At 71.0% G+C, this 57,671-nt stretch carries 50 protein-coding genes and 1 tRNA gene (1 of these 51 running past the window's edge); 32 read left to right on the top strand and 19 right to left on the bottom strand.

The window, feature by feature from the left end:
* A protein-coding gene (hflX, locus tag TOK_RS24545) for a GTPase HflX (protein WP_098960815.1) crosses the window boundary here: on the top strand, positions 1–330 show its 3' end. 1,041 nt of this gene lie to the left of the window's left edge; the window shows 330 of its 1,371 coding nt (coding positions 1,042–1,371); the start codon falls outside the window, past its left edge; the stop codon is at positions 328–330.
* A gap of 10 nt (positions 331–340) precedes the next feature.
* Positions 341–2,470, top strand: coding sequence for a hypothetical protein (locus TOK_RS32895; RefSeq protein WP_098960347.1), 2,130 nt, complete (start codon positions 341–343; stop codon positions 2,468–2,470).
* Positions 2,471–2,752: 282 nt separating this feature from the next.
* Here TOK_RS32895 and lexA read toward each other — a convergent pair whose 3' ends face one another.
* Positions 2,753–3,487: a transcriptional repressor LexA gene (lexA, locus tag TOK_RS24535; RefSeq protein WP_098960814.1), complete on the bottom strand. Its 735-nt coding sequence runs from the start codon at positions 3,485–3,487 to the stop codon at positions 2,753–2,755.
* Positions 3,488–3,982: 495 nt separating this feature from the next.
* Here lexA and TOK_RS32005 point away from each other — a divergent pair, with 495 nt between their 5' ends.
* The 5 genes from TOK_RS32005 (at position 3,983) to TOK_RS24510 (ending at position 10,548) form a co-directional block, all read left to right on the top strand.
* Entirely contained in the window at positions 3,983–4,528 is a 546-nt protein-coding gene (locus tag TOK_RS32005; protein WP_172457763.1) for a LysM peptidoglycan-binding domain-containing protein, read from the top strand.
* Positions 4,529–5,030: 502 nt separating this feature from the next.
* Positions 5,031–5,543 (top strand): transcriptional regulator NrdR, encoded by a 513-nt coding sequence (gene nrdR / locus TOK_RS24525; protein ID WP_098960345.1) that lies wholly within the window; start codon positions 5,031–5,033, stop codon positions 5,541–5,543.
* Between the two features lie 169 nt (positions 5,544–5,712).
* Entirely contained in the window at positions 5,713–8,559 is a 2,847-nt protein-coding gene (locus tag TOK_RS24520; RefSeq protein ID WP_098960344.1) for a vitamin B12-dependent ribonucleotide reductase, read from the top strand.
* A 494-nt stretch (positions 8,560–9,053) separates the two neighbouring features.
* Positions 9,054–9,557: an NUDIX domain-containing protein gene (locus tag TOK_RS24515; RefSeq protein WP_141566529.1), complete on the top strand. Its 504-nt coding sequence runs from the start codon at positions 9,054–9,056 to the stop codon at positions 9,555–9,557.
* A 16-nt stretch (positions 9,558–9,573) separates the two neighbouring features.
* The gene (locus TOK_RS24510; protein ID WP_098960343.1) at positions 9,574–10,548 is read left to right on the top strand and encodes a pirin family protein; all 975 of its coding nucleotides are present in this window, start codon (positions 9,574–9,576) and stop codon (positions 10,546–10,548) included.
* Between the two features lie 27 nt (positions 10,549–10,575).
* Here the strand turns inward: TOK_RS24510 and TOK_RS24505 are convergent, their stop codons facing one another.
* The gene (locus tag TOK_RS24505; protein ID WP_098960342.1) at positions 10,576–10,788 is read right to left on the bottom strand and encodes a helix-turn-helix domain-containing protein; all 213 of its coding nucleotides are present in this window, start codon (positions 10,786–10,788) and stop codon (positions 10,576–10,578) included.
* A gap of 212 nt (positions 10,789–11,000) precedes the next feature.
* Between TOK_RS24505 and TOK_RS24500 the strand changes: the two genes are divergently transcribed.
* From TOK_RS24500 to TOK_RS32890, 4 genes are all read left to right on the top strand, one after another.
* Positions 11,001–11,699 carry a transglutaminase family protein gene (locus tag TOK_RS24500; protein ID WP_253258616.1) on the top strand — a complete coding sequence of 233 codons (699 nt, stop codon included), beginning with the start codon at positions 11,001–11,003 and terminating at the stop codon, positions 11,697–11,699.
* A gap of 175 nt (positions 11,700–11,874) precedes the next feature.
* Positions 11,875–12,987: an MBL fold metallo-hydrolase gene (locus TOK_RS24495; RefSeq protein WP_098960341.1), complete on the top strand. Its 1,113-nt coding sequence runs from the start codon at positions 11,875–11,877 to the stop codon at positions 12,985–12,987.
* A gap of 225 nt (positions 12,988–13,212) precedes the next feature.
* The gene (locus tag TOK_RS24490) at positions 13,213–13,701 is read left to right on the top strand and encodes a DUF3145 domain-containing protein (protein ID WP_098960340.1); all 489 of its coding nucleotides are present in this window, start codon (positions 13,213–13,215) and stop codon (positions 13,699–13,701) included.
* A 188-nt stretch (positions 13,702–13,889) separates the two neighbouring features.
* On the top strand, positions 13,890–14,444 hold the full coding sequence (locus TOK_RS32890) for a hypothetical protein (protein WP_098960339.1): 555 nt from the start codon (positions 13,890–13,892) through the stop codon (positions 14,442–14,444).
* A 91-nt stretch (positions 14,445–14,535) separates the two neighbouring features.
* On the opposite strand, the gene TOK_RS24480 is transcribed toward TOK_RS32890, so the two are convergent.
* From TOK_RS24480 to TOK_RS24460, 5 genes are all read right to left on the bottom strand, one after another.
* A complete protein-coding gene (locus TOK_RS24480) occupies positions 14,536–15,780 on the bottom strand; it encodes a beta-ketoacyl synthase (RefSeq protein ID WP_098960338.1) in 1,245 nt (414 codons plus the stop codon).
* Positions 15,777–16,019, bottom strand: a complete 243-nt coding sequence (locus TOK_RS24475; protein WP_098960337.1) for an acyl carrier protein — start codon at positions 16,017–16,019, stop codon at positions 15,777–15,779. Before TOK_RS24475 ends, TOK_RS24480 begins: the two co-directional genes overlap by 4 nt.
* Before the next feature lie 65 nt (positions 16,020–16,084).
* Entirely contained in the window at positions 16,085–17,074 is a 990-nt protein-coding gene (locus TOK_RS24470; RefSeq protein WP_098960336.1) for a beta-ketoacyl-ACP synthase III, read from the bottom strand.
* Positions 17,071–18,003 carry an ACP S-malonyltransferase gene (locus TOK_RS24465; RefSeq protein ID WP_098960335.1) on the bottom strand — a complete coding sequence of 311 codons (933 nt, stop codon included), beginning with the start codon at positions 18,001–18,003 and terminating at the stop codon, positions 17,071–17,073. The genes TOK_RS24470 and TOK_RS24465 overlap by 4 nt, the downstream gene beginning before the upstream one ends.
* A gap of 184 nt (positions 18,004–18,187) precedes the next feature.
* Positions 18,188–19,555 carry a CdaR family transcriptional regulator gene (locus tag TOK_RS24460; RefSeq protein WP_305775568.1) on the bottom strand — a complete coding sequence of 456 codons (1,368 nt, stop codon included), beginning with the start codon at positions 19,553–19,555 and terminating at the stop codon, positions 18,188–18,190.
* A 210-nt stretch (positions 19,556–19,765) separates the two neighbouring features.
* On the opposite strand from TOK_RS24460, the gene TOK_RS24455 reads away from it, so the two are divergent.
* A complete protein-coding gene (locus TOK_RS24455) occupies positions 19,766–20,911 on the top strand; it encodes a HoxN/HupN/NixA family nickel/cobalt transporter (protein WP_172457761.1) in 1,146 nt (381 codons plus the stop codon).
* Positions 20,912–21,083: 172 nt separating this feature from the next.
* Positions 21,084–21,848 carry a pirin-like bicupin family protein gene (locus TOK_RS24450; RefSeq protein WP_098960334.1) on the top strand — a complete coding sequence of 255 codons (765 nt, stop codon included), beginning with the start codon at positions 21,084–21,086 and terminating at the stop codon, positions 21,846–21,848.
* 117 nt (positions 21,849–21,965) lie between these two features.
* Here TOK_RS24450 and TOK_RS24445 read toward each other — a convergent pair whose 3' ends face one another.
* Both TOK_RS24445 and aceE read right to left on the bottom strand, forming a co-directional pair.
* Positions 21,966–22,172: a cold-shock protein gene (locus TOK_RS24445; RefSeq protein WP_098960333.1), complete on the bottom strand. Its 207-nt coding sequence runs from the start codon at positions 22,170–22,172 to the stop codon at positions 21,966–21,968.
* 346 nt (positions 22,173–22,518) lie between these two features.
* A complete protein-coding gene (gene aceE / locus TOK_RS24440; protein WP_098960332.1) occupies positions 22,519–25,311 on the bottom strand; it encodes a pyruvate dehydrogenase (acetyl-transferring), homodimeric type in 2,793 nt (930 codons plus the stop codon).
* A 185-nt stretch (positions 25,312–25,496) separates the two neighbouring features.
* Between aceE and TOK_RS24435 the strand changes: the two genes are divergently transcribed.
* The 3 genes from TOK_RS24435 (at position 25,497) to TOK_RS24425 (ending at position 26,629) form a co-directional block, all read left to right on the top strand.
* On the top strand, positions 25,497–25,928 hold the full coding sequence (locus TOK_RS24435; protein WP_098960331.1) for a DUF3052 domain-containing protein: 432 nt from the start codon (positions 25,497–25,499) through the stop codon (positions 25,926–25,928).
* 132 nt (positions 25,929–26,060) lie between these two features.
* Complete coding sequence (locus TOK_RS24430) at positions 26,061–26,519, top strand: peroxiredoxin (RefSeq protein WP_098960330.1); 459 nt, start codon at positions 26,061–26,063, stop codon at positions 26,517–26,519.
* Positions 26,520–26,554: 35 nt separating this feature from the next.
* Positions 26,555–26,629, top strand: a tRNA-Val gene (locus TOK_RS24425).
* Positions 26,630–26,899: 270 nt separating this feature from the next.
* Here TOK_RS24425 and TOK_RS24420 read toward each other — a convergent pair.
* Positions 26,900–27,319, bottom strand: a complete 420-nt coding sequence (locus TOK_RS24420; RefSeq protein WP_216362094.1) for a MaoC/PaaZ C-terminal domain-containing protein — start codon at positions 27,317–27,319, stop codon at positions 26,900–26,902.
* A complete protein-coding gene (locus TOK_RS33560; protein WP_216362093.1) occupies positions 27,316–27,735 on the bottom strand; it encodes a MaoC family dehydratase N-terminal domain-containing protein in 420 nt (139 codons plus the stop codon). The genes TOK_RS24420 and TOK_RS33560 overlap by 4 nt, the downstream gene beginning before the upstream one ends.
* Before the next feature lie 1,422 nt (positions 27,736–29,157).
* Here TOK_RS33560 and TOK_RS24410 point away from each other — a divergent pair.
* Positions 29,158–30,042 (top strand): SDR family NAD(P)-dependent oxidoreductase, encoded by an 885-nt coding sequence (locus tag TOK_RS24410; protein WP_306305166.1) that lies wholly within the window; start codon positions 29,158–29,160, stop codon positions 30,040–30,042.
* A gap of 301 nt (positions 30,043–30,343) precedes the next feature.
* Here the strand turns inward: TOK_RS24410 and TOK_RS24400 are convergent, their stop codons facing one another.
* A complete protein-coding gene (locus TOK_RS24400; protein ID WP_216362092.1) occupies positions 30,344–31,813 on the bottom strand; it encodes a FadR/GntR family transcriptional regulator in 1,470 nt (489 codons plus the stop codon).
* Positions 31,814–32,280: 467 nt separating this feature from the next.
* Here TOK_RS24400 and TOK_RS24395 point away from each other — a divergent pair, with 467 nt between their 5' ends.
* The 5 genes from TOK_RS24395 to TOK_RS24375 all read left to right on the top strand — a co-directional run bounded on the left by TOK_RS24395 (position 32,281) and on the right by TOK_RS24375 (position 37,454).
* Complete coding sequence (locus TOK_RS24395; protein WP_098960326.1) at positions 32,281–32,673, top strand: Zn-ribbon domain-containing OB-fold protein; 393 nt, start codon at positions 32,281–32,283, stop codon at positions 32,671–32,673.
* A 10-nt stretch (positions 32,674–32,683) separates the two neighbouring features.
* On the top strand, positions 32,684–33,883 hold the full coding sequence (locus TOK_RS24390) for a thiolase family protein (protein ID WP_098960325.1): 1,200 nt from the start codon (positions 32,684–32,686) through the stop codon (positions 33,881–33,883).
* A gap of 457 nt (positions 33,884–34,340) precedes the next feature.
* Positions 34,341–35,156 carry an SDR family oxidoreductase gene (locus TOK_RS24385; RefSeq protein ID WP_098960324.1) on the top strand — a complete coding sequence of 272 codons (816 nt, stop codon included), beginning with the start codon at positions 34,341–34,343 and terminating at the stop codon, positions 35,154–35,156.
* Between the two features lie 589 nt (positions 35,157–35,745).
* On the top strand, positions 35,746–36,945 hold the full coding sequence (locus tag TOK_RS24380; RefSeq protein ID WP_098960323.1) for an acyl-CoA dehydrogenase family protein: 1,200 nt from the start codon (positions 35,746–35,748) through the stop codon (positions 36,943–36,945).
* Between the two features lie 59 nt (positions 36,946–37,004).
* Complete coding sequence (locus TOK_RS24375) at positions 37,005–37,454, top strand: AMP-binding protein (protein WP_172457760.1); 450 nt, start codon at positions 37,005–37,007, stop codon at positions 37,452–37,454.
* Between the two features lie 448 nt (positions 37,455–37,902).
* Here the strand turns inward: TOK_RS24375 and TOK_RS34440 are convergent, their stop codons facing one another.
* The 3 genes from TOK_RS34440 to TOK_RS24360 all read right to left on the bottom strand — a co-directional run bounded on the left by TOK_RS34440 (position 37,903) and on the right by TOK_RS24360 (position 40,615).
* Complete coding sequence (locus TOK_RS34440; protein ID WP_374754932.1) at positions 37,903–38,121, bottom strand: biotin carboxylase N-terminal domain-containing protein; 219 nt, start codon at positions 38,119–38,121, stop codon at positions 37,903–37,905.
* Between the two features lie 326 nt (positions 38,122–38,447).
* Positions 38,448–39,572 carry an amidohydrolase family protein gene (locus TOK_RS24365; protein WP_098960321.1) on the bottom strand — a complete coding sequence of 375 codons (1,125 nt, stop codon included), beginning with the start codon at positions 39,570–39,572 and terminating at the stop codon, positions 38,448–38,450.
* 293 nt (positions 39,573–39,865) lie between these two features.
* Entirely contained in the window at positions 39,866–40,615 is a 750-nt protein-coding gene (locus TOK_RS24360; protein WP_172457759.1) for an enoyl-CoA hydratase/isomerase family protein, read from the bottom strand.
* 1,023 nt (positions 40,616–41,638) lie between these two features.
* Between TOK_RS24360 and TOK_RS24355 the strand changes: the two genes are divergently transcribed.
* The 6 genes from TOK_RS24355 (at position 41,639) to TOK_RS24335 (ending at position 48,281) form a co-directional block, all read left to right on the top strand.
* Positions 41,639–42,439 (top strand): MBL fold metallo-hydrolase, encoded by an 801-nt coding sequence (locus TOK_RS24355; RefSeq protein ID WP_098960319.1) that lies wholly within the window; start codon positions 41,639–41,641, stop codon positions 42,437–42,439.
* Positions 42,432–42,575: a hypothetical protein gene (locus TOK_RS32885; protein ID WP_172457758.1), complete on the top strand. Its 144-nt coding sequence runs from the start codon at positions 42,432–42,434 to the stop codon at positions 42,573–42,575. The genes TOK_RS24355 and TOK_RS32885 overlap by 8 nt, the downstream gene beginning before the upstream one ends.
* 205 nt (positions 42,576–42,780) lie before the next feature.
* A complete protein-coding gene (locus TOK_RS24350; RefSeq protein ID WP_216362091.1) occupies positions 42,781–44,013 on the top strand; it encodes a CaiB/BaiF CoA-transferase family protein in 1,233 nt (410 codons plus the stop codon).
* A 316-nt stretch (positions 44,014–44,329) separates the two neighbouring features.
* A complete protein-coding gene (locus tag TOK_RS24345) occupies positions 44,330–45,454 on the top strand; it encodes a thiolase family protein (RefSeq protein WP_253258614.1) in 1,125 nt (374 codons plus the stop codon).
* Positions 45,451–45,846 (top strand): Zn-ribbon domain-containing OB-fold protein, encoded by a 396-nt coding sequence (locus TOK_RS24340; RefSeq protein WP_172457757.1) that lies wholly within the window; start codon positions 45,451–45,453, stop codon positions 45,844–45,846. Before TOK_RS24345 ends, TOK_RS24340 begins: the two co-directional genes overlap by 4 nt.
* Positions 45,843–48,281 (top strand): CoA transferase, encoded by a 2,439-nt coding sequence (locus TOK_RS24335; RefSeq protein WP_098960316.1) that lies wholly within the window; start codon positions 45,843–45,845, stop codon positions 48,279–48,281. Before TOK_RS24340 ends, TOK_RS24335 begins: the two co-directional genes overlap by 4 nt.
* A 173-nt stretch (positions 48,282–48,454) precedes the next feature.
* Here TOK_RS24335 and TOK_RS24330 read toward each other — a convergent pair whose 3' ends face one another.
* Positions 48,455–48,901 carry a nuclear transport factor 2 family protein gene (locus TOK_RS24330; RefSeq protein ID WP_172457756.1) on the bottom strand — a complete coding sequence of 149 codons (447 nt, stop codon included), beginning with the start codon at positions 48,899–48,901 and terminating at the stop codon, positions 48,455–48,457.
* Between the two features lie 76 nt (positions 48,902–48,977).
* Complete coding sequence (locus TOK_RS24325; RefSeq protein WP_098960314.1) at positions 48,978–49,907, bottom strand: alpha/beta hydrolase; 930 nt, start codon at positions 49,905–49,907, stop codon at positions 48,978–48,980.
* Between the two features lie 509 nt (positions 49,908–50,416).
* Between TOK_RS24325 and TOK_RS24320 the strand changes: the two genes are divergently transcribed.
* Positions 50,417–52,117, top strand: coding sequence for an NAD(P)/FAD-dependent oxidoreductase (locus tag TOK_RS24320; RefSeq protein WP_098960807.1), 1,701 nt, complete (start codon positions 50,417–50,419; stop codon positions 52,115–52,117).
* Positions 52,118–52,256: 139 nt separating this feature from the next.
* Positions 52,257–53,369 carry an alcohol dehydrogenase catalytic domain-containing protein gene (locus TOK_RS24315; protein ID WP_172457754.1) on the top strand — a complete coding sequence of 371 codons (1,113 nt, stop codon included), beginning with the start codon at positions 52,257–52,259 and terminating at the stop codon, positions 53,367–53,369.
* A gap of 383 nt (positions 53,370–53,752) precedes the next feature.
* Here the strand turns inward: TOK_RS24315 and TOK_RS24310 are convergent, their stop codons facing one another.
* A complete protein-coding gene (locus tag TOK_RS24310; RefSeq protein WP_098960312.1) occupies positions 53,753–53,947 on the bottom strand; it encodes a hypothetical protein in 195 nt (64 codons plus the stop codon).
* Between the two features lie 467 nt (positions 53,948–54,414).
* Between TOK_RS24310 and TOK_RS24305 the strand changes: the two genes are divergently transcribed.
* Together TOK_RS24305 and TOK_RS33555 are read left to right on the top strand one after the other, a co-directional pair.
* Complete coding sequence (locus TOK_RS24305) at positions 54,415–56,100, top strand: acyl-CoA carboxylase subunit beta (protein ID WP_216362090.1); 1,686 nt, start codon at positions 54,415–54,417, stop codon at positions 56,098–56,100.
* 91 nt (positions 56,101–56,191) lie between these two features.
* Positions 56,192–57,262: a MaoC family dehydratase N-terminal domain-containing protein gene (locus TOK_RS33555; protein ID WP_216362089.1), complete on the top strand. Its 1,071-nt coding sequence runs from the start codon at positions 56,192–56,194 to the stop codon at positions 57,260–57,262.
* A 159-nt stretch (positions 57,263–57,421) separates the two neighbouring features.
* Here TOK_RS33555 and TOK_RS32880 read toward each other — a convergent pair.
* Positions 57,422–57,671 (bottom strand): hypothetical protein (locus TOK_RS32880; protein ID WP_172457753.1); only part of this gene is annotated, 250 nt, incomplete at its 5' end.

The raw sequence follows: 57,671 nt of genomic DNA, 5'->3' as shown, positions 1-57,671 counted from the left end.
CCGGAGCTGCTCGTCGTCAACAAGGTCGATGCGGCGTCGGACCTGCAGCTGGCCCGGCTGCGCCACCTCCTGCCCGACGCGGTGTTCGTCTCCGCCCACCGAGGCGATGGGATCGACCTGCTCGCCCGGCGCATCGCCGAGCTGCTGCCCAACCCCGAGGTCGAGGTCGAGCTGCTCCTGCCCTACACACAGGGCTCGCTCGTCGCCCGCATCCACGAGGAGGGCGTCGTCATCGAGGAGGAACACGTGGCCGACGGCACCAGGCTGCGCGCGCGCGTCGGCCCGGAGCTCGCCACCGCCGTCGCGCCGTTCACGGTGGCTCCGCGATGAGCCTCCGACGGTGATCCGGCGCGCGGCCGCGGTCGTCCTGGTCCTGGGGGCCGCCCTCCTGGGCGGATCCGGGACGGCCCTCGCCGCCGATCCACCCCCGGGCGTGCGCACGCACTGCACCGTCGACGACCCACGGCTCGCGGAGCTGTCGGGACTCACCGTCGACGGCACCACCGTGTGGGCGATGGCCGACGGGGGCCGCCGCACCGCGGCCTACGCGATCGACCCGGCGACGTGCGCCGTCACCGACAGCCGCACCGCCGCCACCGACCCGCTCGACCCCGAGGACCTCGCCCGCGGCCCCGGCGGTGCGCTGTGGGTGGCTGACATCGGCGACAACACACGGACCCGCCAGACCGTCGCCGTCGTCACGCTGCCGGCGACCGGCGCGTCCAAGCTCTACCGGCTCACCTATCCCGACGGTCCGCACGACGCGGAGGCGCTGCTCGTCGGTACCGACGGCGTGCCCGTGATCGTCACGAAGGACGCCGTCGGCGCCGCGGGCGTCTACCGCACCCCCGGCCCCCTCACCGGGACGGGGCCGACCGCGATGCAGCGCGCGGGCGAGGTGTCGCTTCCCGCCTCCGACACCGCGGGCGGCCCGCTCGGTGGCATCGGATCACGCCTGGTCACCGGCGGGGCGGTGAGCCCCGACGGCCGCACCGTCGCCTTGCGCAGCTACACCGACGCCTGGCTCTACCCCGTCGCCGCGCCCGGCGACGCCGCCGCGATCGTGGAGGCTCTCGGGGGCGCCCCGACCCGCATCCCGCTGCCCGACGAGCCGCAGGGCGAAGCCGTCGCGATCGACGCCGCGGGCATCCTGTGGTCGGGCTCCGAGACCCGGGGCGGCACCCCCGGCGCGCTCCGCTCCGTCGACGGGGCCGTCGCCGCGATGGGAACCGGCGGCGCCCAGGCCCCGGCCGCCCCCGCGGAACCCGACAGCAAGGATGATGTCTCCTGGTCCTCGCCGGCGATGATCGGCGCCGTCGGCACCGCCGCGGTCCTGGTCGTCGGTGCCGTGCTGATGGCGCTGCGCTCGTTCTCGCGGTCGCGCCGTGAGCTGCGCAGACTGGAAGCCGAAGCGCCCGATCCCGACGACTCGCCGACCATCACCGCGGACGGCCCGCCGCGCCCCGACGACCGCACTGTCGTGGCCCGGACGGCTCCCGACCGGGCTGTGCCCGGTCCCGCTGTGCCCGGTCCCGCTGTGCCCGGTCCCGCTGTGCCCGGTTCGGGGATGCCTGTGGCCGGAGGAGCGCCTGTCGCCGGTGGCGTGCCCGGTGCGCGTGGCGTGCCCGGCCCGGGTGTCGGTCCTGCGCCGGGTGGGCCCAACGGTCCACGGCCGGGGCCGCCGCCCCGCGGCGCCGGACCCGGACGTCCGCAGTACGGCCCGCCGGGACCTCCGCGCATCGGTCCGCCGCGCCCGCCGGGTGGGCCGCTGCCGGCTGGACGGCCCGTCCCCACAGGTGCGCCGAACGGTGGTCCGGGGCCGGAGGGCGCCGGACCCGGACGGCGTGGTCCCGGTGGTCCTGCCGATCCTGGCGGGCCTGCCGGACCGGGTGGGTCTGGCGGCCCTGGCGGCCCTGGCGGCCCCGGTGGGCCTGTCGGCCCTGGTGGTCCCGTCCGTCCTGGTGGTCCCGTCCGTCCTGGTGGTCCTGGTCTGCGTCCCGGTCCGGGTCCTGATGGCCCGCACATGCCGGGGCGCCACGGTCCCCCTGCCGCCGGCCCGGCCTACTCGGTGGGACCCACCCGGTCGCTTCGGCCCGGAGGCCCCCCAGGCCCGGTCCCGCCGAACGGTCTCGCACCGGCTCCGGGGGCGCCCGGGAACGGCGCAGCACGTTCGTCCGACGCCACGGTCCGCACCCACGACGACTCGCACAACGGTGCGGACTCCGGCAGCGGCCCGGACTCGCCAGGCGCCCGCAAGGAGCCCGGGTCCCGCGCAGACGCGGACCCCGGGAACGGTTCCCGCACCCGTGGTGACACCGCGTCGCGCGACGACGCGGCCTTCCGCAGCGCCGCTGCGCCGCATACCGGTACGGCGTCCGACGCGCGGACCCGCGACGGGGCCGACCCGCAGACCAGCGATGCCACGGCGACCCGCGACGCCACGGACATCGGGGCGCGCCCGGGCCGCTGACCGGGCTCACCGCGCACCACAGGTCCGCCGGGATCGACGCCAGGATGCCGCCGACCGTGCCGGGGCGCCGTCCGGGCGTCAGGCTCGGCGATGCGGCTGCAGCAGGGGCGTCCCTGGTGCCGCTCCCGGCATCCGATGTCGACGTCGGGTGTGGACGCCGGGGAATGGCCGTCGTGAGTGGGCGCCGGGGACGGACCTCTCGGGACCGGCGGGCAGCGCGGTCCTCGCGAGTGGGCCCGCGGGGTCCGACAGCCGTGTGCGGGTATCCGGTTCAGAGCCGGTTCAGAGCCGACGCAGTACGGCGACGACCCGGCCGAGGATCGACGCGTCGTCGCCGGGAATCGGGTCGTAGGCCGGGTTGGCCGGCATCAGCCAGACGTGCCCGTCGCGACGGCGGAACGTCTTCACCGTGGCCTCGCCGTCGATCATCGCCGCGACGATCTCGCCCTGCTCCGCGACCGGCTGCTGGCGCACCACGACCCAGTCCCCGTCGGTGATCGCGGCCTCGACCATCGAGTCGCCGCGGACGTTGAGCAGGAACAACGTCCCCTCGCCGACGATCTCGCGCGGCAGCGGGAACACGCTCTCGACGGCTTGCTCGGCGAGGATCGGGCCACCGGCGGCGATGTTGCCGAGGAGCGGGACGTACGCCGGTGAGGGGCGTTCGTCGCGGACCGCGGACGGGTCGGTACGGGAGTCCGAGCTGTCATCGGGGACGTCCTCGGGGGAGCGTACGTCGACCGCACGGGTGCGGTTCGGGTCGCGCCGCAGGTAGCCCTTGCGTTCGAGGGTGCGCAGCTGATGGTGCACCGACGACGTCGACGTCAGGCCCACCGCGTCGCCGATCTCCCGCACGCTCGGCGGGTAGCCGAAGCGGTCGACCCAGTCCCGGATGACCTCCAGGACCTTGCTCTGCCGTGGCGTCAGTGCCACGCCGGCGCCCTCCGCGTCGGCCGGGTCCGGGAAGGACCGCACCTGCCCGGCCTCCCGGTCGGTACCGGTGTCGTCCCGTGCCATCTCGTCCGCCTCCTCGATCGGCGCGGCGGGACCATCCGTCCCCGCCGCCACCGAACCGTAGACCCGATCTTCGCCACCGCCAAACACATGTTCGAACGACACGCGGGCGCATCGCCGAGAATTGTCGGGGGCCGGTGGTAGACATTCGCACGGGCGTTCGATCGAACGTCCGTGCGAACGGAGCGTATCCGATCCGGTGCGGCGGGCCACCGCCGCCGGCGCGGCTGCACCCCGGATCACACGAGTCGCCGACCCAGCAGCCGGCGCCGACGGGAAGGAGATGCCATGTCTGTCAGCACGGCTCCCGGATGTGCGGGCGCGCGGGTGGAGGTCGGCCACGGGGTTCCCGAGGTGCGGCAGGACGCTGTGGGTGTCGGCGAGGTGGCCGGCCGTGGCGGTCGTGACGCGCGGTCCGACGGACCGTCCGGGCGCGGCCGGCGTCACGGCTCGGGCCCGCGGTCCGCTCGGCCGCGCAGAGCCCGCCGGGGTGGGGCGGTGCGCGAGCAGGCCGTGGCGCCGGCGGCGCGGCGTGCAGGCGGAGCGCCCGCGGTGTGTCCGCCCGGTGCCGCTCGCCCGACGCTGACCCTCGTCCGCGGCGGTCTGACGGCCGACCCCGTCGCGCCGGCGTGGCACGACCCCGAGTCTCCTTCTCCCGAGTGCCGGAGCGTCGTCCGCGGCCGGTGCGTCCCCGACCGACGGGTGCACCGGCCCGCGGCCCGCGTGCGGTCGGTCCGTCGCGCGCCGCTCGCGCTGCGCTACCGCGTGCGTCGTGCGGCTGCGCTGGTCGTGCTCGCCGTCGCCGCGGCAGGGGTCGTGGTCGGGCTGGGCTCGATGGCCGATGTCGCGCGTGACGCAGGGCCCGGCATCTCCGCTGCCACCGCGCAGGTCGTGGTCGGACAGGGAGACACGGTGTGGGACATCGCCCGCCGCACGGCCCCGGATGCCGACACTGCGGCCGCGGCCGCCCACATCGCCGAGCTGAACGGTCTCCGGTCCGCGGCCCTCCGCCCGGGCCAGGTGCTGACGGTGCCCGCGGCCTGACCGGCGGGGCCGGCTGCGCAGTGTGCGCCGCCGGGAGGGCCGAGCGGCCGGGCGCGCGCGGCGAGCTGGCCGGTCGTCACCGGGTGCAGCGAAGTCGCGTGCGGTACCCCATCGCGGGGCGTGTCCGGCCACGGGTGCAGTTTCCGAACCGTCGGACCGCGATGGCACTCTCGACTCCTGCGATCCGGTCTCGTCGAGGAATCGGACGGACCGGCTCCGTGGTACTGCCGCGGGGGTGGTCGACGGTCGCGCTCCGCGGTCGGGCCGTCAGGGTGGGTGCCCGTCGGGTGGTCCGGACGGGCCGCCGGCGGCGCTGCGTGTTCGGCACGCCGCTCTCCGCGACATCGGGTGGTGTCGGCGTCGGACAGGGACTCCCCAGATCGGGGGATCCTGCCCTTGACGGGCCTCCCCCTCGCGCCGACCACCACATCTTGTGGTTACATACGTGTTGTTCGGCCACAGGTTGGGTTTGCTGGTCGCTCTCGGAGAGAGGATCACTACCGTGCGCTGCCCCTTCTGCCGCCACTCGGACTGCCGCGTCATCGACTCCCGCGAGGTCGACGACGGTCAGGCCACGCGTCGGCGCCGCTCGTGCGCGTCGTGCGGACGGCGGTTCACGACGGTCGAGGAGCCGGTCCTCGCCGTGGTGAAGCGCAGCGGGGTGACCGAACCGTTCCTCCGCGACAAGGTCGTCAGTGGAGTACGACGCGCCTGCCAGGGGCGCCCTGTCGACGAGGATGCGCTGCAGCAGCTGGCGCACCGCGTCGAGGAGGCGGTCCGGGCGGGTGGGACGGCCGAGATTCCCAGCCACGAGGTGGGGCTGGCGATCCTCGGGCCGTTGCGGGAGCTCGACGAGGTGGCGTACCTGCGCTTCGCGAGCGTGTACCGGTCCTTCTCGTCGATCGACGATTTCGAGAAGGAGATCGCGGACCTGCGGAAGTCGGATGCCGGGGAAGCAGCCGACGACGTGGGACGCACCGCGGCGGGGGAGAGCCCGCCGCACGACGAGTCGTAGAAGGACGCGCCCTGCCTCGCGTATTGAGACAGGGCGTGTCGCCCGGCCGGCGCGCGACACCGGCCGGTCGACCCACCGGACGGTCCGCCGGGCGGCTCAACTGCCGACGCGGTCGTTGACATCGGTGCGGCACCACCGCACCACGGTTGCTCAGGGGAAGAGGACGAGGATGACGGAGACGGTCGGGGCAACGGCCTCAGGGGACGCTGCGGGGAACACGGCGCGCGGCGCGAAGGCCGGGAGCCGGGCCGGGCGGAAGCGGACGGCCGGGCTGACCGTCGAGCGGCTGTTCACCACCGCGGGTGTGCACCCGTACGACGAGGTGGAGTGGGAGCGCCGCGACGTCGTCATGACGAACTGGCGTGACGGCACCGTCAACTTCGAGCAGCGCGGCGTGGAGTTCCCGTCGACCTGGTCGCTGAACGCGACGAACATCGTCACCAGCAAGTACTTCCGTGGCGCGGTCGGCTCGCCGACGCGCGAGTCGAGCCTGCGTCAGCTGATCGACCGCGTCGTCGGCGTCTACCACCGGGCAGGTCTCGAGAACGGTTACTTCGCCACCGACGACGACGCCGAGGTCTTCGCCCACGAGCTCACCTGGATGCTGATGCACCAGGTGTTCAGCTTCAACTCGCCGGTGTGGTTCAACGTCGGCACGTCGTCGCCGCAGCAGGTCAGCGCGTGCTTCATCCTCGCGGTCGACGACACGATGGAGTCGATCCTGAACTGGTACCGCGAGGAGGGCCTGATCTTCAAGGGCGGCTCCGGCGCGGGGCTGAACCTCTCCCGCATCCGGTCGTCGAAGGAGCTCCTGTCCTCCGGCGGCACCGCCTCCGGGCCGGTCTCGTTCATGCGCGGCGCCGACGCGAGCGCGGGCACGATCAAGTCGGGCGGCGCGACGCGGCGGGCGGCGAAGATGGTCGTCCTCGACGTCGACCACCCCGACATCGAGGAGTTCGTCGAGACCAAGGCCAAGGAAGAGGCCAAGGTCCGCGTGCTGCGTGACGCCGGCTTCGACATGGACCTGGGCGGCGCCGACATCACCTCGGTGCAGTACCAGAACGCCAACAACTCGGTCCGCGTCACCGACGAGTTCATGCGTGCCGTCGAGGAGGGCACGAGCTTCGGCCTGCGCGCCCGGATGACCGGCGAGGTCATCGAGTCCGTCGACGCCCGCAAGCTGTTCCGCGGCATCTCGGAGGCTGCGTGGAACTGCGCGGACCCCGGCATCCAGTACGACGGCACGATCAACGACTGGCACACCTGCCCGGAGTCGGGCCGCATCTCGGCGTCGAACCCGTGCTCGGAGTACATGCACCTGGACAACTCCAGCTGCAACCTGGCGTCGCTGAACCTGCTCAAGTTCCTCGGCGAGGACGGCCTGTTCGACGCCGACCGCTTCCGCAAGGCCGTCGAGTTCGTCATCACGGCGATGGACATCTCCATCTGCTTCGCCGACTTCCCGACCGAGCCGATCGGTGACACGACGCGCAAGTTCCGCCAGCTGGGCATCGGCTACGCCAACCTCGGCGCGCTGCTGATGGCCACCGGCCACGCCTACGACTCCGAGGGCGGTCGCGCGCTCGCCGCCGCGATCACCTCGCTGATGACCGGCGCGGCCTACAAGCGCTCCGCGGAGCTGGCCGGTGTCGTCGGCACGTACGAGGGCTACGCCCGCAACGCGGAGGGCCACCAGCGGGTGATGCGCAAGCACGCCGCGGCCAACGACGACGTGCGGACCCTCGCCGCGAGCAGCCACGTCCACAAGCTGGCGACGATCACGTGGAAGGAGTGCCTGGCGGTCGGCGAGCGCAACGGCTGGCGCAACGCGCAGGCCTCCGTGCTGGCCCCCACGGGCACGATCGGCCTGATGATGGACTGCGACACGACCGGCATCGAGCCGGACCTGGCGCTGGTCAAGTTCAAGAAGCTCGTCGGTGGCGGCTCGATGCAGATCGTCAACCAGACGGTCCCGCGGGCGCTGACGAAGCTGGGCTACCAGGCCGAGCAGGCCGAGGCGATCGTCGAGTTCGTCGCCGAGCACGGCCACGTCATCGACGCGCCGGGCCTGCGCACCGAGCACTACGACGTCTTCGACTGCGCGATGGGTGAGCGGGTCATCCCCGCCATGGGCCACGTGCGGATGATGGCCGCCGTCCAGCCGTTCCTGTCCGGGGCCATCTCGAAGACGGTGAACATGCCGGAGGCGGCCACCGTCGAGGACGTCGAGAAGATCTACCTCGAGGGCTGGAAGCTCGGCCTGAAGGCGCTCGCGATCTACCGCGACAACTGCAAGGTCGGCCAGCCGCTGTCGGCGGGCAAGGAGGCCCGCAAGGACGTCGAGGCCGCGGTCGAGGCTCCGGTCGAGTACCGCCCGGTCCGGCGCCGGCTGCCCAAGAAGCGTCCGAGCGAGACGGTGTCGTTCACGGTCGCGGGTGCCGAGGGCTACCTGACGGCCGGCTCCTACCCCGACGACGGCCTCGGCGAGATCTTCGTCAAGCTCGGCAAGCAGGGCTCCACGCTGGCCGGCGTGATGGACGCGTTCTCCATGTCGATCTCGGTGGGCCTGCAGTACGGCATCCCGCTGGAGTTCTACGTCTCGAAGTTCTCCAACCTGCGCTTCGAGCCGGCCGGTATGACCGACGACCCGGACATCCGGATCGCGACGAGCGTGCTCGACTACCTGTTCCGCCGCCTCGCGCTCGACCACCTGAGCCTCGAGAAGCGCTCCGAGCTGGGCATCTTCTCGGCCGAGGAGCGGTCGGCGCAGGTCGCGAACAGCTACGGGACGCCCACGGTCGACGTCGACCTGGAGTCGTTGCGCAGCGGCGTGTCGGTCGACGAGCCGGCTCCGGCGGCGGCCCCGTCCTCGGTCGGGAGCTCGACGGAGCTGCTCGAGCTGCGGCTGGGCAAGGCGGCCGACGCGCCGCTGTGCCTGACCTGCGGCACGAAGATGCGCCCCGCCGGGTCGTGCTACCTCTGCGAGGGCTGCGGCTCGACCAGCGGCTGCAGCTGACAGGCCCGGTACTGCGAGGGGCCGGACCGCGATGCGGTCCGGCCCCTCGGCCGTTCCCGGAGTCGCTCCGGTCGCTGTGGGTCGCGCACGGTCGGAGCGCGCACAGCATCGGAGAGGGAGCAGTGACGTCCGGACAGGAGCTCGGGTCACTGTTGATGTCGAGGTCGTTGGGCGACGCGGAGCTGGTCGCGGCCTGCGAGGCGGCACCGGACCACCGGATCCTCCCGGACATGAGCGTCCTCAAGCTCGGCGGCCTCCGCGGTCGCCGGCCAGAACGCCACGACGCTGGGCCGTCTGATGGGCCGCCACGGTTCCGTCCGGCCGCGACCGACCCGGGGCGGTCCGACTCCCGCCGGGCGGGGAGGTCCGTGGGGTGGAGCGTGCGTCGGCGGACCTGCGCGACACCGTCCGCCGGGTCCCCACCCGGGCCGACGGTAGGCGCGGAGGGTGACGGTGGGTGTCGCCGGGGTTGCGGCGCATTAGGGTCGGTGATCGTGACCGATCGGTTCCGCGTCGTCCCCGCCGCTTACGTCCTGCTGCTGCGCGACGGCCCGCGCGGCACCGAGGTGCTGCTGCAGCTGCGCGCCGGGACCGGGTTCATGGACGGGTTCTGGGCGGCCGCGGCCGCGGGCCACGTGGAGGACGGTGAGTCGGTGCACCGGGCCGCGGTGCGGGAGGCGGCGGAGGAGCTGGGGGTGGTCGTCGACCCGGCCGACCTCGAGCCGTTGACGACGCTGCACCGCACCCGGGCGACCGGGCTGCCTGTCGACGAGCGGGTCGACTTCTTCTTCACCTGCCGGCGCTGGGGGGGAGAGCCGCGCGTCCAGGAGGACGACAGGTCGGCGGGGGTGGCCTGGTACCCGCTGACGGCGTTGCCCGACCCGGTCGTGCCGCACGAACACCGGGTCCTCACCTGGCTGGCCGGGGACGCACCGATCCCGGCGTTGGCGGCGTTCGGGTTCGACGCCGACGGGGCGCGTCCTACGCTGGACCGATGATCGGGGTGAGCGGCACGTGAGCGACACGTCGACGCGGCCGGCGGTGGAGGTCTGCGGGCCGGCACCCCGGGGCGAGCCGGTGCGCGAGCTGCTGCCGGCGAAGACGGTCGCGCTGGGCGGGTCGACGAAGGTCCGCCGGCTGCTGCCGGCGTTGGGCAGGCGCATGGTGGGCGCGTGGTGCTTCGTCGACCACTACGGCCCCGACGACGTCGCCGCGGCGCCCGGGATGCAGGTGCCGCCGCACCCGCACATCGGGCTGCAGACGGTCAGCTGGCTGCTCGAGGGCACGGTGCACCACCGCGACAGCCTCGGCAGCGACAAGCTGATCGGGCCGGGGGAGCTGGCCCTGATGACGGCGGGCCGCGGCATCGCGCATGCCGAGCAGTCGCCCGACCCGCACGCGCCGCTGCTGCACGGCGCTCAGCTGTGGGTCGCGCTGCCCGGCGACGCCCGCGCGACGGCGCCGCGGTTCGAGTTCCACGCCGGGCTCCCGACGGTCACCGATCGCGGTATGCGCGCCACGGTGCTGCTGGGGGAGTTCGCGCAGGCCGTCTCCCCGGGCCGGGTGCACAGCCCCCTGGTGGGGGTGGACGTCGAGCTGGCGGCGGGCGCGGACGTCGTGATCCCGCTGGAGCCCGACTTCGAGTACGCGGTGCTGACGGTGTCCGGGGAACCCGACGTCGACGGCGTCCTCGACCCGGGAACGCTGTGCTACCTGGGATGCTCGCGGTCGCAGCTGCGGCTGCGGGCGGCGTCGGCAAGCCGGCTCCTGCTGCTGGGCGGGGTGCCGTTCGGCGAGGAGATCGTGATGTGGTGGAACTTCGTCGGCCGCAGCGGTGACGAGGTGCGCGCGGCGCGGGCGCAGTGGCAGGCCGAGATCACCGGCACCGGCCCGGTCCGCTACGGCGAGGTCACCGGCTACAGCGGGGTGCCGCTCACGGCCCCGGCGATGCCGCCGGTGCCGCTGCGTCCGCGCGGCCGGACCCGCTGAGTGAACCGGCGCACGGCGCTGCGGACGTCAGCCCGCCTCGTAGCGGGCCGACTCGATGAGGTCGTCGACGGCGCCGCGCTGCACGCGGAACGAGCGTCCGAACCGGACGGCGGGGAGCTGCCCGCTGTGCACCAGCCGGTAGACCGTCATCTTCGAGACCCTCATCCGTTCGGCCACCTCGGCGACGGTGAGGAACGGCGCCTGCACCACCTCCGGGTGCTCCGGCTTGCCTGCCACCATCGACGGACCCCCGCTCCTTCCGCGCCGTCACGAGCCGTGCATGTCTGGTCGCGACGGTCACCTGACCGATTTGCTGCATGCGGACACTAATCGACGATGCGTCACCTCCGAGGTGGGAAACTCACCCCGACCGGGTGGTATGAGTGGGCAATGGACTGCGCGGTCCGGTGACGCCGTGCGACCCTGTCTCGACGGAGAGTGAGGAGCTGCACGTGGTGGACGCGGACCCGGCGACATCGACCTCGGACCGTCCGGAGGACCATCTGGCGGCGGGCGGGTTCGTCGACTCCGACGCCCCCGCGGTGCGGGAGTTCGCCGAGCGGGCCGTCGGCGGCGAGGACGACGCGGTGCGCCGGGCGGGCCTGCTGTTCGGCGCGGTGCGCGACCGCATCTGGTACGACCCCTTCCGGATCAGCACCGACCCGCACGACTACCGGGCGAGCTCCGTCGCGGTGGCGCCGCGCAACTGGTGCGTCCCCAAGGCGGTGCTGCTCACAGCATCGGCACGGGCCGTCGGAATCCCGGCCCGGCTGGGGTTCGCCGACGTCCGCAACCACCTCAACACCCCGCGGCTGCGGGCGCTGATGAACGGCCACGACGTGTTCGTGCACCACGGCTACAGCGAGCTGTACCTCGACGGCCGCTGGCTGAAGGCGTCGCCGGCGTTCAACGCCGAGCTGTGCGCCCGGTTCGGGGTCGAGCCGCTGGACTTCGACGGCCACGGGCACGCGCTCATGCACCAGTACACCGACGACGGCGCCCGCTACATGGAGTACGTCGTCGACCACGGCCCGTCCGACGACCTGCCGCTCGATGCGATCCTCACCCGGTTCCGGGCGGTCTACGGCGAGGCGCTGCTCGGTGGCGACCCGCACGCAGGCTCCGACGAGTTCTCGGCGCCCACCTCCTGAGGGGGCGCCTGACGGATCGCTCACCGGGGTCCCGGCGCCCGGACGCCTCCTGGCGGTGTTGTCGCCGGGCCCGGGCGCACCCGGTACGCGGACCCGGCTCCGCCCTGCCGCGAGTCACCCGGATCACCGAGCCCGTCGCCGCCGATCCGCCAGGCGCCCCCTTAGGGTGCGAGAGGTGAGCCCGACGATCCTCGACGACGAGCCCGACGGTGACTGGACCGCTCCCGGTACCTACCGCTGCGCGCCCGGCGTCTACCGCATCCCGCTGCCCCTGCCCAACGACGGGCTGCGCGCGGTCAACGTCTACGCGATCGAGGACGTGGGCGGCTGGACGCTCGTCGACTCGGGATGGGCGCTCACGGTCGCCGAGGAGCTCCTCGCCGAAAGCCTGTCGGCGCTGGGCACCGGGCTCGACGGCGTACGCCGCTTCCTGGTCACCCACTCCCACCGCGACCACTACACGATGGGCGTGGAGCTGCGGCGGCGCTTCGGGTCGCGGGTGCTGCTGGGGGCGGGGGAGAAGCCGGGTCTCGACGAGATCAACCGCCCCGACCGCGGGCAGGGCGGCTCGTCGCACATGGAGCGGCTGCGTCAGGCCGGCGCGGCCGACCTTGCCGACCTGATCATGGCGAACCCGCCGCCGCGGATGGACCTGACGATGTGGGAGCCCCCCGACGAGTGGCTCGAGGACGGCGCGGTGCTGACCGTCGGCCCCGAGGAGCACGACCCGGCAGGTTCCGGCCCGATCGGGCGCACCCTCACCGCGATCGCGACGCCGGGCCACACCCGGGGCCACCTCGTCTTCGCCGACTCCGACCACGACCTGATGTTCACCGGCGACCACGTGCTGCCGACGATCACGCCGTCGATCGGGTTCGAGCCGATCGCGCCGCCGAGCCCGCTGTCGGACTTCCTGACCTCGCTGCAGCTGCTGCGCGACCGGCCCGACGCCGCGATGCTGCCCGCCCACGGCAAGATCGGTCGCCGCGTCCACGAACGGGTCGACGAGCTGCTCGCCCATCACGCCCAGCGTCTCGACGACACCTTCGCGGGGCTCGTGGAGGGCCGCACGACCGCGAAGGAGGTCGCGTCGACGCTGGCGTGGACCCGCCGCGGCCGGACGCTGGCCGAGCTCGACCCGTTCAACCGGATGCTCGCGATCCTGGAGACGGCGGTGCACCTGGAGGTGCTCGTCGAGCGGGGCCTCGTGGCGTCGGACTCGGACCCCGCCCCCGCGGGCCCCGGGGACGACGGCAGCGTCGCGGTGGTCCATTACCGCGTCGCGTGACCGCACGGGCACAGCGACACGGGTGATCGACACGCCCGGCGCGCCGGGGATCCTTTGCCCCGGGCGGGCTGATCGGGCAGAGTGATCACCGACAGCCGACCACCGCCGGGTCCGCCCGGCCGAACCGGTCCACCAGGGCCAGATGCTTCACACGCGATCTGTACGCCGACGTGGTGCGCGAGGACGTAGGGGAAGACGATCCTCGTCGAACAGCGGAGGTCTGCAGTGAGCACACGCGGCGTGGTTTTCGTCCACTCGTCGCCGACTGCGGTCTGCCCGCATGTCGAGTGGGCGATGTCCGGGGTTCTGGGGAACAAGGTCTCTCTCCAGTGGACCCCACAGCCGGCTGCGCCCGGAACACTCCGGGCGGAGGTCACATGGTCCGGCGTCGCCGGCAACGGGGGAGCCCTCGCGGGCGCCCTGCGTGCCTGGCCGATGCTCCGGTTCGAGGTCACGGAGGAGCCCAGCCCGGGCGTCGACGGTGAGCGGTTCTGCTATGTCCCGGGTCTGGGGATGTGGCGCGGCCGCACCAGCGCCAACGGCGACATCGTCATCGGTGAGGATCAGCTGCGCGCCGTGATGGCGGGCGCGTCGGCGGGGAAGATCCATGCAGGCATCGACGGGCTGCTCGGGTCGGCCTGGGACGACGCCCTGGAGCCGTTCCGGCTGGCAGGCGACGGCGCCCCGGTCACCTGGCTGCACCAGGTCGGCTGAGCGCCGGCCGCGGGAGAGCTGGGCCGCCCCGAGCGGTGTCCCGGGTCACGAACGGCTGGACACCACGAACGGCTGGCACCACGAACGGGCACGGTGGACCGGCGACACGCCCGGCGCTGTCGTGATCGTGTCGGGGTTGTCGGGGAGACTGTCCCGGTGGGGGATGTACGACCGGTGAGGACAGCCGGGTGAGGTCGGGGACCCGCTACACCCCGGCGCTCGCGATCGCGCTGGTGGCGTTGCTCGTGGCGGCCGGCGTCTCGGCGTGGGTGCTGGGCGGGCGCATGTTCGAGGGCGTCGCGCCCTCGGGCGCGCCGGAGGAACCACCGATGTCCGGAGCCGGGTCGTCGGAGGTCGAGCTGTCCGCCGACGCCGAGGACCATCCGCTCGCCGGCGCGGTCCGCAGCCAGCTGCAGCGCTACTTCGACGCGATCAACTCCCGCGACCACGAGCTGTGGTCGGCGTCGGTCGTGCCGGAGCGGGTCGCCCAGCAGCCGCGCGAACAGTGGATCGCCTCGATCGACACGGCGGCCGACGGCACGATCCGGGTCGACCGTATCGACGACGTCGGCGGCGGCCGGGTGCTGGTCATGGTGCGGTTCGTGTCGACGCAGTCGTTGGACGACGCCCCGCCCGACCTGCGGGTGCCGAGGATCTGCTGGCGCGGGACGTTCCCGATGGTGGGCGACCCGCCCCGGCTGGAGACCGGCTCGGCAGGCAGCCTGCTGTCCGAACCCTGCTGACCCACGACGTCTGACCAGCGACGACCCGGGTCACGGAACCGACGACGGGCCCGGCACGCATCAACGCACCGGGCCCGTCGACGAACGAGGCTCACACCTTGGTGAAGACCACCGAGGCGTTGTGCCCGCCGAAGCCGAACGAGTTGTTCATCGCGGCGTCGATGTCCATCTTGCGCGGCTCGCCGCGGACGACGTCGAGCGTGACGCCCGGGTCGAGCTCCTCGAGGTTGAGCGTCGCCGGGACGATGCCCTCGCGGATCGACAGCATCGTCACGAGGCTCTCGACCGCACCGGCCGCACCGACGAGGTGTCCCAGCGCCGACTTCGGCGCCGTCAGCACCGGCTGGTCGCCGAGTGCCTTGCGCACGGCTGCCGCCTCACCGACGTCGCCCGCGACGGTGGAGGTCGCGTGGCAGTTGACGTGGGTGATGTCGGACGGCTCCAGGCCTGCCCGTTCGACGGCCTTGAGCATGGCCCGTGACTGTCCCGCTCCCGAGGGGTCGGGCCCGGTGATGTGGTACCCGTCGGAGGTCAGGCCGTAGCCGGAGAGCCGGCCGTGGATCGTCGCCCCCCGCGCCCTGGCGAAGTCGGCCCGCTCCAGGACCAGGATGCCGGCGCCCTCACCGAGGACGAACCCGTCACGCTGGGTGTCGAACGGTCGGGAGGCGCGCTCGGGGTCGTCGTTGCGCTGGCTGAGCGTGCGCGACTGGACGAACCCGGCGACGGTGATGCCGGTGATGCAGGCCTCCGCGCCGCCGGCGACCACCACGTCGGCGTCGCCGTCCTGCAGCAGCCGGTAGGCCCACGCCAGCGCCTCGGCGCCGGACGCGCACGCCGAGACCGGGGCGTGGGTGCCCGCGCGGGCACCCAGCTCCAGGCTCACGACGGCGGCGGGCCCGTTGGGCATCAGCATCGGCACGGTCAGCGGCGACACCTTGCGGACCCCGCCCGACACGAGCAGGTCGTGCTGGTCGAGCAGGGTCACCGCCCCGCCGATGCCGGTGCCGACGCAGACCGCGAGCCGCTCCGGCTCGACCTGCGGCTCGTCGCCGCCCAGACCTGCGTGTGCCCACGCCTCCCGGGCTGCGACGATCGCGACCTGCTCACAGCGGTCCATGCGCCGGGCCTGGACCCGGGCGATGACCTCGGTCGGCTCGACCGCCAGCTGCGCGGAGATCTTGACCGGCAGGTCGAACCGCTCGGTGAACGCGCCGGAGCTCAGCGCGACGCCGGACTTGCCGGCGAGCAGCGCCTCCCAGGTCGACGCAGCGTCCCCGCCCAGCGGGGTGGTCGCGCCGTACCCGGTGACGACGACCTCGACGGGGCTTCCCGTCACTGGTTCTTCGCGATGTAGTCCACCGCGTCGCCCACCGTCTTGAGCTCGGCGAGCTGCTCATCGGGAATCTTCACACCGAACTTGTCCTCGGCCTGGACGGCGATCTCGACCATCGACAGCGAGTCGATGTCGAGGTCGTCGACGAACGACTTCTCGGCCGCGACGTCACCGGCGTCGATACCGGCGACCTCCTCGACGATCTCGGCGAGGCCGGCGAGGATCTCGGCGTTGTCAGCCACTGGATGCTCCTTCTGGTGGGAAACCGTGGGGTTGTGGTGCGCGTGGTGGGGCTCGGAACGGAATCCTAGGGACAGACGACGACCTGTCCGGCATAGGACAGGCCCGCGCCGAACCCGACGAGCAGGGCGACGTCGCCGGAGCGGATGCGGCCCTCGGTGCGCATGTGGTCGAGCGCGAGGGGGATCGACGCCGACGACGTGTTGCCCGAGTGGATGATGTCGTCGGCGACCACCATGTCCTCACGGGCCCCCTTGGCCCGCAGCTTCTTGGCGAGCGCCTCGACGATCCGCAGGTTGGCCTGGTGCGGGACGAGGACATCGATGTCGGCCGGGGTGAGTCCGGCGAGCTCGATGGCGCGCAGGGCGACGGGAGCGATCTTCGTGGTCGCCCAGCGGAACACGGCCTGGCCCTCCTGGGCGAGGGCGTTGTTGTGCGGACGGACCTCGATCGCGTTGTGCATGTCGCCCGCCGAGCCCCAGGCGACGGGCCCGACGCCCACCGAGTCGGCATCGGGTGCCGCGCCCAGCACCGCCGCACCCGCGCCGTCAGCGAAGATGATGCAGGTCGAGCGGTCGTCCCAGTCGAGCCAGTCCGTGAGCTTCTCGGCCCCGATGACGAGCACGTTGCGGGCCGAGCCGGCGCGGATCAGGTCGGCGCCGGTGCCCATCGCGTAGCTGAAGCCGGCGCACGCGGCGTTGAGGTCGAACGCGCCGGGCGCGACGATGCCGATCCGGTCGGCGGTCTGGGCGGCCGCGTTGGGGATCGGGAACGGCATCGTGCAGGTGGCGACGATGACGGTGTCGACGTCGGTGGGTGCGAGACCGGAGTCCTTGACGGCCCGGCGGCCCGCCTCGGCAGCCATGGCGACGAGCAGCTCGTCCTCGGCCGCTACCCGGCGCTCGACGATGCCGACGCGCTCCCGGATCCACTGGTCGTTCGTCGCGACGCGCTGGGCCAGCTCGTCGTTGGTGACGACCCGCTCGGGCTGGTAGCTGCCCATGCCGAGGATGCGCGCGCCGGGGACGACCGGCGCGAGGCTCAGACGCGCGCTCATGCCTGCGCCCCCGCGTGCTCGGCGACGAGCGCGGCGGCCGCGTCGAGGTCGTCAGGAGTCTTGAGGGCCAGCGTCGCGGTGCCCTTCAGCTCGCGCTTGACCAGACCGACCAGTGCTCCCGCGGGAGGCAGCTCGATCACCGCGGTCACCCCCTTCTCGCGCAACGTGGACATGCAGACGTCCCAGCGGACGGGCCGGGTGACCTGGGAGACGAGCCTGCGCAGGGCCTCGGCGCCGTCGGTCACGACGGTGCCGTCGGCGTTGGACAGCAGCGGCCGGACCGGGTCGGCCGGGTCGATCGAGGAGGCGTGCTCACGCACCGCGTCCTCGGCGGGGGCCATGAACCGGGTGTGGAAGGCGCCGGCGACGGGCAGCGCCTTGACGCGGGCGCGTTCCGGCGGGTTCGCGGCCAGCTCCGCGAGCGCGGTGAGCAGACCGGCCGCGACGATCTGACCGGCGCCGTTGCGGTTCGCCGGGTCGAGGCCGAGTGCGGACAGGCGTGCGAGCACGTCGTCGGGGTTCCCGCCCAGCGTCGCGCTCATGCCAGTCGGTTCGAGCGCGCAGGCGGCGGCCATCTCGCGGCCGCGGACCGCGGCGAGGGAGACGGCGGAGTCGGTGCTCAGGACGCCGGCGATCGCGGCGGCGGCGAGCTCACCGACGGAGTGACCTGCCACGGGGCTCGGCTCCGGCAGCGTCACGTGGGCACCGAGGCGCGCGGCGGCCAGCAGTGCCGTCGCGACGACCAGGGGCTGTGTGACAGCGGTGTCCTTGATCTCGTCGGCCTCCGCGGTCGTGCCGAGGCGGCGCAGGTCGAGGCCGATGGCGTCGGACCAGGCGGCGATGGTCTCCTCGGCACCTGGGTCGTCGAGCCACGGGGTCAGCATGCCGGGGGTCTGAGAGCCCTGACCCGGCGCGAGCAGCGCGATCACGACGGACAGCGAACACCGGTGAGGTGCCCGCGCGGGATAGCGGCACGCACGAACTCCGCGGGCGCTGTTTGGAGGTTCTCCACAACGACGCAGACTATGTGACCGGTGACTCGCCGCGTCGGGCGACCGCTGTTTGTAGGAGTCACCACCCCGTGGGTGACGTTCGGGTCCGATCCGCCGCAGCTCAGGACGGGTCGGGCCGGCGCGTTGCGGGGTCGAGGGCGTTCTCGGCCCCGGCGAGCCTGCCGGCGAGCAGCGCCGCGCGCAGGACGAGCGCGTCGCGCGGGTCGGCGGGGGAGTGGCCCGTGAGGTCGCTCACCCGGCGCAGCCGGTAGCGGACGGTGTTGGGGTGCACGAAGAGCGCGCGTGCGCAGGCCTCGAGCGAGCTGCCGCCGTCGAGGTAGGCAGCCAGCGTGCGCCACAGCTCGCCGCCCGCGGTGGCCAGCGGGGTCACGACGGTCTCGACGAGCCGGCGGTGGGCCTCCGCGTCGCCGGCGAAGGCGCGTTCGGGGAGCAGGTCGTCGGCGGGGACGGGGCGTGGTGCCTCGGGCCACGCGGGGGCGGCACGCAGCCCCGACAGCGCGTCGCGGGCGCTGGCGTGCGCCGAGGGCAGGTCGACGGCGAGCGGCCCGATGACGACGGGGCCCGGCCCGAAGTCGAGCGAGACGGCGGTCAGGACCTCGGCCACGTCGGCGTCGTCGGGGTCGGCGTCGGGAGGCGTGGGACCCGAGAGGAGCACGATGAGCCGGCTGCCCTGGGCTCCGACCAGCACCGACCGCCCGGCCCGGCCGGCGCGCCTGCGCAGCTCGCCGAGCCGCTCGGGGGCGTGGTCCGACGGCGGACTGCCGACGACGACCCGCACCGGCCCCGCCGGGTCCCAGCCCAGCGCCGACGCCCGTGAGACGAGCTCGTCGCCGGTGTCGCCGCGCACCACGCCGTCGACGACGAGTGCCTCCAGCCGGGCGTCCCAGGCGCCGCGGTCCTCGGCCGCGCCGGCGTAGGCGGTCGCGGCGGCGAACGCGACCTCGCGCCCGAACCGCAGCACGGCCTCCGACAGCACCCGGAACTCGGCGTCGTCGGCGGCGAGCGGGGGCAGCCGTTCCTCGAGGACGTCGGTGGCGACGCGGACGAGCTCGACGGTCTGGCGCAGCGTGAGGCGACGCGCCAGGTCGCGCGGGGCGATGCGGAACGCCTCGGCGGTCAGCCTGACCGACCCGGCCCCCGCATGGGCGGCGGTCTCGACGACGGCGCCCGGGTCGGCGGGTCGGTCGGCAGGTTCGGGCTGCTCGCCCGCTCGGGCGCGCCCGCCGCCGGTGGCGACGAGCCAGCCCACGAAGTTCGCGACGCCGGTCTGGGTGACCAGCTGGACACCGGCGCGCAGCGCGGCGGGGAGCTTGCGGAACCACGGCTGGCGGCGGTCCATCGCGGCGAGGCAGGCCCCGGCGATGCCGCCCGAGGCGAGTTCGAGCCGCCGCAGCGTGGCGGGGGAGACGGGCGCACCGGGGGAGACGGCCTGCGGTGTCGCGGAGGTCGGCACGGACGCGGGCGGCACCGTCGAAGCATCCCACGTCGGAGTCGGGGTCATCGGTCGCCGGGACCGGGGTGTGTGACCTGTATCACTGGTTCGGTTCGTTCCCCGATGTCCGTGCGAGTCCGGTTCACCCCACGTATGGCCACCTGCTCAACCTTGCCGACGGGCCGATGTCCCTGTTCTCTTGGGCCCGCCCGGGTGCCGAACCTCGGGCGGATCGAGAGGACGTCGATGCTCCCCACCTCCGCGCCCACCACCACCGGGCTACCCGCTGCCGGCCGGGCACGCGTCCGGCTGCAGCCCGCGGAGAGACGCGCCGTCGTCGCCATGGCGGTCGCACTGGTCGCGCTCACCGTCGTCGGATGGGGCGTGCTGGCGATCTTCGTCGCCCCGCAGCACTACGACCTCGGCACCACAGGCGTCTACGGCATCGGGCTGGGTCTCACCGCCTACCTGCTGGGGATGCGGCACGCCTTCGACGCCGACCACATCGCCGCCATCGACAACACCACCCGCAAGCTGCTCGCCGAACGCGGACCCGGGGAGTCTCGGCCGCTGTCGGTCGGGTTCTGGTTCGCCCTCGGGCACGCGTCCGTCGTGCTGGTGCTGGTCGCGCTGATCTCGCTGGGCGTGCGCGCGATCGCCGGCGAGATCTCCGACGAGGGCTCGTCGTTCAAGCAGATCGGCGGGCTCGTCAGCACCGGGGTGTCGGGCCTCTTCCTCGTGCTGATCGGGCTGATCAACCTGGTCGTGCTCGTCCAGATCCTGAAGGTGTTCCGCGCGATGCGCCGCGGTCGGTTCGACGAAGCGCAGCTGGAGGAGCAGCTCGACAAGCGCGGCCTGATGAACCGCATCCTCGGGCGGGCGACGCGGGCGGTCCGCAAGCCGCGGCACATGTACCCGGTGGGACTGCTGTTCGGGCTGGGCTTCGACACGGCCAGCGAGGTGACGTTGCTGGTGATCGCCGGTGGCGCGGCGGCGGGTGCGCTGCCCTGGTACGCGGTGCTGGTCCTGCCGATCCTGTTCGCCGCGGGGATGAGCCTGTTCGACACCCTCGACGGCGCCTTCATGTGCTTCGCCTACGACTGGGCGTTCCTGCGGCCCGTCCGCAAGGTGTTCTACAACGTCACGATCACCGCGCTGTCGGTCGCGGTCGCGCTGGTCATCGGCCTCGTCGAGCTGATGTCGCTGCTGGCCGACAAGTTGGGGATCGAGTCGGGCCCGCTCGCCTGGGTCGCCGGCCTCGACCTCGACAACGTCGGCTTCGTCGTCGTGGGCCTGTTCGTGGTGACGTGGGTGGTCGCGCTGGCCGTCTGGAAGCTGGGACGGGTCGAGGAGCGGTGGTCGGCAGGGCTGGCCCGGGTCGAGGAAGGCTGAGCGGGCTGGAACGATGAGGGAGGCGGGAAGAACCGGAGCCCCGAAGTCGTTGACGACGCAAGTACCCCCGCGCAGGGGCGGCGAACCCGCTGCCGCGGAAGCGGTGCAACACCCGCGCAACGCCGGGGTGCGACGGTCGCTCGACGCGGCCGTGCGACGAGGGGAGAGACCGATGACCCGATCCGCCACGCACGGCGTGCTCGTCCGGCGCGCCGACGACCGTCTGCACACCGAGATCGACTGGCTCGACTCGCGCCACAGCTTCTCGTTCGGGTCGCACTACGACCCCGAGGACACCCACTTCGGCCTGCTGCTCGTGAGCAACGACGACCGGGTCCGGGCCGGCGCCGGCTTCGACACCCACCCGCACCGCGACACCGAGATCATCACCTGGGTGCTCGACGGCTCGCTCGTCCACCAGGACTCCACCGGCCACGCCGGGGTCATTCATCCCGGTCTGGCGCAACGGATGTCGGCGGGCAGCGGCATCCTCCACTCGGAGAAGAACGACGCGTTCCGCGCCGACCCCGCCACTCCCGCGACCGACGTCCACTTCGTACAGATGTGGGTCGTCCCCGACGCGGCGGGCGTCACGCCCGGCTACGAGCAGCTCGACATCGGGCCGGAGCTCGACGGGGGCGGGCTCGTGGTCGTCGCCTCCGGCATGCCAAGGCACGCAGGGGATCGCGCCATCTCCATCCACCAGAGCGACGCCGCGCTGCACGCAGCCAGGCTACAGCCGCACGGCGGGACCCAGCTGCCCGTTGCCCCGTTCGTCCACCTGTTCGTCGCGCGCGGCGACGTCGAGCTGGAGGGCGCCGGCCGGATCGCCGAGGGCGACGCCGCCCGGATCACGGCGTCCGAGGGCCGGCGGCTGACCGCCGGTGCCGAGGGCGCCGAGGTACTGGTGTGGGAGATGCACTCGTCCCTGGGCTGAGCCCCGCGACCGGTCCCGGCTACCGCTGCGGACCCGGACACAGAGAATCCGGGTCCACAGCGGACGTGAGGCCGGGTCGGGCAGAGGGGCGGGCTCGGGGCCGGGCGACCGCCGCGATCAGGCGATCGGGGTGACCCCGGTGGCCTGCGGGCCCTTCTGGCCCTGCTCGATGTCGAACGAGACGCGCTGCCCCTCGTCGAGACTCTTGTAGCCGTTGACCTGGATCGCCGAGTAGTGCACGAACACGTCCGCGCCACCACCGTCAGGAGCGAGGAAGCCGTAGCCCTTCTCGCTGTTGAACCACTTGACGGTGCCCTCTGCCATTCTTGCTCTCCTCGTACCTGTGCCGGGGCACTCGCCCCCGGCATCGCGCCGCCCGGGCGCTGGGTTCTGCACCCGGGTCGGGACCCCGTTTCGCGATCACGCGAGGTCGGCGTCGGGCGGAGCGTACCGTGACTCAGGCCTCATGCCGAGAGCCAATGACCTGTGGATTCGCGGCGGCAGGGCCCTCTCGGAGCACCGTTCGGCCCCGACCCGGGGGCCCCGCGAAGGGTCGGATCGAGGCCGTCGCGGACCGTGTCCGACCGTACGTCGACAGTGACCGGCGTCTCACACGAATCCGCCCCGGAACCCTCGCGGGCGCCGGGGCGGACGAGCGTGGCGACGGGTCTCAGGCGACGCCGGAGTCCGACGTCTGCGGGCCGGCGGCCTGCGGGTCGTCGATCGCGTACTTCGCCGCGGCCTCGGCCACGACCGCACGGTCGATCTCACCCCGCGCGGACAGCGACCCCAAGGCGGCCACCGTGATCGACTCGGCGTCGACCGCGAAGTGCCTGCGGGCCGCCGGGCGGGTGTCCGACAGGCCGAAGCCGTCGGTGCCCAACGTCGTGAACGGCGCGGGGACCCACTGGCGCAACAGGTCCGGGACCGCGCGCACCCAGTCCGACACCGCGACGACCGGCGAGTCCGAGTCGCCCAGCGCCGAGCGCAGGTACGGCTCGCGGGGCGCCTCGTCCGGGTGGATCAGGTTGTGCCGCTCGGCGTCGACGCCGTCGCGGCGCAGCTCGCCCCACGACGTCACCGACCACACCTCGGCACCCACGCCCCACTGCTCGGAGAGCATGTCGCGCGCCTTGAGCGCCCACGGCACCGACACCCCCGACGCCAGCAGCCGTACCTGCGGGCCCTCCGTGCGCGGGGACGCCGCGTAGCGGTAGAGGCCGCGCAGGAGGGCGTCGACGTCGAGGTCGGCCGGCTCCGCGGGGTGGACGTAGGGCTCGTTGTAGACGGTCAGGTAGAAGATGACGTTCTCGGCGTCCTCGCCGAACATCCGGCGCAGCCCGCTCTCGACGATGTGGGCGACCTCGAAGGAGAACGCCGGGTCGTAGGACACGATCGCCGGGTTGGTCGCCGCCAGCAGCAGCGAGTGCCCGTCGTTGTGCTGCAGGCCCTCACCGGTCAGCGTCGTCCGCCCGGCCGTGGCGCCCACCAGGAAGCCGCGGGCCATCTGGTCGGCCGCCGCCCAGATGGAGTCGCCCGTGCGCTGGAAGCCGAACATCGAGTAGAAGACGTAGACCGGGATCATCGGTTCGTCGTGCGTGGCGTACGACGTGCCCGCTGCGGTGAACGACCCGACCGAGCCGGCCTCGTTGATGCCTTCGTGCAGGATCTGGCCCTGCTCGGACTCCTTGTACGCCAACATCAGCGACGCGTCGACGGACGTGTACTGCTGTCCGTTCGGGTTGTAGATCTTCTGCGTCGGGAACATCGAGTCCATGCCGAACGTGCGTGCCTCGTCCGGGATGATCGGGACGAACCGCGCGCCGATCTCCTTGTCCTTGACCAGCTCGCGCAGGATCCGGACGAAGGCCATCGTCGTGGCGGCCTCCTGCTTGCCCGATCCCTTGCGCGCCACCTCGTAGACCTTGTCGCCGGGCAGCACCAACGCCTTCGACGTCGTGCGCCGCGACGGCACCGGCCCGCCGAGAGCCTTGCGGCGGTCGGCCATGTAGCGGATCTCCGGTGCGTCCTCGCCGGGGTGGTAGTACGGCGGCAGGTACGGGTCGCGCTCGAGGTCGGCGTCGCTGATCGGGATGCGCTGCTCGTCGCGGAACTGCTTGAGGTCCTCGAGCGAGAGCTTCTTCATCTGGTGTGTGGCGTTGCGGCCCGCGAAGTGCGAGCCCAGGCCGTAGCCCTTGATCGTCTTCGCCAGGATGACGGTCGGCTGGCCGTTGTGCTCCAGGGCCGCCGCATAGGCCGCGTGCACCTTGCGGTAGTCGTGCCCGCCGCGCTTGAGGTTCCAGATCTGGGCGTCGGACAGGTCGTGGACCATGTCCTTGGTCCGCGGGTCGCGGCCGAAGAAGTGCTCGCGGACGAAGGCGCCGTCGTTGGCCTTGTAGGTCTGGAAGTCGCCGTCGGGCGTGGTGTTCATCAGGTTGATGAGCGCGCCGTCGCGGTCCGCGTGCAGCAGCGAGTCCCACTCGCGGCCCCAGACCACCTTGATGACGTTCCAGCCCGCGCCGCGGAAGAACGACTCCAGCTCCTGGATGATCTTCCCGTTGCCGCGCACCGGCCCGTCGAGCCGCTGCAGGTTGCAGTTGACGACGAAGGTCAGGTTGTCCAGGCCCTCGGTCGCGGCGACGTGGATCATGCCGCGCGACTCCGGCTCGTCCATCTCGCCGTCGCCCAGGAACGCCCACACGTGCTGGTCGGAGGTGTCCTTGATGCTGCGGTCGCGCAGGTAGCGGTTGAACCGCGCCTGCATGATCGCGTTCATCGGGCCGAGGCCCATCGAGACGGTGGGGAACTCCCAGAAGTCCGGCATCAGCCGCGGGTGCGGGTACGACGGCAGGCCATGACCGGGGCCACCGTGCGACAGCTCCTGGCGGAACCCGTCGAGCCGGTCCTCGGTGAGGCGACCCTCCAGGTAGGCGCGGGCGTAGATGCCCGGGGAGGCGTGCCCCTGGATGTAGACCTGGTCCCCGCCGCCGGGGTGTTCCTTGCCGCGGAAGAAGTGGTTGAAGCCGACCTCGTACAGCGTCGCCGACGACGCGTAGCTCGAGATGTGGCCGCCCACCCCGATGCCGGGCCGCTGCGCGCGGTGCACCGTCATCGCCGCGTTCCAGCGGATCCAGCGACGGTAGGCCCGCTCGGCCTCCTCGTCGCCCGGGAACCACGGCTCGCGGTCGGTCGGGATCGTGTTCACGTAGTCGGTGCTCGTCAGTGCCGGCACCCCGACGTGGCGTTCACGGGCACGCTGCAGCATCCGCAGCATGAGGTAGCGGGCACGTTGCTGGCCCGCGGCGTCGAGCACCGCGTCGAAGGAGTCGAGCCACTCCGCAGTCTCCTCGGGATCGATGTCCGGGAGGTGCGAGGCGAGGCCGTCGCGGATCACGTGTACGCGTCCGGTTCGCTCGGAGCGGTTGTTCTGGCCGGTCAAGGGGTCTCCCTGGGTGGCGGTCATGCCATTCGTCATGCGTGCCCGTCGCCGTTGTCGGCACGCTCCTCATCCTGTCCGTACAGCCCCTATCGTGCCCCCCGCGGTGAGATCGGGGAACGGCGGTTGCGCACCGCTGTCCCCACGTGTTCGGATTCCGCATCCGAACACGGGCCGACATGGCCCACACACGACAACAAGGGGGCGCGCGCGTGATCGCCGCGGAAGATGCCGGACGTTCGTCCGACATCGCGGGCAAGCTCGGCATCGAGCCGGGCATGGTCGTCCAGGAACTGGGTTGGGACTCCGACGTCGACGAGGCGGTGCGCGACGCTGTCGAGGAACGCAGCGGCGACGAACTGCTCGACGAAGACGCCCAGGAGGTCATCGACGTCGTCCTGATGTGGTTCAGGGAGGGCGACGGCGACCTCGTCGACGCCCTCGTCGACGCCAGAGGGGCACTCGCCGACAACGGCGTGGTCTGGGTGCTCACACCCAGGACGGGCCGCCCGGGTCATCTCGAACCGAGCGAGATCGCCGAGGCCGCCCCGACGGCCGGCCTCGCCCAGACGTCCAACGTGAGCGTTGGCGACACGTGGGCAGGCGCCCGTCTCGCCTCGCCGAAACAGGGGAAGAAACGCTGATGCCTACGCCCGCGACCCCCGGCCAAGGGGGTCGCGGGCGCCGGGACACCGTCGGGTGGAATAGGCTCGGGAACACTGTCGCGCCCACAACCGAGGCGCGGCGTCGTCGACGTGCTTGGGAGAACCCTGATCATGGCGCTCGCGGTGGGCTCGCAGGCCCCCGACTTCACGCTCAAGGCCGACACCGGCGACGAGGTCACCCTCTCGTCGTTCCGGGGTGACAAGGCCGTACTGGTGGTCTTCTACCCGTTCGCCTTCTCCGGGGTCTGTACCGGCGAGCTCTGCTCGGTGCGCGACGACCTCGGGGCGTTCCAGAACGACGACGTCCAGGTCGTCGCCGTCTCGGTCGACCACACCTTCGCCCTCGCCGCCTGGGCGAAGGAGCAGAACTACACCTTCCCGCTGCTCGCCGACTTCTGGCCGCACGGCAAGGTGGCGCAGGACTACGGCGTCTTCAACGCCGACGCCGGCTTCGCCCTGCGCGGGACCTTCCTCGTCGACAAGGAGGGCGTCGTCCGCTTCGCCGAGGTCAACGGCCCCGGCGACGCGCGCGACCAGGACGGTTGGCGCAAGGCCATCGCGGCGCTCTGACGCCGCAGGCCGGCCTGGGATCCGGGCCGGCTCCCGGGCGCGTAGCTCAGCGGGAGAGCACTCGGCTTACACCCGAGCGGTCGCAGGTTCGAACCCTGCCGCGCCCACCACGTTTGACCAGCGGAAACAGCGGTCCGGACTTCCGGCCGGCGCGACGCGTGACACGAAATGTGACACAGGCAGGCCGTAGGCTAACTGTGTGGCGCGAAGACGGCCCGATCGGCAGCGCGTCGGTCTCGACGATCCGGCAGACAGTTCGTGCTGAAATCGGCGCGGCGATCCCGGTCGCGATCGCCTCTGTTGCGATGGGTGCACCCCACGGGGCCACCGACTGCGATGGCCCCCTGTGGTACGCGCAGAGGTGTCCGCTGTCGCCTTGGTCACGAGGTAGCGGCGACCACTACCGTCGCCTCCGCGGTCACGGCGACCCCGCCACCTCTCCGGCGGACGGCCAACTCCAGTTCCAGCCGCTGCATCCCGTTCTGGCCCGTGGTCGCCGACAGGACCCGACCCGAGCAGACCAGGACGTCACCGGGCCACACCTGCTCCGAGAAGCGGACCTTGATGCGCCGGACGCTCTCGGGGCCGTACAGGTCCGTGCAGTAGGTGCCGAGGTAGCCAGCCTGTAGCATGCCGACGCTGAACGCCCCCTCCATCCCGCCGGCCCGCGCGAACTCGTCGTCGTGGTGGATCGGGTTGAAGTCACCGCTGGCGCCCTGATAGCGCACGATGTCGGTGCGGCTCTGCCGGCCGACGTTCCACTCCGGGAGCACGGCAGAGACTTCGCGAGGTCCGGTCACGACGCCGCTCCCCGCTCGATCGTCGTCGCCCGGCTCTCAGCCACCACCACGCCGTCGGGGGCGAGATACCGAGTGAGGAGCACTATGAACGTCATGTTGCCGCCGCGGCGCCCCGCCTTCTCGGTCACGGACTCCACGGTCAGGCGCACCGTCAGCCGGTCCCCGGCGTGCGGCAGCCGACCGGGGAAGGAGAACTCCTGTCCGCCGTGCAGGACGCGCGGCAGGTTCAACCCCAGTCGCTGAACCAACGCATCCTCCCCCTCCGGTGCCCAGAACGACGAGGTCACCAGGAAGGTAGGCGGGATCGGTGCGTCGTCGCCGAAGTACCCCGGCGACCGGGATCCGGTCGCTCGCGCGAACTCGGCGACCTTGCCGCGCTCGATCACCATTTCGTACTCGCCGAGCACCGTGCCCACCAGTCGGGCCGCAGGGTGCTGGGACGCCGTCGGCGCGCTCACAGGATCAGCACCGCGGGCTCGCGCATGATCTTGCTGGCCGTCTCGCCGCGGTTGGCGATGGACTGACGCTGCACGTCCACTCCTGTCGGTGTCGGTAGACGGTGCGGTGGTTGGGCCACGTCCCGTGCGGGTCGGCGCCGGTGGGGCCGACCCGCAGCGCGCGTTCGAAGACGTCGATTGCGCCCGGCGCTCCGGCCAGGACGGTCTCCGCGGCATCTGCCATGAACCCTCACCGCCTCGGTTGTAGCTCGAACTGAACCAGGTTACCTCTGTTGCCGAAAGGCGGTGGCAGGGCCCCTGGTCCTTCGCTCCGATAGAGGCTACTCTTATCTGCGCAGCAGGTGCGATGGGCCGTGTCACAGGCTCACGTCCCAATCTCCCGCCCCCGCACGCTCAGGGGCCAAGGTGGAGCGGTCCCTGCACCGTCAGTCGTAGCTGGAGGACGTCCTGAACAACCTACGGGTGGCCGAGGAGCATGGCGGCGGCGCGACGCCGCCCTCGTGGTTCACCCGCGCAACGGAGACGCTGCCCGTTCCGGTTTGGCCCGAGGCCGACGGCGTGCAGTTGCGCCTTCGGACCTGGGGGCCCGAGGGCGCCGCGGGAGTCCTGGTCCACGGCGGAGGCGCCCGTTGCGGCTGGTCGCACCACGTCGCGTCACAGGTCCACTCGCACCGAGGCGTCGCGCTCGACCTGTCAGACACGGCGAGAGCGGTCCCCGAGCCAACCATGACGTCCGGGGCTGGGCCCGTGAGGTCGTCGCGGTCGCCGGGGAATCGCCGCTTGCGGCGCGCGGTCCGGCGGGGGTCTACCCGACCCTCTCCACGGCGGTCGCCCGGTTCCGACCCCTGCCGGCGCAGGCCAACGTCCGCCCTGACGTGACCGACCACATCGCACGCGGCTCCCGCCGCCGAGTCGACGGGGGATGGCCGTGGAAGCTCGGTGCCGGGGCCTTCGGCAGACCCCGCCCGCTGCTGCAGGACCCTCCCGCCGCAACTAGGGATCCCGCAGCCCTGTTCCGGTGCGAGGAAAGGCTGGTCACGCCCGAGACGGCAGCGGAGGCGGCAAGACCCCCTCCGGTCACATGTCGGTCGTCGACCTTCCCCGACGCCGGTCAGCACCGCATGCTCGACCAGCCGTTGGCGCCGGCGACCGGTCTGCGCACGTTGCTCGCTTCTGGCCGGCCGTCCCGACCCAGCCCGCCCTCCACTGGGGAAGCGGGGATGAACGTCGGGGTGCACGCCAGGCGACGAACTCGGACCAGGACGGCGAGTCGCCGTGCCGCCCCGGTTGCGCTCGTGACGTTCCAGACCGCTGGCAGCAAGGCCAGCGGCACAACGATGTTCAGAGAAGGATGACGTGGAGCGAATCTGTGAAGGCCGAGTGGCCATCGTCACGGGAGCCGGGCGGGGGCTGGGCCGCTCCCACGCCCTTGCGCTGGCCCAGCACGGCGCGCAGGTCGTGGTGAACGACCTGGGCGGGGAGCCCGACGGGACCGGTAGTGACCCTACTGTCGCGCGGCTCGTGGTCGACGAGATCCGGGCCGCTGGTGGCGAGGCGGTCGCCAGCGCACACGACGTGTCGGACTCCGCGAGCGCCCGGGAGATCGTCCGGCTCGCCGTCGACACGTTCGGTGGCCTCGACGTCTTGGTCAACAATGCCGGCATCCTTCGCGATCGCACGCTGGCGGGGATGACCGACGAGGATTGGGACACCGTGGTCCGGGTGCACCTCCGGGGCACGTTCGCGTGCTCGCGGGCGGCCGCCGTGTTCTGGCGGGACTGGGCCAAGAAGACCGGCGCCCCGGTCGACGGCCGGATCATCTGCACGACCTCGCCGAACGGCCTGTACGGCAGTTTCGGCCAGACCAACTACATCGCTGCGAAGGGCGCCATCGCGTCCTTCACGCTCGGTGCAGCCAAGGAGATGATCCGCTATGGGGTAACCGTGAACACCGTGGCGCCGGCCGCCACGACGCGGTTGACGGAGGGCCTCATGCCCGAAGAGCTCGTGGAGAAGTTCGCTCCTGCTTTCGTCTCTCCGATCGTGGTCTGGCTGGCGAGTCTGCAGAGCGCGGCGATCACAGGCCGGACGTTCGACGTCCGCGGCAACAGGATCGCTGTCGTGGAGTCGTGGCGCATCGGCTCCGAGATCCTGCACGACGAGCCCTGGGACCCGGCCGCGCTCGGTGACGTGGTCCCCGACCTCGTGGCTAAGGCCGCGCCCACCCCGAACGACAGCGGGTACGTCGACCCGGAGCAGAACTGAACCGCCCTGGGGTTGCCCGCAGACTCCGGGTCGGGCGGCGAACAACGTCGAGATCGCCTACACGCCGTTGCACAGCTCCTGGCTCAACCGGATCGAGCCGCAGTTCACCGCGCTGCACTGCTTCACCATCGACGGCACCGACCACCAGCCACATCGCGAGCAGGCGCTCATGATCCGCCGCTACATCGCCTGGCCGAACACCCACGCCACCGACCCCGCGCGAGGTGATCAAACGGGCCTCAACCATCACACGGGCGAAGGTTGCCTGGCCCGGCACTCGTGCGCCGGTGCCGAGCGCGCGCTACTGCCACCACGCGTCGAGGGCCTCGAGGTGGCGGCGCATGCGGTGGCGCGCGAGCGGCAGGTCGCCGGCGAGGATCGCCTCGGCGATTCCCTCGTGGACACGCAGGGCCGCATCAGCGGCCTCCTGAGTCTTCGGTCCCTCCTCGACGAGGTCGTCGGAGTGCCGGGCCCACACAGTGGTGATGATCCGGAGGAACAACGCGAGGACCGGGTTGCCGGACAGTTCCGCGATCTCCGTGTGGAAGTGGTGCGCCCGGCCGACCGTTGCCTCCGAGGCGACCGGGTCCACGGGCTTGATCGCCTCCCGCAGGCGCTCTCCCACCACTGTGTCCTCGTGCCGCCGCACGACCGACTCCAGGCAGCCGGACTCGATGACGTCCCGCACGGCCCGGAGGTCGGCTAGGCCGATCTCCTCGTAGTCGAGGTAGAGGGCCGTCGCCTGGATGCTCGCCGTGGCGTCGGGCACGGTGATGACCAGGCCGCCGCCAGGACCTCGGCGCATGTAGGCGACGGAGTGGTACTCCAGCAGTCGCACAGCCTCCCGTAGTACCGCGCGGCTGACGCCCATCCGCTCGAGCAGATCAGCCTCCGAGCCCACGACGTCACCCACGTGCGCACCTCTGGCGGCCATCTCACCCATGATGCGCCGGGCGACGGTCTCGGCGAGCTTCTGCTTGCCGTTGCCCGTGTCGTCGACGTCTGCGCGCTGGGTGCTGGCGATCGGTCGTTGACCGATGGACAGCATCCAGTCCCGCATGGCCTCGAGGTGGTGGACCGTGCGTTGTTCCGCCCTGCTCGTGTCCCCGGCGATGACGGAGTTCGCGATAGCCCGGTGCGCGAGGTGGGACGCCCGCTTGACCTCGGCGGCCTGCCCGCGCGACGCCCGTGACGGTCGGTACACATAGCGATTGGTCAGCTCGACCAGCACGTCGATGAACAGGCGGAGGGCGGGGTTCCTGCTCAGCTGGCCCAGGGTTTTGTGCAGCAGGTCGCTGCCACCCAGGTCGTCGGGGGATGCCTGGTCCTGCTCGAGCGTGGCGCGAAGGGCCTGGATGCCCTCCTCGTCCATCCGGTCGGCCGCCAGCCGAGCGGCCAGCGGTTCGAGGAGCAGGCGGACGGCGAGCAACTCCTCGACCTGCGCGCCGGTGTGCTCCAGGTAGATGACCATGGCGGCGGCGAGTGGCCCGGCCTGCGGCGCCTTCACGATCAGGCCACCGGAGGGGCCGCGGCGCATGGTGGCCACCTCGTGGTGTTCGACCAGGCGGATGGCCTCTCGGAGGACCGCGCGGCTGACCCCGTAGCGCTCCCGCAGGGCACTCTCGGAACCGAACACCGTGCCGACCTGCCACCCCGAGGCCAAGATGTCGGCCTCGATCCGGCTGGCCACCTGGCTGGCCAGCTTTCGCGCCGTCCCCTCGCCTGGTATTGCGATGGGACCTCTCAGCGCCGTGGGGTCACCGTCGGTCACGCCCGCGCCTCCGTTGGAGAGATCAATGGTCACCCCCAGTCTCCAGCACATCCGGTGCCGGGACATCACCAGGGGAGACACCTGGCCGGCCCGCGAGGACCTCCGGGCAGGTCGGTCGATGGGGATCGACTGGGTGCACTCTAGACCCCGGTGATTCCTGTGGCGGTGGAGCGATCTCGTGGCCGCGCCCGCCGGCCTGGCTGGCGGCGTTGCTGAAGGTGGGCATGGTGCTGGCGCCGGCGTGCTGGTCCTGCCGGGAGCTCCCGCCGCCCGTCATGTCCGGCTTCGAGGGTCGAACGGCCAGGACGGGCAATGCCGCGAGCCGGGCGAACGCCGCGGCAGATCGCAGGCCCAGGGCCAGCGCGCCGGCCGTTCCTCCGGTGCTCCCGACTCGTCATGACGAGTCCGAGTTGAGTATCCTGTATCTTGAAGCTGTCCTATAAGTCCGGAGCGCCGTGGAGAGTGTCGTGGACCGTGTACCACTCGTGGACTATCTGGTCCTGGACGATGAGCCGCATCTCGTGGCGCACGAGTGCAGGGGCTGTGGCGCTCGGTACTTCGACCGGCGGTGCGCGTGCGCCAACTGCAGCGGGCAGGAGTTCCGCGACGTCGAGGTCCAGCGGGTCGGCACGTTGCGGACCTTCACGATCGTGGCGTTCGCAGCCGAGGGTGTGAAGGTCCCGTACGTGGCAGGGGTCATCGACTGCGGCGGTACCGCCGTGCGGGGAAACGTGGTGAACGTGCCACCGGATCCGGACCAGGTGCGGTCGGGCATGAAGGTCCGGTTGACGACGGTCTCCGTCGGCGTGGATCCCACCGGCGTGGAGGCCGTTGGTTTCGGCTTCGAGCCGATCGACTGAAGGTAGAAGCATGGCGGAGAACGTCTGGATCCTCGGGATCCACATGACCAGGTTCGGGAAGTATCGGGACAAGGACGCCGTGGACCTCGGCGCCGAGTCGGCGTTGGCGGCGATGGCTGACGCCGGGGTGACGATGCAGGACATCGGCGTGCTGAGTGCGGGCAATCTCCTCGGGTCGGTGGGGTTCGGTCAGGCGCTCCAGAAGCAGATCGGCCAGACCGGGATCCCCGTCTACAACGTGGGCAACGCCTGCGCGACGGGGGCGACGGCGCTGCGCGTGGCGGTCATGGCGATCAAGGCGGGCGAGTGCGACATGGGCCTGGCCGTGGGGGTGGAGAAGCTCTCCGGCGCCGGGTTGCTGACCGGCAACGCACGGAAGGAGGAGGGCGGCCCCTGGGTCCGCGAGGGGCGATTCGGTGAGGTTGCCCCGCTCGATGGACTGATCGGCACCGAGACGATGCCGGGAATCTTCGCCCAGATCGGGATGGAGTACGCGCACCGCTACGGCGGTGCGGACTTCGAGCTGTTCGCACGGATCTCCGAGAAGAACCACGCGCACTCGACGCTGAACCCGAAAGCGGCGTACCAGAAGCGGATGTCGCTGGAGGAGATCATGAACGACGTCATGATCGCCTATCCGAACACCCGGGCGATGTGTTCGGCGAACTGCGACGGCGCGGCCGCGGCCGTCCTGGTCGGCGAAGGCAAGCTGCGCACGCTGTCTCAGGACCAGCAGCGTCGAGCGGTGAAGATCAGTGCGTCGGTGCTGACGAGCGACCCGTGGCGTGACGGCTGTCAGGTCCTTCCGGACATCAACACCCTGACCCGGCAGGCTGCGGAGACTGCCTACGAGCAGGCCGGCATCGGGCCGGAGGACCTGGACCTCGTCGAGTTGCACGACTGTTTCGCAAGTGCGGAGCTCGTGCACTACGACAACCTGGGCCTGTGCGAGCCAGGTGGAGCAGTGGAGTTCTTCAGGTCCGGGGCGCCCTGGCGTGGCGGGCGGCTGCCGGTGAACGTCTCCGGCGGCCTGCAGTCCAAAGGGCATCCGATCTCGGCCACCGGCATTGCGAACGTGTGGGAGGTCGCGACGCACCTACGCGGCGAGGCGGGGCCCCGTCAGATCGAGGGAGCAAGGGTCGGCCTCGCCCACGTCATCGGTCTGGGTTCGGCCTGCGGCGTGCACATCCTGGAGAAGGCCGCCGTCTGACCGGCCGTCTCGGGCCGCTACCTGGGGGTCCGCGGCGAAGGGGCGAAGGGACGAGGGGATCGTCGCGGACACATCCGGGTACCGGTCCGGGTGGCGCCCGGTCGGGATCGCGTAGGCGGCTCCCCGCCCGGGGGAGGCGCATCGCGACCTGTCGGGGGTCGGCGACGCGCGTGACGGCGGAATCGATCCGGTCGGACCCTGTCCGGTGCCGGCGCCGTCGACCCTGCCGAACGCGCTCGCGATCCCGGGGGACGTCGGCGAGTGCGTCGGACGCTTCCCCGGGCCCGGCGTCGGCTTCGTCTGCGTGGTCGAGACGGCGCGCCGGCCCGACGTTTCGGTGTTAGATAGAACCTAGCTAACTATTATGTATCTGTCGGTCGTGCCTCCGAGGCCGCTCCTCGCGCACTCGCAGGCGGGTCCTGGCGACGAGTGATGTCCTACGAGAGAGGGTCCCGCGATGACCGAACCCACAGCGCTGCCGTCGTACCCGGAGACCGCGCTGATCTTCGGGGGGAGTCGTGGCATGGGCGCAGCGACGGCTCTGCGCCTCGCCGCGCGTGGCACCCGGGTTGCCATCGGCTACGTCGCGAACGAGGAGGCGGCCCGCAAGACGGCCGAGGCCGTGGCGGCCGTCGGTCCGGAGCCCGTCCTCGTCCGGGGAGACGTGGCTCGAGCCGCGGTCGAGATGGTCGAGACGGCGCGAGAGGCCCTGGGGCGGATCGACTCCATGGTCTTCACAGCGGTGCCTGTCATGGTCGGGCGAGTGCTCGAGACGACCCGAGAGCAGTACCAGCGCGCGTTCGACGTGCACTATTGGGGCACCTTGGAGGCGGTGCGGGCGGGGCTGCCCGACCTCCAGGACGCGAAGGGTTCCGTCGTGACGGTGTCGGCCATGGGCGCGTTCCGCTACGCCCGCTACTACGGGATCCTGGGCCCGGCCAAGGCGGCGCTCGATGCGCTGGTGATCTACCTCGGCGCCGAGCTGGGGCCGAAGGGGATCCGGGTCAACGGGGTGTCCCCGCAGCTGGTCGCCGGGGACGCCGACCACGCCGACCACAGCACGGGCTCGGGGGTGACCGGGCGCGAGACGGTGACCGTCGAGATCGAGGCACTCGACGAGATCATCGACACGGTCCGCAAGCGCACTCCACTGCGCCGCCTGGCGACCCGGGACGAGCTGGCATCCGTCGTTGTCAGCCTGCTGTCGAGCGACTACCGCTACGTGACGGGGCAGGTCATCCAGGTCGACGGCGGCTACGGTCTGCTGGCCTGATGCTCGGGACGTGGGCGGAGGGGCGAGGGCATCGCGGGTAGCGGCGGACAGGTCGAGCGGTAGGTCCGTACCCCGCGCCTGAAGGTTCGCCGACTCCGTCCGGGCAGGCGTCGAGCTGCATGGTCGAGGGCGTCGATCGCGGGCGGACGACCACGCGAGAACCCGGGCGCGTGCGGTGTCCTGGTGGTCAGCCGGTTCAGCGATGACCGCGACGATCCGCCGCGACCGCAGGTGCCCGCGGATCGCCTGCGCGCGTCGCGCGGGGGACCTTCGCCTGACTCCGGGAATGGGCCGTCGGCCACGCCACCACAGGCGTCCCGGGCACGAACTTTGCACAACATGGTACATGTGGTTAACTAGGTTGAGGCGTAGCAGAGAAGCCGCGAATGCCGTGCCGGACGGGTGGTCCGCCTCGAGGGTCGCCCGGTCCGACGTAGCGGCAGGTCGGTCTCGTCCGCTGCCGACCGTGCGGTGAGGCGCGGGCCAGAACCTGGAGGGCAGAGCGATGAGCATGGACCGGCGGTTTGGTTCCGGGACCGCGCGCGCCGGCACCGATGCGTGCTCGGCCGGCCGAACCGAGGTCTGAGGAATGGTCGAGCAGGACGAGCTGGAACGCTTCGAGGCCGACGCCGAGACGTTCCTCAGCGCCCACGTTCCGCTGCGGAAGTCCGGCGCCGAATGGAGTGTGGGCTCCGACGCGGTCTCCTCGCTCACCGACGCCACACTCGAGGAGGCGCGGGCCGAGGTGCGGGTGGCCAAGGCCTGGCGGGCCCTCGAGTTCGACGCCGGCTTCGGGTGGATCACCGGTCCGGTCGAATGGGGCGGCCGTGGACTCGACAACGAGTTCCAGTGGTCCTACTGGAAGGTGCGTTCTCGCTACGAGGTGCCCGACGAGAACCCGCTCGTTCTCGCGCTCGGGATGGTCGGGCCCACCGTGCTGGCGCACGGCCGGGACTCCCTGCGTCGGGAGATGGTCACCCGGATCTTCCGGGGCGAGATCGCGGCATGTCAGCTCTTCAGCGAGCCGGGGGCCGGGTCCGACCTCGCGGCGGTGCAGACGAGGGCCGTGCCCGTCGAGGGCGGCTGGAAGCTCAACGGCCAGAAGGTGTGGACCTCCGGCGCCCACGTGAGCGACGTCGGTGAGGTGCTCGCCCGCACCGATCCGGAGGCACCGAAGCACCGCGGGATCACCGCGTTCCTGATCGACATGCTGTCCCCCGGCGTGGAAATCCGACCGTTGCGCCAGATGACGGGCGGTGCGCACTTCAACGAGGTCTTCCTCAACGACGTCTTCGTGCCGGACGATCGCCGTCTCGGCGAGGTCAACGCGGGCTGGGCGGTCGCGGTCACAACGCTGCTGAACGAACGGGCCAACCTGGGCTCCGGTGGCGCCGACAGCCTGCTCCGCCACGTGCGACTGCTGATCGCGCTGGCCCGTCGTCGAGGGCGGGCCGGCGACCCGGTCGTCCAGCAACGGATCGCCGAGCTGTACGAGCAGGTCACGGCGTCCGAGCTCGTGGGTGAGCGCGCGTTGGCGCAGGTACGCGCAGGGCGGGAGCCGGGCCCGGAGCTGTCGGTGTCGAAGCTGCTGCGCAGCGACTCCATGAAGCGGCTCAACGATCTGGCGTCCTTGCTGCTCGGGAGCGATCTGATCGCCGACAGCGGCGAGTGGGGCACGTTCGCATGGGCAAAGCACCTGCTCGGCACGCCGGGTGCCGCTCTCGCGGGCGGCACCGACGAGGTCCAGCGCAACATCATCGCCGAGCGCGTCCTAGGCCTGCCCCGGTAGTCGCACACGCGGCGATGCGTCCGGCGGCCGCCGATGTCTCGACCGATAGGAGACCGTTGATGTCCGCACCGGCCCACCGGGCGCTCGTCGATCCGGGACGCCCCGCCATCGTCGGGGCCGGTTCGAGTCGTCAGCCCACCTGCGGCCAGCTCGACGAGCGGAGCCGTGCCCTGGCCGCCTGGTTTGCCGAGGTGGGTCTCCGTCACGGCGACCACATCGCACTCGTCCTGCCCGACCGAGTCGACTACCTCGTCGCGGCGTGGGCGGCACGGCGCGCGGGCCTGCACTACACGCCGGTCGACATGCACCTGACCGCCACCGAGCTCCGCTACGTGATCGAGGAGTGCGGCGCCGCCGTCGTCGTCGGCTCCGCAGGTCTGATCGCCCTGTTCGACGTCTCCACGGGTCGTGTGCTGTGGTGGACCTTCGACGACCCGGCGACCACGGGCTGGGAACGACCGACGGGAGCCGCCTGCGGGGACCTCGAGCCCGGAGCTCGAAGGGTGTGATGGTCCACCCGTCCGGCACCATCGGCCGGCCGGCCGGGTCACGTCGACAGCAGCTCGCGCGAGCGTCTCGCGCAGCGCCGGCGTCCGCGTAGGTGCGGGGGCGATCTCGATTAGCTGCTGGCGGCAACGCTGCTGCAGCCACGGTCGCCCAACGAGACCGCCTCCACCGTCGCCGGCGATCTGAACCTCGATGTGGCGGCCCCCGGATCGGCGGCTGCTCGATGTAGACGGTGCAGCTCCCGAACGCGGCCCGTGCCTCCGACGCACGGCCGTCCGCGGCCCGGCGAGCTGGCTTCGGCCAGGGCCGCATGTCGGCCGCGGCCTGCCGTTGCCTCGACCATCACCGCGGCGTCGGGGCCGAGATTCGCCGGTCCACCGGCACCGCGACACCCACGGACTCGGCACGGGCGTGTGCGCGCACCTGGTCAGACGAACGTCAGGGCCGGCATCAGCGCAGCGCCGGGCCGGCCCGGCACTCTCGGAGAGAGAATCCGTAACCGGGGTGGATGGCGTCCACGCCGGCCGAGGCCGCCGCCCCGACGGACGGCGGCCCATCGAGATGGGCGGCGGGCCCGGCACCTGGCAGGTGCACCACGTCGTCGGCCCGGCGTGCGTGCAGGGAGCCGGCGTCGTTCGCGAGACCGAGCTGCCGAGCGCGCAGCGGCAACCCGCCGGCCGCCCGATCAGCTGTGGCGTTCGTGCTCCGCGGTCGGCGCAGGCTTCGGTGCAGGGTCCGCCGGATCGGGGGGATCCGGGACAAGCGCGATCCACTACGAGCGGGAACCGGCCGGCCCCGGGCGATGGCTCGTGGCGGACCCCCGCGCCGGTCGGCACGGCGAACCGCATCTGCTGAGTCCTCGTGTCGTCGTGTCGGAGGGTCCCCGACAAATGCCGGAGCAGGGGATCGCCGACCGGGCCGGCACCGGACGTCGGTGCGACCGGAGTTACCCCCATGGTCGGGGGCCCCTCCGGTCGCCCGGTGTCAGCAGGGCATCAGGTCCAACGGAACAGCCGCATGGCGTTGCCCGAGGCCATCGCCTCGACCTCGTCCTGGGGGACGCCCGCGAACAGCTTCTCCACCTGCGGCTGGGTGTTCGGGTAGGTGGTCTCGGCGTGCGGGAAGTCGGTCTCGAACGTGATGCGGTCGATGCCGACCCGGTGCCGGAGTTCGACCGCCACCGGCTCCACCACCATGCAGGCGGTGAAGTTGCGCTGGAAGATCTCCGTCGGCGTGTGCTCGATCCTCGCCCCGTCGTCCCACCGGGTGTGGATCTCGAGCATGCGGTCCGCGCGCTCGAGCAGCGCCGGGACCCAGGAGATGCCGCCCTCGGACAGGACGAACTGGATCTTGGGGAACTTGCGCAGGATCGGGCTGAACAGGAGGTTGATGAAGCAGGATGCCGCGTTGGCCTGAACGAGGATGATCGCCGCGCTCCACGGGATCTCCGGCGAGGGAAACGTCAGCTGGCCGCTCGTGGCGACGTGCATGCAGACGACCGTGTCGGTCTCCTCGATCGCCCGCCACATCGGGTCCCACGACTCGGAGAAGAAGGACGGGAGGCCGAGTGGGACCGGGTTCTCCGGCAGGGACACCGCGCGGCCACCGCGGGCGGCGTTGGTACGGATCTCCTGGGCTGCCCGCTCCGGATCCCACAGCGACACCAGCGTCATGGGGACGTAGAAGCTGGGTTCCGCCGCGCACCACTCGTCGAACACGAAGTCGTTCCAGGCGCCGACGCACTCGCCGGCGAGTTCCTTGTCCTTGAAGTCCAGGAACAGGGTGCCGGAGAACTTGGGCAGCGTCGGGAAGCAGATGCTCCCGATGAGGCCGTCCTTTCGCAGCACCTCTGCGCGGGCGCTGGCGTCGTAGTACTCCGGCAGGAGGTCCTCGCGGCGGAGGGGCTGCTCCTGCATGCCCATGGGCGCGTCGTCCTGGCGGCCGCCGACGAACTCGTTCCGCAACGGCATGCTCACCTGGCGGTCCTCGACCAGCCACTTGAGCCCGTCCTCGTCCTCGATCAGCCGGGGACAGACGTCCTGGTACTTCGCCGGGAGCCGGGTCTGCCACAGCTCCGGCGGCTCGAGCAGGTGGTCGTCGGTGCTGAACAGCTTGATCATGATGACTCCCGTGGTGTCTGCACAGTGGGTCGAGCCCACAGCATAGGGACGAATTGAGGCGCCTTAAAGGGCATTCGCGGTCCGATCTGATCGGTGACCTGACGCTACGTGCGAGGGCTCTGCGTCCGACGGAGACGACGATCGGCCCCTTGCGTCGGTTCAGGTGAGGGAGGCGGCGCCTGTCGGTGGTAGGTCACTCCGCTCGGGCGGCCCGGCACGTCGATCACGGTGAACGCTCACGAGTGCGGGTGAATAGAGGAGATCTATTCACCCGACTCAGCGACCGTTGCGGGTCATGTCGGGCTCGCGAAACGGCTGGTCCGTTCGAGGAAGTCGGGTGAGGCGACGAGGTCGACCTGGAGCCGCAGACAGGCTTCGAGGTGCCCGGGCAGCCGCTCGCGCAGTTCGGCGCGACTGAGCTCCACGTAGCCGGTGAGCGTGGCCCGGGGGAGCCGTCCGAGTCGGTCGGCGTCGACATGTGCAGCACTCAGCGCACCGCCGGAGGAGGCCACGGCGAGACCGAGCCGCTCGGCCCCGCTGGGCGTCATGCGCTCCGACGAGCCGAGCGTGGTCCACAAGGCACCGGGGGCCACGTGTTGCATGAGGGAGACGCCGCCGGTCCCCGGGATGAGGCCCAGCGCGGCCCAGCCCTGGGCGAGCCAGCCGTTCGGGCCGATGATGCGGTGGTCGCAGGCCAGCGCCACATCGAGGCCGATGCCGATGGCGGGACCGTCGATGGCAGCGATCGTCGGCACGGGCAGGCCGACGAGCGTGGTGATGAGCTTCTGGAAGACGCCGTAGATGTTGTCGCGGACGACGGCGGGGCCGCGGGCGGCGAGCTCGCGCAGCGCGGTGAGGTCGCCGCCCGCGCTGAAAGCGCCGTTCCCGGTCAGGATGACGACCTTGACGTCCGGGTCGTGACCGACCTCGACAAGGGCGTCGGTGAGCTCTCGGCCCTGGGGAGGGCCGAGAACGTTGCGCTTCTGTGGCCAGTCGAGCGTGACGACCGCCGCGGGACCTTGCCGTGAGATCCGTACTGGCACGAGTCCTCCTGATGTCGACGTGTGGTCGGGTGGGGCGTGCGGTAACGCACGTCGCGAGCTCTTCGATGCCTTCGACGGGGCGTGCATGCGGCCGGCCGTGAGGTGATCGCCCGCGCGACGAGCCCACCTGCACCACGGCCCGGCGACGCCCGCCGACGACGCCGGAGCCGGGACCGGGTAGGCGGCTGCCCGTCTCCCGGTGCCGGATGGTGACACTTCCGTGGTTCCCCCCCCGCGACTCGGCGCGAGGGGAACCTCCTCCGCCGCCGAGCGCGCTCAAGGGGCCCGTTGTTCATGACACGAGCGGGAGATTAGCGTACTCATCCCGTTTCTGCGTAGACGATCTCAGTAGGTTTGCCTCCGGGGATCCGGGCGGGTGCGGGTCGCAGCGGCGCCCGGTGGCGTGACGACCATCCGTCGAGTGCAAGCGCTCCGCGCGCGCGCTCACCCGAACTTGCCTGGTGACAGTGGGTTTCTCGACGAGGGCGGGGCGGCTGGTCAGCGGCAGAAGGGCGTCGGCGGCCGGCCCCGCAGCGCCGTGTGATACATGGCCGAGCATTGATCGTTTGACAGGGCAGTGACCTAATAGGTACACTTATTCCGGTTGTGACGGCGGCGGCGTCGTGCGCCGAGTTGCGCCACCGGGCGGTACACGCTCGAAGAGCTGAAAGAGGGTTCCGCGCGCACGCCGCGGGCGAAACGATCCGCGGCCTCGTCGTCCAGGTGGATCGGGCTTCGCCGACGTCACCGTCGAGCCCCGAGGCGAGGAGCCGGCCTCGGCGCCCTACCGCAGCCGGCCACGGCGTTCGAGGACGGTCGTGGAGCTCACCGAGGTGTCGCGATGGCGCGGCGCCCGACAAAGTCTGGGAGGAGTGCGCCTGTGACAACTGACATGACCGGTCGCCGCGAGGAGGTCGTGGCTCACTTCCGGCCTGGCTCCGGGGCCGTGGCACGCTCGGCGGACGCCGCCGGGCGGGTGGTCTCCGCCGGGTGGCGACTGTCGTGGGACCGGGGTGACCGGTCGTGACGTCACCGCTGTCGATCGGCCGCCACCGCCTTCTCTCCGTGAAGGACGGGGCCTTCCGCATGCCGCGCAACTTCCTCGGTGACGGCCGCGAGCACCCCGAACTCCTCTCCGACGACGGCAAGGTGTGGCTGCCGATCGGCGCCTTCCTCATGCCGGGCGACGAGCCGCTGCTCATCGACGCGGGGCTGGCCCACGGATTCCCCAAGCCCGAGATCATGACCGGGGGCGCGCTGCTCGACGAGCTGGCCACCCTGGGGACTCATCCGGAGGACGTGCGGCACCTGGCCCTCAGCCACCTGCACCCCGACCATGTCGGCTGGGTGGCCACCAAGCGCGGCGGCGTGACCTTCCCGAACGCCCAGGTGTACATCGCCCAGGGCGACTGGGACCACTTCATCGACGCAGCCAACTACGGACCGCCACCCTGGGTTCGGCAGGCGCTCTGCGACTTGGCCGAGCGGGGGCGGGTCACGATGATCGAGGGGGAGCGGCAGATCGTTCCGGGCCTGACCGCGCTGCCCGCCCCGGGACACACCCCCGGCCACACCGTCTTCGTGGTCCACGACGGACGCGAGCGAGCCATGCTGCTCGGGGACGCGATCTATTGCCCTCAGCAGCTCACCGCAGTGGACTGGAGCGCGGCCACCGACGTGGATCCGCTGCTGGCCCGGCAGACCCGCGAGTGGCTGTGGCGGGAGATCGACAGCTCGGGAGCCGCCGCGGTGGGCCCCCACTTCCCCGGACTGCAGGCGGGTCGGGTGCTCGGCCGCAGGTGGCAGGCGGTACCGCATGCCTGACCAGACGACCGGGACCGCAACGCCGACGGTCGCCGGCGTCCACGCCCGCGAGCACCATGAGGCGGAGATGTTCTGCGGGTTCGGCCGCCACGGAGAGACCGGCGGCGCGTCGGCGGCGAGGTCGCGGTGGAACTGATCGCCGGCCGGCGGGCACGTTGTCGCGACGGGTGGCCCGGCGCGACCACTGCAGCCCACGGTGACGAGTCGTCTCGTCGCGACCGTCACGCAGCAGGTTGCCCGGGCACGGCCCCCGACGACGGCCCGGGCCGTGCCGAAGCGGGGCCGTTCGCGGGCCGGAGTCGTCCGCGCGCCCATTGTGGACCCGATCACCTGGAGGCGCTGTGCGCACGTTGCTAGAAGGAGTCCGGGTCCTGGATTCAGGGATCCTCCTGGGCGGCTCGACAGGGATGCATCTCGCGGACCTGGGCGCGGACGTCATCAAGATCGAATCACCCACGGTGGGCGACTACTTGCGGGACTTCCTCGGGCAGGTCACACCGCATCACAGCCCCGCATTCATGGAGTGCAACAGGAACAAGCGCAGCGTTGCGCTGAACCTGAAGCAGGAGAGGGGCCGGGAGGTCTTCTACGAGCTCCTCGCGACCGCCGACGTCTTCATCGACGGCTTCGTCGCCGGACAGGCGGAGAAGCTGGGGATCGGCTACGAGGCTCAGCGGCGGGCGAAACCGGACATCGTCTACCTCCAGTTCACCGGGTTCGGCTCCAACGGCCCGTACGCGACCGTCCCGACGCACGGCCTCCTCATGAACGCGCTCGCCGGTGCGATCCCGGTGGCCGTGGACGAGCGTGGATGGGTGGTGGACGCGCCGAACGAGGACGTGTGGGAGGGGACGACGAGCGGTGGCGACGCCAGCGCGTCGGCGGCCGCCTATGCCGCCATGTACATCCTCGCCGCGCTCGTGCACCGGGCCCGCACCGGTGATGGATGTCGTCTCGATGCGGCGGGATCGGATGCGGTGATCGCCGCCGGCCACGTCGCGGCAGTGACCAACCTGAACTTCGAACGGATCGCCGATCGGGGTCAGCTGGAGGGGACGAAGCTGATCGATCCCGACCTGACGTCCAAGTACACGCACTATCGCACCAAGGACGATCGCGTCGTCCTGTTCGCGGGTATCGAGCACAAGTTCTGGGACAACTTCTGCCGAGCCGTGGCCCGGGAGGACCTGTTGGTGCACAAGGACTCGTCGCGTCCCGCCGACTGGGGCCTGGTGCCGGGTCTCCGCCAGGAGGTCAGTGACATCTTCGCCTCGAGGACCCTCGACGAGTGGATGGACCTCGCAGTCAGCCACGACATCCCGATGGGGCCCACGAACCGCATCACGGACCTGTTGTCGGACGCGCAGCTCCGGGCCCGCGAGATCCTGGTCGAGTCGGAGCACCCCGGCGCGGGACCGTTCACCTTCGTGGGGTCGCCGGTGATGGTGCAGGGGCAGCCCTTCGAGATCCTGCGACACTCGCCGGAGCGGGGCCAACAGACCGAAGAGATTCTGGGCGAGCTCGGCTACGAGAGCCGGCAGATCCAGGAACTACGCGACGGCGGCACCATCTGACGCAGCGCGGAGTGTCGCGCGGCGAGCGGTGCGGCGTGCACCGGCTCGCACCAACGGCTCGCGCAGCCGGTCCTCCGTCGCGCCGCTACCGGGTTCCGAGGCCGGATTTCCGAGAGCCACGGCCGGCCTGCGTCCTGCGCGGGATCCGGAAAGTCCGTCAGTAGTTTACCAGGTTGACCTGATACGTTCGGTTCGGTGACGCTCATCCCGTGGCGCTGCAGCTCGGTTCGGCTGCCAGACGCGCGCCCGAGCGCAAACTCGGACCCTGGAAGAAAGACTTGCTGCAGTGACATCTGAACGAAGGCGGAACGTCCTCGTGGCCGGGGTGTATGCGACCCGGCAGGCGCGCTCCCTCGCGCCGGCGACGTCGCTCGAGCTGATCCTGGAGGCGGTCCGAGGCGCTGTCGCCGATGCCGGACTGGAGCTCGGTGACGTCGACGGGGTCGCGGTGGACTGGCCGGGGCCAGGGGGGCTGGTCGGCGACTGCGCTTCCTGGGCGCCGGTGATCGGTCACGAACTCGCGTGGGTCGGCTCCGCGCAGCTGGACAACGCAGGAGCCCGCGGAGTCCTCAAGGCGGCAGCGGCGATCCAAGCCGGCCTGTGCGATGTCGCCGTCGTCGGAGGCGGTCAGTCGGGGGCCTACACCTCGAACGTCGATCCGGGGGCGGTCACGGAGTTCGTGACGTGGACCGGGGCCTCCGTCATGGCGCAGTTCGCGTTGGTGGCCCAGCGGCACATGCACGAGTTCGGAACAACTCCCGAGCAGCTCGCGACGGTTGCTGCGACCATCCGCAACAACGGGTCGGTCAACCCCGAAGCGATCATGTTCGAACGTGGGCCGTACGCGGTGAGGGATGTCCTGGCCTCTCGCTTCGTCGCCGAACCGCTGCATCTCCTCGACTGCTGTCTGGTGGGGGAGGGCGCGGCTGCAGTCGTGCTCGTGGCCGCGGACCGGCGGCCGGACCTGCGTCAACCAGCTGTGGAGCTGCTCGGCGGAGGGATGGGGTTCGGAGACGGAGGTTATGTCGCGCCGCCCAGCCTGACGAAAGCGCGCGAGGTCGGCACGAGTGCAGCGCGCCGGATGTTCGGGCTCGCGGGCGTCCGGCCGTCGGACGTCGACGTGTTCTGCTTGTACGACGCCACGTCGTTCGAAGTGATCCACCATCTCGAGACGCTCGGTGTCTGCGAGTTCGGGGAGGGCGGCCCGTTCGTCGAGAGTGGCGCGATCGGCCGCGACGGCTCGGCCCCGGTCAACCCGGACGGTGGATGCCTGGCCTTCGCCTGGAACGGCACGCAGCAGATGACCCTGAAGGTCATCGAGTGCATCCGGCAGTTGCGGGGGACCGCGGTCAACCCGGTCGACCGCGACGTCGACGTCGCCGTGGCGACGAACGCCGGATCGGGCGCGAACCACATCGAGATGGCGGTGTTCGGGAAGTGAGCGAGCAGGCGAACGCTGTGACCGCGCCGTTCTGGGCCGCTCTGTCCGCGGGCGTCCTCACCGTGCCCACCTGCGACGAGTGTGGACGCACCTTCTTCCCTCCGGTCATCGTGTGCACGCACTGCGCCGGGTCGTGGAAGTGGGGTGAGGCGACCGGGAGGGGAGTGGTCTACAGCTTCAGCGTCGTGCACCGCCACGACGCGCTTCCGACGCCGTGGGTCCTGGCCGTGGTTCGCCTCGAATGCGGGCCGCTCTTCCTGACGCGGCTGGTCGGCATCGAGCCCGGCGCGGTAGAGGTCGGCCTGGAGGTTGTTCTGCAGCCGACGAGTGACGGCGACGGCACGCTCGTCCCGACCTTCGGCCCTGCGACTCCGGAGGTCGTCTCCCGATGACGGGCCGAGCCACGTCCGACCCACTGAGCTCGCCCTTCGCCGACCGACGGGTCATCGACCTGTCCGAGGGCATCGCCGGTGGATACTGCACCAAGTTGCTCGCCGACGCCGGTGCCGAAGTGATCAAGGTCGAGACCGGTACCGGGGACTTCCTGCGGCATCGGAACCACGGACGCGATTACGCGGGCGACTCACCGCTCTTCCGGTTGCTCGCCGCGTCGAAGTCGAGCGTCCTGGTGGATCCGCAGCTACCCACGGACGTCGAGTTCGTGAGGTCGCTGATCGCTGCCGCGGACGTCGTGGTGTGGTCCTCGGACTCGGCGCTGGCGAAGGTGGAGGCCCTGCATCCGGAGACGATCCGCGCCGGGTTCCCGGCGACGTCGGTGGTGGCGATCAGTCCGTTCGGCCTGCACGGTCCCTGGGCGCACCGGGCAGCGACGGATCTGACCATCCAGGCATGGGCGGGCGGGCTCGGGCAGCGCGGGAACCCGGGGCAGCCCCCGGTCGCGGTCGGCGGAGAGGTCGACGCGTGGTCCGCGGGCACCTACGCCGCCTCCGCGGCGCTCGCCACGCTCCTCGGGGGCGACCCGTTCGGTGCCCTGATCGACGTCTCGATCCTGGAGACCAGTGCGACGACGCATGCCCTGCATCCGGTCACCTATCGCTCGATGGCGGGCAAGCCGTTCCAGTCGGTTCCCTACGTCAACATCCCGGGCATCGAGCGGACGAAGGACGGCCTCGTCGGGTTTATGATCATCACCGGGCAGCAGTGGCAGGACTTCTGTGTCCTCGTCGAGCGGTTCGACTGGCTCGAGGACGAGTCCTTGATGTACTTGACCAAGCGCAACGCGCGCGCGGACGAGGTGCATGCGGGCATCGAGGCGTGGTGCGCGGCGCGTACGACCGATGAGATCGTCGAGCTGGCCTCGACGTTGCGCATCCCGGTAGCGCCGATCGGCAACGGCCAGACGGTGACGACGATCGAGCACTTCTCGGCGATCAATGCGTTCGTGCGCAGTGCGGACGGCACGTTCGTCCAGCCGAGCCGGAGTTTTCGCATCGATGGTGATTCGGCATACGAACCGGGGCCGGCGCCGCGCCTCGGTCAGCACACGGAGCAGGTGCGCGCGGCGGAGACGACACCTCGGACGACGGGGGACGCGGAGCCGCACGCGCCGTCGCTGCCTTTCGAGGGTCTCCGTGTCGCCGATCTGACGCAGTTCTGGGCGGGGCCGTCCATGTCTCACTTCCTGGGGATGCTCGGGGCCGAGGTCATTCACCTGGAATCGACCCGCCGGCCCGACCAGATCCGCAACAACTCGGTCCGCGCACTGACGGAGGCCGATTGGTGGGAATGGTCGCCGATGTATCAGGGACTGAACACCAACAAGCTCGACGTGACCCTCGACATTTCAAGCGCCCGGGGCCGCGAACTCGCGCTGAAATTGTTTGCGCAGTGCGACGTCCTGGTGGAGAACTTCAGCCCGCGTGTTCTGGACAATCTGGATCTGACGTTCGAGGACTTGCACGAGGTCAACCCTCGTCTCATCGTCGTACGGATGCCCGGGTTCGGATTGTCCGGCCCATGGCGTGACTTCACCGGTTATGCCCAGACCTTGGAACAGGCCTCGGGCATGGCATGGCTGACGGGACATCCGGATTCTCCGCCCATCGTGCCGAATGGTCTGTGTGATCCCCTGTCGGGTGCGCACGCCGTGGTCGGTCTGATCGAGGCGTTGGTACGCCGCCGCAAGACGGGCCTGGGCGGCCTGGTCGAGGCCCCTATGATCCTGATGGCGCTGAACCTCGCCGCCGAACAGGTGGCGGAGTACACCGCCCACGGACATCTCCTTCGCCGGACCGGGAACACGAGCTCCGTCATCGCGCCGCAGAACCTGTACCTCGCGGCTGACGAGGAGGACGGCACACGCCGCCGGTGGGTGGCCATCGCGGTCTCCGACGACGCACAGTGGACGTCGCTGTGCCGCGTCCTCGACCGGCCGGACTGGCTGGAGGATGCGCGTTTCCACACGGCGGGCGGCCGTTGCGCGCATCAGCCCGAGCTGGACGAGGCCCTCGCAGCCTGGTGCGCGATGCGCGCGAGCGATGACATCGTCGGCACGTTGTGGGAAAGCGACGTCCCCGTGGCCAAGGTGCTGATGCCCCACGAGCTGGACGACATCCCCCAACTGGACGCGCGGCGCTTCTGGCAGGACCTCGACCACCCGCTGGTGGGGCGCATCAAGGTCGGTGGACATCCGGCAGCAATGTCGAACGTGCCACTGCCGCTCCACCGTTCGCCTGCGCCGATGCTCGGACAGCACAACGAGCAGGTCCTGTGTGGCCTGCTCGGGATCAGTGAGGCCGAGTTCGCCGCGCTGGAGGACGGCGGGCTGGTCGGGACGATTCCGGCGGGTGCCACGATCCAGTGGTAGCGGCCGCGAGGTGATTCGCCTGTCGTCCGATCACGGGCCTGGCCGCACGTCCGACCGTGCGAGGACGTCGCTGTGCCTCTGCTGACACGACGGCCCGCCCACGAGATGTTGCACCTCGCAGGCGGGCCCTCGCAGGTGGAATGGTCGAGGCGCCGTCCTACCCCGTCATCCAGTCACCTGTCACCCGGTTGCGCCTTGTCGTCCGGGTGATGCGGTGGCCGGGCCTCGTGCCCGCCGAGGGTGGGGTCGTCGTAGAAGGCGGTCATCGATACGATCCTGTCGTCGCGGATGACGTACTTCTCCAGGACCGCGACGTCGACCGCGGTGCTCTCACCGGTCGGGACAAGGCTCATTCGTACCTCGAGGACGGCGATGTCGTCGTCGGCATAGAGCCCGACCGTCTCTGCGGAGCGAACGGACCATGCGGCCGCCTGTGCGGCAATGAGCTCGTCCATTCCTGACAAGCCGACCCAGGTGCTCGGGTACGGTAGGGCCGACGGATAATTGAATGTGACGGCCTCGACGTCCACCAGCTTTTCCAGGGCGGCGCGATCGCGTGCCCTTCTCGCCTTGATGTAGTCCTCGACAACCTTGCGACTCTGTTCCCGTGTGTTGCTCACGCCTGAACCGTATCGCGGAATGCGCGTGCTGAGCGGCTTCTCGGCGCACTTCGAGGAATGAATCGCCTCGCCCCTCTCACAATGCGTTCCGCAGCATCGCGTCGACTTCGCGTTCGATGAAGTCGAACCCGGCTGCACTTCCGGGTAGCACTCCGACCATCGACAAGAACGAATGCATCTGCCCCTCGAACCGTCGATGAGTGACACGGACCCCTGCGTCACGCAGCCGGTCGGCGTAGGCCTCGCCCTCCTCCGCCAGCACGTCGTGTTCCGCGGTGATCACCACCGTCGGCGGGAGACCGCTCAGGTCGGGTGCCCGCCCAGGTGAAGCCTCGGAATCGCGGCGAAGGGCCACGTCGGGCAGGTACATGCTCCAGAACCACTCCATGCTCGCTCGATCCAGCAGTAGCTGGTTGGCGGGATCCAGGTACCCGTCCCGGTCCAGGTCGCAGTCCGTCACGGGGTAGCAGAGCAGCTGCCCGGCCAGCGGCGGCGCGCCATGTCGGGTCGCGCGTTGGGCGACGACGGCGGCCAGGTTGCCGCCGGCGCTGTCACCGGAGACCAGCAGCGGGAGGCGCTGTCCGGAGTCGACCGTCAGATGCTCCGCTGCCCAGCGCAGTGCGCTCCAGGCGTCCTCCACGGGAACCGGGAAGGCGTGTTCGGGCGCGAGGCGGTAGTCCACGAGTGCGACGAGGCAGTTGGTCCGCGCCGCCACTTCGGTGCCGAATGCGGTGAAGGCGGCGGCGGAGCTGAGGGCCCAGCCACCTCCGTGGTAGTGGACGATCACGGCGCGGGACCGGCCGTGCGGACGGAGCACCCGGATGCCGAATCCCCCGTCCGGCCCGTCGATCGTCACGTCGCTGACCTCGGCTACCGATCGCTCCGTTCGAGCCATCGACACCCCGGCGGCGGCACGCGCCTGGTCGAGCGGCAACTCGTACAGCCTGGGTGCAGCACGCGCGGCAATCTGGTCGATCAGGGCCTGGGAGGCGGCGTCCAAGGTCATCTTCGGCGTCCCCTTCTGTCCGGTTCGGGAAGGAGATGTCGGCCCGGACACACGGCCGGTCATCAGGAAGTGCCGTCGCCGGCGGCGGTGATCTGCGGCAGCCCGAAGGGGGCGCCCGCACACCCGGGCGGGGCACGTGCCCAGGGAACCTAGCGGCTGCGCAAGAACTCCGCCAGCACGATGTCCCATCGACAGATGACACTCAAATCCGTTCCGGGGCGGCGCCTGCACTCTGCGCGGGGTTGACAACCAGGTCCACCTCGTTACGTTAGTCATGGCGGCAGGGACCGCGTGCCGGAGCGGTGGCCACCGTTCGAGCCGCAGTCCCGAAGGGTCTTCGCCGGCGCGCGGGCCGGCGAAGACCCGCGTGGCCGGGTTCGCCAGGAATGTGTGGGCTCGCTCACCGCGCCGGCGACGGACCTGTCCGCTGATGTGGGCCCGCGTGCTCCCGAGGGTGGGCGGGGTTCGCCACGGCGACTGAACACCTACGGCAATGAAGGCGGATGGACATGGCCAGCTCAACTGCAACGAGGGACGCTCCGGATGGGGACAGCGCCCTGGTCAAGGACCTCGTGATCGTGGGGGCCGGTCCTGCGGGCCTGTACCAGCTCTACAAGGCCCGGGAGATCGGGCTGGATGCGGTCGTGGTGGAGCGGGGCGGCGGTGTGGGCGGGACCTGGTACTGGAACAGGTACCCGGGCCTGGTGGTGGACGCGCCGAGCTTCGACTACTCCTACTCGTTCTCGCCGGAGCTGGAGCAGGAGTGGGAGTGGAGCACGTGGTATCCGTCGCAGCCGGAGGTGCTGTCCTACCTGGAGCACGTGGCGGAGCGGTTCGACCTCCTGAAGGACATCCGGCTCAACACGGCGGTCGTGGGCGCGCAGTGGCAGGCGGACGAGGGCCGGTGGGTCGTCGAGCTCGCCGACGGCGGAACGATCAGTACCCGGTTCTGCGTCATGGCCACGGGGTGTCTGTCCGAACCGCGAGCGCCGGAGATCGACGGTGTGGACACGTTCGCCGGTCGCGTGCTGCACACCGGGACCTGGCCGCACGAGGCGGTGGACTTCGTCGGGAAGCGAGTGGGCATCGTCGGCACCGGGTCCTCGGGTGTGCAGACATTGCCGGTCGTCGCCCAGACCGCGGCCAGTGTCACGCTGTTCCAGCGCACGCCCGGCTTCTCCGTGCCGGCTCGGAACCGGCCGTTGACGGAGGAGGAGACCGCCGAGGTCAAGGCGACCTATCGGGCGCGGCGCGAGCAGACGCGGCACTCTCCGGGCGGACTGCTGTTCCCGCCGGCCGAGAAGTCGGTCTTCGAGGCTACGCCGGAGGAGCGGCAGGCGAGGTTCGAGAGGTACTGGGAACTCGGCTGGCCGGTGACCTTGACCTACACCGATGTCTCCACGGACAAGGCGGCCAACGACATCGTCGCCGACTTCGTCCGAAGCAAGATCCGGGAGATCGTGCAGGATCCGGAGCGCGCGGACCTGCTGACCCGCCAGGACTACCCCATCGGCACCAAGCGGATCATCCTGGACACCAACTACTACGACACGTTCAACCGGGACAACGTCGACCTCGTCGATGTGCGGACGACGCCGATCGTCAGCATCGACCGCGACGGTGTGAACACCACCGACGCGCACTACGACGTGGACATCCTGATCTTCGCGACCGGCTTCGACGCCATCACCGGTGCGCTGCTCGCGATGGACATCGTCGGAGAGCAGGGGGTGCGCCTGCGCGACGAGTGGGCTGCGGGGCCGCGGACCTACCTGGGCCTGTCGGTCGCGCACTTCCCGAACCTCTTCCTTGCAACCGGTCCGGGCAGTCCCTCCGTCATCAGCAACGTGTTCGTCTCGATCGAGCAGCACATCGAGTGGTTCAGCGACCTGTTCGCCCATATGCGCGACCACAACCTGGCCACGGTCGTCGCCACCGTGGATGCGCAGGACGACTGGGTGTCGACGGTGAACGCGGTCGCGGCGCGGACGCTCTACCCGACGGCGGCGTCGTGGTACATGGGCGCCAACGTCCCCGGCAAGCCGCGGGTGTTCATGCCGTTCCTGGGTGGAGTGGGGAACTACCGCAAGATCTGTGACGAGGTGGTGACCGACGGCTACCGGGGCTTCGTGTTCGAGCCGCTCGATGCGCAGGTACCGGACGAGGCGACCGCGCGGGTCGCCGACGCCACCACTGCGGCCGCCCGCTGATCGGTGTGTCGCCACTGCGCGCAGCCCCACGCCGAGGGGGCGCCGACGGACGGTCGGGCACGAAACCAGCTTCGTACGGGAACTTCATCATCGGGCCGCTCGGGCGGCACATCGTCAACGAACCTCAGGGGTGAACACAGTGCCTCGATCTGTCAAGGCGGCCGTGCAGTGGGAAATCGGCCAGAAGTGGACGGTCGAGGAGGTGGAACTGGCTGACCCGATCGGCGACGAGGTGCTCGTCGAGGTCAAGGCGTGCGGGCTGTGTCACTCTGATGACCACAACATCACCGGTGACGCCCCCTCGGCCGTGCCGGTCGTCGGCGGGCACGAGGCTTCCGGGATCGTGCGGGCTATCGGCCCGGCGGTGAACCGGGTGCAGGTCGGCGACCGGGTCGTTCTGGTGGCGACGCCGTTCTGCGGCAAGTGTGCCTACTGCGCGACCGGCAGGGGCGCGCTGTGCGACCAGAACGCCTTCGTCATGAAGGGCCACGCCCCCGAGGGCCACTACCGTTTCACCAAGGACGGCACCGGCATCGGCAGCTACGCCCAGGTGGGCGGATTCGCCGAGTGGACCGTGATGTCCCAGACCCAGGTCATCAAGATCGACGACGACATCCCGTTCGAGGTGGCGGCGATCGTGGCTTGCGGAATCGCCACCGGCTACGGCAGTTCCGTGAACGTCGCCGGCGTGCGACCGGGCGACACCGTCGTCGTCGTGGGGGTCGGCGGTGTCGGGGTCGGTGCGGTGCAGGGCGCGGTCATCGCCGGCGCCGCCTCCGTGATCGCGGTGGATCCCTTGGCTCCGCGACGCGATGCCGTGATGCGGTTCGGCGCCACCCACGCGGTGGCCACCCTCGAGGAGGCCGGGGCGATCCTGGCGACGGAGACGCGAGGCGTGATGGCCGAGTCCGTCATCCTCACTGCGAGCGTGGTGCCCGGCACCCTCATCGGCATGGCCAGCGATCTGGTGGCCAAGGGCGGCAAGTTGGTGGTCACCGGTGTCGTGCCGTGGCGGGAACGCAACATCCCGATCAACGTCAGCGCCTTCCTCATGTACGGCCGCACGCTCGGCGGGAACGTCTGGGGCTTCACGCACACCTACGACGACCTGCCCCGCATCTTCAAGCTCTATCGGGCGGGCCGCCTCAAGATCGACGAGATGGTCACCAGGACCTACCCCCTCCACGAGGTGAACGAGGGCTACGCCGACATGCACGCCGGCGTGAACACTCGCGGGGTGCTCGTCTTCTAGGTCCTGGCCCGGGCGGCGCCTCGGGAGCGGCCGGCGGCGGTTTGCCGGCAGCCGCTCCCTGGCCGTGGGCACGGACGTGCCTGGTGCAGGATTCGCGGGACGCAGCCCGCTCGGTGTCGCGGACTGCCCTGCTCACCGACGCCGAGTGGGCGGTGATCGCGTCATCACTGCCCTCGTCGACGGGTCGCCGTGGCCGCCGGTTCCGCGATGACCGCCGGGTGGCCACAGGAGTCCGCACCGATGGCGGTAGCTGATCGGCACGAACCTCACCTCGGGCACAGGGGAGGGTCGAACGACTCGGATCCGCCGGCCGAACCCGCTGATCACGCCCTGGGCCCGGGGCGGCTGTCGCCGAAGACCCTTCAGCTCGTCGACGGCCACGGCTACCGCTGGTCGTACTCGTCGGCCCCGGCCAGGCGGGTGACGCCCCGATGTTCGCGCACCTGAGCCTCGCCCGCCCCGGTGCCGGGCGGCCCCGGACCCGACGGGATGCGCGCGGACAGGACCTGCTCCTCGCGGGCACCTGCGGTCGCGGCGGATCGTCGCTGGACCGGCTGACCACCGAGGACACCGCACACGCCCAGGTTCTCGCGGTGGTCGTCCGCCCGCGCTCGACGCCCTCGACCGCCGCAACCGCAACGTCGTCGAGCGCGGGTTCTGCTCGGTCGAGCAGTGGCGTGGCCACCCGCCAGGACAAGCGGTCGATCAGTGACGCGGAGGCAGATCAGCGCGGATGAGTGTTCTGTGTCGCGGCCGCGGCTCCAGCGCTGCCGCCCGACGGCACACGATTCTGCGGTCGGTGAGGGTCGACACTCCGAGCCGCTCGCTGTTGATCCGAGATCCTGCCAGGGAGCCCGGGACGCCGCTCCGGCCCGTCCGCGTGCAGCCCGGATCCGCCTGCAATCGATTGCAGCAGCGTGATCTGGGCCGCGGGAACGGGGACCTCGCACGGCACGCGCCCGGGACGCCCGATACCGGACTCGCACCCCGGTGCGGAACCCACACCCCGTGGGAGCCGGCGCAATCTTGACTGCAGCGACGCACGGTGGAAGCCTTCGGCTGCGAGAGCATTACAGGTCACTCAATTACTGATCGAGGTGCCGTGAGCCGGGTCGACGACGGACAACGAACACTGGGCGGAGCTCGCTCGGGTGATGAGGATCCGGCCATCACGGACTGGTCTCCGGAGGTCGCCGAGATCGACCGTCGACGCGCCCTCGCGATGCAGATGGGCGGTCCCGAACGCGTCGCCAGGCAGCACGCGGCCGGACGCCTCACCATTCGTGAGCGCATCGATGGTCTCGTCGATCCCGGCTCGTTCCACGAGTTCGGCGCCCTGGTCGGGTCAGCCACGTACGAGAACGGTGTCATGTCCGGGTTCACGCCGGAGCCCTACGTGGGAGGCCTGGCGAAGATCGACGGGCGTCCCGTCGTGGTGGCGGGGGAGGACTTCACCGTCCGCGGCGGATCGGCTCAGGGGGGAGTGCCGGGCCAGCGCAGCAAGCGCCACTTCGCCGTTCAGATGGCCGAGGAATACCGGGTGCCGTTCGTGCAGATGCTCGACGGCGTAGGCGCGAACGTGGCTGCGATGGATCAGCTCGGTCGCTCCTACATCCCGAACAGCGGGGACTGGTCGAGGAACCTCGGGCTGCTGGCCAAGGTCCCGGTCATCGCAGGGATCGCGGGCGCGGTCGCAGGTGGCGTCGCCGCGTACGCGTTGCTCACCCATTGGAACTGCATGATCGAGGGGAGTGAGCTGTTCTCGGCCGGCCCCCCGGTCGTGAAGCGGGCAATCGGGCTGGACATCTCGAAGTCCGACCTCGGCGGCACGGACGTCCACGTCCGGCAGAGCGGCGTGGCGGACAACCTCGCCACGGACGAGCTGGACTGCTTCGCGCAGATGCGGCGATTCCTGTCGTACCTGCCGCAGAACGTCTGGGAGCTTCCTCCGTACGAGGAGCCGAACGACCGGCCGGACCGGCGCGAGGAGGCGTTGCTGTCGATCATCCCGCGCCAGCGCAAGCGCGCGTACAGCATGCACAAGCTGATCGGCCTCGTCGTCGATGAAGGATCCTTCTTCGAGATCAAGCCGTTGTATGCGCGGTCGCTGATCGTCGGCCTGGCGCGGATGCATGGCCACGTCGTGGGGGTCGTCGCGAACAACCCCATGGTCCAGGGCGGCGCGTTGGACGTTCCCGGGTCGGAGAAGATGACCCACTTCATCGAGATGTGCGACTACTTCCGCATCCCTCTGATCAACTTCGCAGATGTACCCGGGTTCATGGTGGGTCCGCAGGCGGAGGCCGCCGGAGTCCTGCGCTCGGGCATGCGGGCCCTGTGGATCGCCCATCAGATCACCGTTCCTCTGGTGACCGTTCAGGTCCGGCGTTGCTACGGCATGGCCGGCGTCGCGACCAGCACACCGGCCCGCCTCGGACTACGCATCGGCTGGCCCTCGGGCGAATGGGGCTCGATCCCGATCGAGGGTGGGGTCGAGGCCGCCTACCGTCGGGTCATCAACGACGCGGCAGATCCGGATGCGAAGCGGGCCGAGATCGAGGACAGGCTCCGCTTGATGAAGAGCGTCTTCCCGATCGCGGAGGCTTTCGGGGTCGAGGAGCTGATCGACCCACGGGACACCAGACACGTCATCATCCGCTACCTGGAGACCGCGATCCCCCGCCTGTCGCATGACCTGGGTCCCAAGCCGCGCTACGGCGTGCGGCCGTAGCGCAGGGGACATCGCGGCGCTTCCTCGATCGAGGGGCGCTCCTCCCCGCCAGGTCGTGACCTGCGCCTCTGAAGGAGAGACGAGTAGCTCGATGGAAGACGATTGGCGCCGCGACTGGCAGGTCGTCGCCGACACAGTGGGAACGGACTTCGACACCGATCCGCCGGTGGAGGGCGCTGATCGGATCGAGAGCGGCCTCATCCGTCGCTTCGTCGAGCCGTTGGAGTTCTCCTGCCCGCTGCATTTCGACGCCGCCGTGGCACGGAAGCACGGCTACCGCGACGTGGTCGCGCCGCTGACCAGCCTGATCACCTTCTCGATGCCGCCGATCTGGCGCCCTGGCGAGCCGCCTGTGTTCACGGTCGCGGCACGAGACGCGCAACCGGACCGATCTCCGGTGAGCGGCCGCAAGACCGGGTTGGAACCGGAGTGCACGGGGTTCTTCGCGACCGACATCGCGATGGACTGGCTACGTCCTGCCTACGTCGGTGATCGCCTGCACCGTCGAGGAGCGACACTGGTCAGCTGCGTTCCCAAGGAAACGAGCGTCGGACGCGGCGCCTTCATGACCTGGGAGAGCGATATCCGGAATCAGCGTGACGAACGGGTGGCCCGGGTCCGCACCGGCACCTATTCGTACGTTCCGAACGACGCGGACAGGGCGCAGCCCGCCTCGCCCGCAACCCGGTCCCGCAGCGACCGGCCACGGCTGCGCGAGTCTGACGTCGACTGGAGCCGTCAGCGCACGTGGAACGAGGTGGCGGAGGGCGATCGGCTGCCGTCGCTGGCGTTCCCGATCAGCGTCTATCGCCTCGTGGTCGAGGCGGGCGCGAATCGCGACTTCAATTCGATCCACCACAACAGTGACTACGCACGTGCCACCGGGGCGCCCGAGATGTACGCGAATACCCTGTTCCTCCAGGGCATGTGGGAACGAGCGGTCCGTGAGTACGTCGGACTCGCCGGCCGGATCCGCGCCCTCTCGAACTTTCGGATGGGGCGATTCAACGTCGCGGGCGACACCGTCGAGGTGCACGGGACCGTGGTCAGGCGTTGGCGTGAGGACGGCGTGGGTCACGTGGCCATCGAGATGCTGTCGGAGAACTCTTCCGGCGTGACCGTCGGACCTGGTCTGGTCACGGCCACGCTGCCGGACTCCTGACCGGACGAGGCGGTCGCCCCCTTCCACCGGCCGCCTGCCCTTCGCGTCGAGTCGAGCCCCCGCGTCGGGCCATCCGAGGGTTGCCCCGGACGATCGACCGGTGGTGCGTGCGGTTGCGTCGGGGGCGGGCGAGTTGTCCGGGTGGCTGGTCGGCTCGGTTCAGGGGATGAGTTCGATGGGGGTGTTCGAGCGCTTCTCGTAGTACTTGCCGATGGCTTGCAGGTGGTCGCGCCAGTACGTCTGGGCGTCCTCGCCGGTGTCGGTGTCGGTGTCGGTGTCGAGGATTTCCAGGAAGCGTTCGTGGGCATGGTGGGAGCGACGCATGCGGTTCTTCAGTGCGCTGCTGGAGGGCGTCTCGGAGATCTGGCTGTGCTGGCGTCGCATGAGTTCGGTGGCCATCTCGGCGAAG

Source organism: Pseudonocardia sp. N23 (assembly GCF_002583555.1).
In the GTDB taxonomy this organism is placed as follows: Bacteria; Actinomycetota; Actinomycetes; order Mycobacteriales; family Pseudonocardiaceae; genus Pseudonocardia.
The sequence above is the reverse complement of the archived record's forward strand: the minus strand, read 5'-3'. Positions and strand labels throughout refer to the sequence as shown.

What these genes read in the sequence shown, in the direction of transcription:
- lexA (WP_098960814.1), bottom strand. Translation starts at nt 3,487, where the DNA reads ATGGCACGGGACGACACCGGTACCGACCGGGAGGCCGGGCAGGTGCGG.
- TOK_RS24520 (WP_098960344.1), top strand. Translation starts at nt 5,713, where the DNA reads ATGACGGAGACGGTCGGGGCAACGGCCTCAGGGGACGCTGCGGGGAAC.
- TOK_RS24505 (WP_098960342.1), bottom strand. Translation starts at nt 10,788, where the DNA reads ATGGTGGCAGGCAAGCCGGAGCACCCGGAGGTGGTGCAGGCGCCGTTC.
- TOK_RS24470 (WP_098960336.1), bottom strand. Translation starts at nt 17,074, where the DNA reads ATGAGCGCGCGTCTGAGCCTCGCGCCGGTCGTCCCCGGCGCGCGCATC.
- TOK_RS24455 (WP_172457761.1), top strand. Translation starts at nt 19,766, where the DNA reads ATGCTCCCCACCTCCGCGCCCACCACCACCGGGCTACCCGCTGCCGGC.
- TOK_RS24450 (WP_098960334.1), top strand. Translation starts at nt 21,084, where the DNA reads ATGACCCGATCCGCCACGCACGGCGTGCTCGTCCGGCGCGCCGACGAC.
- TOK_RS24445 (WP_098960333.1), bottom strand. Translation starts at nt 22,172, where the DNA reads ATGGCAGAGGGCACCGTCAAGTGGTTCAACAGCGAGAAGGGCTACGGC.
- aceE (WP_098960332.1), bottom strand. Translation starts at nt 25,311, where the DNA reads ATGACCGCCACCCAGGGAGACCCCTTGACCGGCCAGAACAACCGCTCC.
- TOK_RS24430 (WP_098960330.1), top strand. Translation starts at nt 26,061, where the DNA reads ATGGCGCTCGCGGTGGGCTCGCAGGCCCCCGACTTCACGCTCAAGGCC.
- TOK_RS24390 (WP_098960325.1), top strand. Translation starts at nt 32,684, where the DNA reads ATGGCGGAGAACGTCTGGATCCTCGGGATCCACATGACCAGGTTCGGG.
- TOK_RS24385 (WP_098960324.1), top strand. Translation starts at nt 34,341, where the DNA reads ATGACCGAACCCACAGCGCTGCCGTCGTACCCGGAGACCGCGCTGATC.
- TOK_RS24380 (WP_098960323.1), top strand. Translation starts at nt 35,746, where the DNA reads ATGGTCGAGCAGGACGAGCTGGAACGCTTCGAGGCCGACGCCGAGACG.
- TOK_RS24375 (WP_172457760.1), top strand. Translation starts at nt 37,005, where the DNA reads ATGTCCGCACCGGCCCACCGGGCGCTCGTCGATCCGGGACGCCCCGCC.
- TOK_RS24365 (WP_098960321.1), bottom strand. Translation starts at nt 39,572, where the DNA reads ATGATCAAGCTGTTCAGCACCGACGACCACCTGCTCGAGCCGCCGGAG.
- TOK_RS32885 (WP_172457758.1), top strand. Translation starts at nt 42,432, where the DNA reads ATGCCTGACCAGACGACCGGGACCGCAACGCCGACGGTCGCCGGCGTC.
- TOK_RS24335 (WP_098960316.1), top strand. Translation starts at nt 45,843, where the DNA reads ATGACGGGCCGAGCCACGTCCGACCCACTGAGCTCGCCCTTCGCCGAC.
- TOK_RS24325 (WP_098960314.1), bottom strand. Translation starts at nt 49,907, where the DNA reads ATGACCTTGGACGCCGCCTCCCAGGCCCTGATCGACCAGATTGCCGCG.
- TOK_RS24320 (WP_098960807.1), top strand. Translation starts at nt 50,417, where the DNA reads ATGGCCAGCTCAACTGCAACGAGGGACGCTCCGGATGGGGACAGCGCC.
- TOK_RS33555 (WP_216362089.1), top strand. Translation starts at nt 56,192, where the DNA reads ATGGAAGACGATTGGCGCCGCGACTGGCAGGTCGTCGCCGACACAGTG.